Below are 57,671 nucleotides of genomic sequence, written 5' to 3'. Positions count from 1 at the left end.
CCTTGATGGCCCGCTCATCCTTGATGTTGTCCTGCCCGAACAGCTTGATTTGTCCGCTGTCCCGCTCGATAAGATTGAGAATCAGTTTGATCGTCGTCGTTTTTCCGGCGCCGTTCTCTCCGACAAATCCCATGATGGCCCCCTTTGGCAGTGCAAAGCTGACATCCTCCAGCCGGAAGCCGGGGTACTGCTTGCACAGGTTCTTGATTTCCAGGATATCTTCCATCGATTATTCCTCCTCAAATAACAGCCGAAGGATTTCGGCCAGTTCTTCATAGTCAATTCCACTGCTCTTGGCCACCGAAACCGCCTTCTGTATCAGTTCTTCGGCCACACGCAGCTGGGATTCCTTGATAAACGCGACGTTTTTGCGTGCGACAAAGCTTCCCTTTCCGGTTACGGTCTCAATAAAGCCCTCGTGCTCCAGCTCCTCATACGCCCGTTTTGTCGTGATGACGCTGATGCGAAGCTCTTTGGCCAGCAGCCGCATGGAAGGCAGCATCTCTCCCTCCTGCAGATTGCCGGTGATGATCAGGTTCTTGATCTGGGAGACGATCTGTTCATAGATGGGCTTGTCGCTCGCATTGCTGATGATGATATCCATATCCCATCCCCATTCCGTATATTGTATATATCCACTATATACAATATACCGCTCAGCATATGCTTTGTCAATACCTTTCTGCATAAATCCAGAACTTTACGGTTAGAATAAGTGCTGGAAACCCAAAACAACGCCGGACCTAAAATTTAGGGGAAAAAAGCCGAAAATTATGAAAAAAAGTGTTGACATCCATTTTCCAGTTTGATATAATATAAAAGTCGCAAGTGAATAGGTTCTATGATCCATTAGCTCAGTTGGCAGAGCACCTGACTTTTAATCAGGGTGTCCGGAGTTCGAGTCTCCGATGGATCACCAAATTTATAAATCGAGTGGGCTTGTCCGCAGAAATGCTGGGTTTGTCCACTCGATTTTTTTTGTTTTATTCGTAAAAAATAGAAATCATAAGTTCTATTGAGCACCTGATTGCAGGGACTAAATTACACAATCAGGTGCTCTATTTTTGTCATGAAATAGGGCGTAACCGAATAGAATCATTGTGAACGCCATGAAAATGACAATGAGAACGCATACAAACGATAGACTGTCAAAGAAACTTTTGAAGAATTTCTCACTCTGAAAAGAAACAGCACAAATCCAGTCAGAGCAATAAAGTGGAATTTCTATCAGATGTAACGACAGCGACATATGTCAAACATCTACGATCCTTTTTATATGCTTGTATGGAAAGAGGATATGTGGACAGGTTTAAAATAGAAATTCCTTTGTATGATAAAGAAGTCAAAGAGGTTTATACAGATGACGCATTAAAAAGCTGCCCAATAATCCCATTATTGAAAAGTGCTCTTTTTCTGAATGTCGAAATTGGGGGCTGACAAATTATTTTTTATGAATTTCTATCATATCTCTTTACTTTTCCGAATGAATAAAGTATAATAAATAACATCGCTCCAATGAGCGCAATAATTTAAAGAGGTATTTTCATGTACAACGACAAGACTATTATCTGCAAAGATTGCGGAGAAGAATTCATTTTTACTGCTGGTGAACAGGAGTTTTTTGCTGAAAAGGGCTTCACCAATGAGCCTCAGCGTTGCAAAGCCTGCCGTGGCGCGCGCAAGAACAATTCCGGCGGCGGTGCCAGACAGATGTTTGATGCTGTTTGCGCATCATGCGGAAATTCCTGCAAGGTTCCTTTTGAGCCCAGAAACGATCGTCCTGTTTATTGCAGCGAATGTTTTGAAGGCAACAGAAGATAACGACCTTTTAAAGCACCCTTCGGGGTGCTTTTTATTTTGTAAGCAGTCTTTGCGAAGCTGTCTGAAACAGGACGGTGCCAACATCGGCGAGGGGTACTGGAAAAGGCGTCCGGGGTTCGAGGTTTTGATCGATGATCAGAAAAAAACTGTCCACATCATGGACAGCTTCTTTTTTTACATTGCTCCGTGTTCCGGAAGCACATTCAGAAAGACTGCCGGCGGCATACGGCTGAGCCACAATGGATATCCATAACAAATTCAATGGAACATCACCAATAAAAACCATATTCCAGATAAGACTTTTTCTCCTCGACTATACTGGAAATATGTTATCTTTTAATAGGGTGATGATATGAATGACATTTACAATCCAAATAAGCAAATATTTGATCGTGATATGAGACCGTCCAAATCGAACTTCCTATTTAATTTTCAAAAATTCGCAGATAGAAATGCTTATCTGCCATGAAGAATCTGCTGAAAATCCGGGAATTAAAACGTATCAATCAGCTTGCGTTGGCTATGAGAATCGGCGTGTCGCAGGAAACCATCAGCGCGTTTGAATGCGGACGGTCAAATCCCAGTGTCAGTACCTTGTTAAAGCTTTGTGATGAATTGGATGTTTCGGCTGATTTCTTGCTTGACCGAACCGATGTTTCTTTTTCTATGAAACATTTTCTGCAAAAAGATCTGTCGGAAGCGGAACTGGAATTGCTGATCGCCTATCGAAGGCTTTCCATCTTTAAGCAGAAACGCGCTGTTGGGATCTTAATGGGTATGTTCTATCAGGAAGAATAGAGGAAAGAAACATGGCTGCTACCCGACACAAACAGCAAATGATGATATGGAAGCGTCTCGCTCTTCACAGCCGGCGCTGATATTCCATATCATATCGTAAAAGAGATTGTTTACCAGCCGTTTTTTCGGGCAAATTGTATAGGGGAATGCTTCGCCGCACCGTCTGCGCGCCGTATCCCGGTCGAAAGTCTTCCCGCTTGATTTTTCGGTCTTAATTTGTCGGAAAAGCTTGAAAAGACCGCCCGTAACGGATATAATAAGACATGGATTTTTTAATATGTTGGAGGTGACTCACTGTGGAAGCTGACCCTCGAGGGTATGCACTTGTGCAAAACACTACATATGGATGGGCCGGCGGAAAGCAGTGACAGGGCATTCCCCGTTCCATCCTGAAAGGAGACGGAAGAATGCTGAATATCTACCGCAGCTCCAACAGCAAGATTGTGGAGCTGGAAAACTTCGAGCCGGGCTGCTGGATCAATCTGACCGCGCCGACCGAAGAGGAGATCACCCTGGTCTGCCAGGCGACCGGCGCGCTGCCGGAGCTTGTCAAGGCCGCACTGGATGAGGAGGAGCGTTCCCGCATCGAACACGAGGAGGAGGAACATCAGACGCTGATCCTCGTCGACATCCCGCGCGTTGAAAAGGAAAACGACAGCTTCGTCTATACCACACTGCCTTTCGGCATCGTGCACTGCGAGGAATACATCATCACAACCTGCCTGATTGCGTCGCATCTGGTCCGCGACTTTCTGGACGGACGCATCCGCGGGCTGTACACCGCCAAGAAAACGCGGTTCATCTTCCAGCTGCTGCTGCAGAATGCAGGCAGGTACTTAAACTATCTGCGCCAGATCGATTCGGCCAGCAACCGGGTCCACACCGAAATGCAGAAAAGCTACCGGAATAAGGAGCTTCTGCAGATGATGGCGCTGGAAAAATCCCTGGTCTACTTCTCCACCTCGCTGAAAAGCAACGAGCTGGTGCTTGAAAAACTGCTGAGGGTGGAGTTTATCAAAAAATATTCGGATGACGAGGATATCCTGGAGGATGTCATCATCGAGAACAAACAGGCCATCGAGATGTGTTCGATTTACCGCGACATCCTTTCAGGCACCATGGACGCCTATGCGTCGATCATCTCGAATAACCTGAACATCGTCATGAAGCTACTGGCGGCGCTGACCATCGTCCTGGCGATTCCCGCAATCTTTGCGGCCTACTGGGGCATGAACGTGCCTGTCCCGTTTGAGGGGCATCCCTACGGGTTCTGGATTGTCATGGGCATCTCGCTGCTGGGCACGCTGGGCACCTTTATCTTCTTATGGAGAAAAAAGATGTTCTGAACCGGAATATAGAAAAAGAGCATCCCGTTTTTTGCGGGATGCTCTTTTTTGCAGCTTTTCAAGTCCTATGTAGTGCCGATCCAATCCGGATATGCACTATCGCATATTCAACGTCTGATCTATTTACTCCCGATCCGGATCCAATCCGAAACTGATACTCAATGCATGGTTAATCATATCCATGGAGGTTTCATCCAGTCTGCCCATCTTCTCTTTGAGCCGTTTCTTATCGATGGTTCTGATCTGTTCCAACAGGACCACCGAATCCTTTGAGAGACCGCAGTTCATGGATCGTAGTTCAATATGCGTCGGCAGTTTGGATTTCTCCTTCTGGCTGGTAATTGCAGCCGCAATCACGGTTGGGCTGTATTTATTTCCCACGTCATTCTGAACTATCAAAACAGGTCGGACTCCGCCTTGTTCAGATCCCACGACAGGACTCAAATCTGCATAATAAATTTCGCCTCTTTTGACAGTCACGCTTCTCACGCTCCGCCTTGTTTAAATTTTGTTCTGCTCTGATTGTATTTTAGCCGGTTTATCGGATGATTAATCATCGAATTCATAAAATTCTGAGAATGAAGCCGGGAAGGAATGTCCCTGAACCCGGCGGGATAAAAGACCGCGGCTATCCCACTATCATCTTATTGCCGGGACAGGCGATTTGACACTCTTGTCCCGGCCCGGCCCCGGCGCGTTCGGCCGTTTTGTGAAACAAAGAAGGCCGTTTGTGGCCGGACACTCCTGCAGAATTCATGGAAACAGCCGGATAAAAAACATTCCTGTTTTTCATCCGGCTGTTTCGGCTCGACCGACCTCTCCGAATCATTTCAGCACCGTCCGGCACATTCGCTGCACGGTGCCGCCGCGTGTACTGCTGTATCATAGACAGATAAAAAGGCGGACAGTTCGGAACCCTTCTTCCGGACTGTCCGCCATATTTTATTTGAATACTTGATATCAAAACTCCGCCGCCGTCGTTTACTGACAGGAATGCATATCCGCACCGGCATGAGGCTGCGTATTACTTGACAAAGCTGAAGTTGACAAACTCAACCTCCAGTTCATCCTGCGGGACATTGAGCCGCAGCGCGTTTCCGCTCTCCTTATCCAGCACAAGCTCGAAGTTGCCGGTCTCCATTTCGCCGGTCACGCAAAGGCCCGATTCTTTGAGCTGAACCCGAACGCCGTTCTGCCGGGTCACCATATCGATCGACGAGATGACCGTCTGCGTCACGGACGACGCCAAAAATGAATTGGGATCGAGTGAAAACTCCATCTCCTTATACGATACGGTCACAAGCTGCTCGGTGTAGACAAACTTGATGTCCTTGAGGGAATCCGGGCTTGTAAAGGTGACCGTCGCGGTGCCGCCGGCGTCCTTGGTAAAGACCGCCTGTGCCGTGATATCCCGGTATTTGATGTTCGCCGTGGTGTTGTATGCGCCGCCGTACGCTTCGCTGACCGCGGGCGGAATTGAGCTGTTCTTTCCGCCCGATCCGCCGGATGAGTCGCCGCCGGAACAGCCGGTAAAAAAGACCGTCAACAGAACCATCGACAAAAAGACCGCTAATCTCTTCATGCAAAAACCATCCTCCGCTGCCGCCAGCGATTTTGAAAGGCCGCCGGGACATGCCCGGTTCGCACCCTTCCCGCGGCGGGAGTTGGAAGGGAGGCCTTAACGTTGATGTTCCAGAAAGACCGCGCACAGATCATCCAGGATATCGGTCGGGAGCATGCCGTACTGGCTTTTGCGCAGCGCGCAGCGGTCCGCGGCAAGCCCGTGCAGATAGACGCCGGCGCACGCAGCCATAGCGGGATCGATTCCCTGCGCTGCAAAGCCCGCGATCATACCGGCCAGGATGTCCCCGCTGCCGCCCTTTGCAAGTCCCGGATTCCCGGTTGAATTGAAGTACAGCCGTCCATCCGGCGTGGTCACCACCGTATTATAATCCTTGAGCACCAGCACGACGCCGAATTTCTTCGCGAATTTCAGCGCGGCTTCGAGCTTATACCGCTGCAGGTTCTGCACGCTGCATTCGAGCAGCCGCGCCATTTCCCCCATATGCGGCGTCAGGATGACCGGGGCCTTTCTCTCTTTCAGTATATTTATATTCCGCGCGATCAAATTTATGCCATCCGCATCGATAATCAATGGTTTTTCACAGTTCCTGATCAGATGCGTGAGGTTTTCATGGGTATTGTCGTTCACACCCATGCCGCAGCCAATCAGGCAGGCCGAATAGCCCTGCAGCTTCTCGGCCAGCAGGGTGTGCGCATCAGATGCTACCAGATGCCCTTCTGTTTCCGGAAGCGGCAGCATCGTGGCCTCGACAAGATGCCCGGCCAGCGGCAGGATCAGGCTCTCCGGGGACGCGGCTGTGACAAGGCCCGTCCCTACCCGCAGCGCGGCCTTTGTGGACATCACCGCCGCGCCGGTCATGCCGAAGCTTCCGCTGACATTCATCAGCTTGCCATAGGTGCCCTTGTTGGCGTCGTCCCGTCGTTTTTTCACCGCCGAAAAGACCATATCTTCATCGATCAGCTGCGCTTTTGTTTTAACCGCGAGATGGGCGTCCTCCGGAATTCCGATCGATTTGAGCTCGATGCGGCCGCACTGGTGCTTGCTGACATTTGAGACATGCGCATATTTATAGCTGTCGAATACGATGGTGCAGTCGGCCCTGACAGCTCTTTCATCCACCGTGCACTCATCCGCGCTGACGCCGCTGGGAATGTCCAGCGCATAGACCTGCGCCTTGCTGGCGTTGATGATATCGGTGATCTTGATTGCCTTCTCGCTGAGCGCGCCTTTAAAGCCGGTGCCGTAAACGGCATCGACAATGATGTCGCTCTTCTTGATGAACCCGTAAACCGCACCAAGATCGACATCCGCGTCACTGATATGGATGTCGAGCTGCTTGGCAACCAGATACATTTCATATGCCTCGGTCGTCTGCGGGATGCCGTCGGTCAGCAGGATGAGCACATTCGCGCCCATCTGCGAAAGCTTGCGCGCGACGACAAAGCCGTCTCCGCCGTTGTTTCCCTTTCCGCAGAAGACCGAGCAGTTCATATTCTCCACCGCGTTCTGCTTACGGATGACATTGAACGCCGCCGTGCCCGCGTTTTCCATCAAATCCAGGAAGGCGGCCCCCATCCGGTTGGCCTCATTCTCTACGGTTTTCATCTGCTTTGCTGTCAGGATATACAATCTTATGACCTCCTATCAAACCTGTCGCGCCCGTGTCTCATTTTACTGCCTGCAGAGGAATCTTTCAACCGCCTGAAAGATTGATGCACAGCGATTCTGCTGTTCCCATATACCAATCAACCATGCTTATCCGCGCGCTTTTGCATCGCCACGATCTCCTGAAAGCGCTTTTGTGAGGGTGTGCCGCCGATCTTTTCCTTTGCAGGAAAGCCCTGATCGAATGCCGCGGAAGCGTCCTGATCGACTTCATAAACCGCATCCTCTATATACCGTCCCCTGATGCCTGACAGAGCGTTTTCATACAATTCACAGACCTGAAGCGCCGCGGCATACATGTTGTCCGCCGTCCGGATGCCGAACTGTTCCGCGGCCGCAAACCCCTGCCGTCCATAGTAAGCCGGGTCGCCGCAAAGCAATATCGCACGGAACCCCATTTTTCGGGCCAGCTCCCGCGTGTATCCAATGAGTCTGCGGCCGACGCCTTTGCGCTGATACTCCGGCAGCACCGCAATCGGCCCCAAGCTCAGCACCTCATATGTTTTTCCATCATCCCCATGGATGACAGCCTTCATATAGGCGATATTTCCGACAATCCTGCCGTCATGTACCGCGACTACATCCAGCTGGGGAAGAAACGCAGGGTTCCCGCGCATGATATGCAGCAGATAATGCTCATTGCAGCCGGGAGAAAAGTGGTTCCAGAACGCCTCTCTTGTGACGGTTTCCGTCTTCCGGTAATCCGCTGGCTGTTCCAGCCTCAGTTGTATATCCATTTTTCTCTCCTTACTGCTCTATATCAATATCGGCACCCTGCAGAAATGCATTTACTGCAATACAATGCCACGATCGTTCCATGAATCTGACATATGATGCCACGACCGTCCGGTTTTCATAAACAGAATACTATGGTTTTTCAACTCTCTTGAACACAATACCATGCTCGTCCAGCTTATTTGAACACGACACCATGTTCATCCGGCTCATTTGGACACGATCCCATGGTTCTTCCGGCTTACCTGACGCAATGCCGTGTCCATCCGGACCACCTGAATGCAATGTCATGTCCGTCCGGACCACCTGAATGCAATGTCATGTCCGTCCGGACCACCTGGACATGATGCTATGATTCTTCAGATTCACCCGAACCAATGTCAATGTGCTTTTGCCAGCATACCTTCATTGAAATTACAGGTACTCTTCTGAACATTTCGTTTCGGGACACCTGTTCTGATTTGGGGTTTCGCCGTCCGAAAGCTTCGCTATCTGTTCCTGAAGCTTTGACGCCACCACAAATGCCACCGCATATTCCCTGCAGTGGGACAGGCTCAATTCAAAGTGCCATCCTTCTTCCCGGACCCTCTGTGCCAGCGGCCCCGAAAAAGCAAGGATTGGCTTTCCAAGCGCATCGTGCCTCACCGACACATCCTGCAGGGAGAACCCCCGAACACCGGTGCCGATGGCTTTGGAGAACGCCTCTTTTGCCGCGAACCCGGCGGCAATGGTCTGGATCGGAAAGGAGCGGCTTTCAAAATAGGACTGCTCCTCTATAGAAAATACCCTCGTCAAAAAACGAGGGTTTTCCATACTTTTTGCAATGCGTTCAATCTCGACCATGTCGACACCGACGCCGCATATGCTGTTATTCTTCCCGTACACCGTCATACACCTCGTCATATTCGTTCATTCTGGCGCGGATGGCTTCCAGAATTTCTTCATTTGGATTGAAGAGAATCAGGGTTTGTCCCTTGGTGCGGTCCTTCATCTCGATGACCCAGGTGTTGTTTTTGGATGGATCCCGCGGCGATATGCAGGCCTCCAGCACATAGTTGTAATCCTGCCGGTTGACATTGCTGTCGTACGGCGCCAGTCTGGTGATGCGTTTACAGTCAAACTTGACCATCGGGATGACCTTGCGGCCCGAGTTGACCTGCTGAATCTCAAAGAAACCGTTTTTGACAGCATATTTATAATCGACATACAGTCCCATCCAGACCTTCCAGACGCCGAACGCGCAGGCAATCGCCGCGCCGACCGCAAAGATGGAAAACAACAGGTTGTTCATCGAGGTCATGATGCCGTATGCGCCGGACATCACGATCACGGCCAGCAGAAACGCGCCCCACCAGATCAGGCGGTGGAATCTCACCCGTTCCCGCTCCACCGTGTGGACAACGGCCTTCGCCGTGGTCTGGACAATTTCGTCATCCTCATATCCTTCCAGTTTTTCAACCGCTTCGCCATAGGTCATGGTCATATATTCGCTCTCGTCGTCCTGCTCTTCGGGCTGGACAGACTGCTGTTCATCGATTTCCTGCGTCTCCCCGGTTTCTTCCCGGAGATTTTCCTGTTCGTTCATGCAAACGCCCCCTTTATGATGCTATTATACCATCTTTCCCCCCGAATGGAATGAAAAATTTATAAATTATTACAATCCTTCTTCGCTTTTTGCCGTATGTAAAAATCTGCTTGCCAAACAGGGGCCGATATGCTATACTACAACAAAAGAATATTGCCTTCATCGTTATAGCCGCCGGGTTATGGGGATACTAAGAAGAAGGCAGTCGCAAAGGTGTCATTAGGCCTGTGGATACCGCGGGTCTGGTGATTTTTTATTTGGGGAGGAACGTATGGAACAGACCGCTATCTTACAGAAAAACATCTACCGTGTCACGCTGCAGTATGTCTCGCTGAACGTCATCAGCATGCTGGGCCTGTCGCTGTACATTCTGGCCGACACCTTCTTTGTTGCGAACGGCGTCGGCAACAACGGGCTGGTCGCGCTGAATCTGGCGCTTCCGGTCTATTCACTGATCAACGGCATCGGACTGATGATCGGCGTCGGAGGCGCGACGCGTTTTTCCATCGCCGTCGGCGAAGGCAGCCGTGAGCAGTGCAACAAAATCTTCACCCATTCCCTCCTGCTGGGACTGGTTCTCGCGGGGATTCTCACGCTGCTCGGCGTGTTCTGCTCCGACCAGCTCGCAAATTTGATGGGTGCGAAGGGCGGTTCCCATGCGCTTGCGTCCACCTATTTAAAAACCGTGCTGTGCTTTTCACTTGCCTTTATTCCGAACAACATCCTGATTGCGTTTGTGCGCAACGACGGCAGCCCGCAGCTCGCCATGACTGCCATGCTGGTGGCCAGCTTCGGCAATATCCTGCTCGACTACATCTTCGTCTTCCCGCTTGGGATGGGGATATTCGGCGCTGCCTTTGCAACCGGCATTGCGCCGATTCTCAGTATGTGCGTGCTGTCCTCGCATTTTCTGCGCAAACGGCATCATTTCAAACTCCAGCGGTGTCCGCTGCGTCCGCACCGGTTTGTGTCCATCGTATCGACCGGCATGCCGTCTCTGGTCAATGAGATTTCGACCGGCATCGTCCTGTTGATCTTCAACCAGGTGATTCTGAGCATCGCCGGGGACACCGGCGTCGGCGCGTACAGCATTGTCGCGAACATTGCGCTGGTCTGCATCTCGATCTTCACCGGCGTCGCGCAGGGGATGCAGCCGGTCGTCAGTCTCTGCTACGGCGCCAAAAAGCCAAAGAACATCCGGCGCGCCTTTTTGACCTCCTGTATCTGTGTGTTCGTGCTGGGCACGCTGGTCTATCTGGTTAGCAACCTGTTTCCGGAACAGATCATCGCACTCTTTAACCGGGACGGCAACGAGCAGCTCGCGCTGCTTGCCGCCGACGGCATCCGGCTTTACTTCACGGCGTTTTTGCTGATGGGCGTAAGCATTGTGACCATCTCGCTGTTTGCCTGCATCGCGCGGCCAAAGCCGTCCTTCCTGATCTCCATCCTGCGCGGCTTCGTGCTGACCATCCTGTTTATCGTTGTCCTTCCTCAAATCTGGGGCATGACCGGCGTATGGCTTTCCGTCCCGGCCGCCGAGCTGGTCTGCTTCCTGCTCAGCGGAATTCTGGTGCTTTATTTATTCCGCAGCATGCCGCATGAGGATGCACCTGAACCATCTAAAGACGTTTCACATGCGTCATAGAATTATCCGGCCGTTCGGAATCCACCGGACGGCCGGTTTTTCTTTTCCACTGTCTTGTCATAAGACACCATATGGGCGCTTCTCGTCCATCATATGCTTTATAGGGCTTCGTCCCCTGAGGGACATCTCTGTCCGCGCCCCCATTACAGATCATATATCTGACAAATCACCGCGCTTCAGATGTTGGTCTCAGTATTCCGGCTGCCGCCGTACCAATGTCTTCGGACGTTCTCGCACCTCCGCTTCGTTCATCTCGCCGCCTGCCGATATGCTGTGAACTGCGGCGGCTTGAATGGCTGTTTTCCTTGCAACTTCCCGGTTTCTATGGTATGATATTTTCCATAACAGAAAGATTTGGGGAGGGCTTTTTATGACAGTCAAGGAACTTGCGCAAAAGCTGGGATTTACAGTTATTTCAGGGGAAACATCGCTTCAGCGGCAGATTGACGGCGTGTACTGCTGTGACCTGCTGAGCATTGTGATGGGCCGCGCGCCGGCCGACAGCGCGTGGATTACGGTGATGGGCAACATCAACGCGGTCGCCGTCGCGGTGCTGGCCGATGTGTCCTGCATCATCATCGCCGAAAACGTGCAGTGCGATGCGGAAGGCAAATCCAAGGCGCTCCAGCAGGACGTCGCCGTACTGCAGTCCGAGCTGCCGGTCTATGAAACCGCTGCGGCGGTCGCAAAGCTGCTGTCATGAGCGGCGCATTCTACGACCTTCATCTGCATTCCTGCCTGTCTCCCTGCGGCGACAATGACATGACGCCGAACAACATCGCGAACATGGCGGTGCTCAACGGCCTGCAGATCATCGCGCTGACCGACCACAACAGCTGCAAAAACTGCCCGGCAATTCTGAAAGCGGCACAGGAACTGCCGCTGACCGTCATCCCTGGCATGGAGCTGTGTACCTCCGAGGAGGTGCACGTTGTCTGCCTGTTTTACAGCCTCGCCGAGGCGATGGCCTTTGACGCCTATGTGCATGAAAAGCTGCCGGACATCCAAAACCGGCCGGATATCTTTGGCGAGCAGCGGATTCTGGACGAACAGGACAACCTCATCGGCACCGAGCCGAAGCTTTTGATCAACGCCGCGGACATCTCGGTCATGGATTTAAAGGAACTGTCCCGGCAGTTCCATATGCTCTGTTTCCCGGCGCATATCGACAAGGATTCCAACAGCATCATCGCCAACCTCGGCTGGATTCCCGATGAGTGCGCCTTTACGGCGGTGGAAATCGCGCATGTGGAGAATATCGAACCCTACCGGCAGCAGTACCCGAACATCCGGCCGATGCGTGTCGTGACCGACTCGGACGCGCACTATCTGTGGGATATCGCCGAAGCGGTCCGCACCCTTCCTGTGGACCCGGCACATCCCGAACAGCTGCTGGACCTGCTGCAGTCCGCAGCCGGATAACTTTGATTTCCAGTGGTCTTTGATGAATCCGGTCCTTGAATCGGTGTTTGGAGCATTCCGCATGATCATGCCCGGTTCGCGCCGATATATCTTCCCGCATACCGGCAAAGAAACGCTGCGCGGGCCGGCAGAGACACTGCCGGCTGCAGCCTTATCCGCAGAAATTTCAGCAAAGGAGTCGATGCGCTTGCAACTGGAACCGCTGAACGAACGGTTTTCCATTTATGTATCCAAGGAACACACCTTCGGAACCGACGCGTTTCTGCTTTCGGATTTCGCCGCGCCCCGCAGGAAGGACACCGTCTGCGATCTGGGCACCGGCTGCGGCATCATCCCGCTGCTGTGGTTCCGCAGCCAAGATGCCGCGCCCAGGCACATCACGGCGGTGGACATTCAGGCAAAGGCCATTGAACAGCTCAAAAGGACGGTACGCCGAAACGGCCTTGAAAGCCGCGTCACGCCGCTGCTTGCCGACCTCAAGGCGCTCGGCGGCGTTCTCCCCGCGGCTTCGTTCGATCTGATCACCTGCAACCCGCCGTACAAGGCACCGGACGCGGGCATTCAGAGCCTGTCCCCAAGCGAACGGATTGCCAGGCACGAGGTGCTCTGTACGCTGGAGGACATCTGCCGGACCGCTTCTCGCCTGCTTCGCTTTGGCGGCTCGTTCTGCCTGTGCCAGCGTCCGGAACGGCTGGTGGATGTGGTGGACGCCATGCGCGGCAGCGGCATCGAGCCCAAGCGCCTGCGCTTCGTGCAGAAGAACGCCCGGTCGCGCCCGTGGCTCTTTCTGGTGCAGGGAAAAAAGGGGGCAAAATCCTTTCTGCGCGTGGAACCGCCGTTTTTAATGGATTCCCCCGAAGCCGAACGGTTATACCGTGTAAAAGATACCGATATGTAGCATCCTTTCGCTGCATATCGGTATCTTTTTGCCTTGCGCCTGCATAGACTGGTAGAAGCGTTTTGTTTTTCCCGCGTGCGTAAAAGGGGGAAACAAGCTTAAAAAAAGACATGAACACCAACGGCAAAGGAGCGTTTCGACATGTGTGAACATCAGACCAATCAGCTGCAGGCCGAATGGCCCGGCTACGATTACTACGATCACGACTGGCTGCAGGCAGGCGGGGACCTGGATGACTTCATCTTTTACGACGACATGGATTCGCATGTCAGCGAGCGGTAATTCGTACTTAGCCGGCCAGTTCCCGGGTCCTGTCCTCGACAATGCGGCCGTCCAGAATGCGGATGGTGCGGTCGACCGAATCGGCAATCGCGTTGTCGTGCGTGATCAGGATCACGGTTTTCCCCTCGGCATGCAGTTCCCGCAGAATCTCCATAACGGTTTCACCGGACCGGCTGTCCAGATTGCCGGTCGGTTCATCCGCCAGAATGATCGGCGGGCGGGCGGCGATGGCCCGCGCGATGGCCACCCGCTGCTGCTGTCCGCCCGACATCTGGGACGGCAGGTGATCGACCCGCTCGGACAGGCCCACCCTATGCAGCGCGTCCAGCGCGATGGCCTGCCGTTCTTCCCGGCCCATCCTGCGGTAGAGCAGCGGCAGCTCGACATTCTCCAGCGCGCTCAGGTTGCTGACCAGATTAAACCCCTGAAAGATGAACCCGATCGTCTTGTTGCGGATTTCCGACAGCGCATCGTCGGGCATCGAGCCGATGCCGGTGCCGTTCAGGATGTACCGGCCGCTCGACGGGATATCCAAACAGCCCAATATATTCATCAGCGTCGATTTTCCGGAGCCGGACTGTCCGACAATCGAGACATATTCCCCTTCATCAACCTGTAAGCTGACGTTGTCCAGCGCTCTGACTTCATTTTCACCCGGGTTATAAATTTTTGAAACGTTTTTGATATCGATCAGGTGTTCCATCTCATCACTCTTTCCTCAAATGATTCCAATCCATCTTTATTATGAGCCGATTGGGGAAAAATAAAGACCGGGACAAGGGTCATCAGAAAATTTTTCTGTTTTTGTGAGATTGCACTTCACTATTTGCCGAGAAAGTGGTATATTATAATAGATATCAAGAAGACATTCGCAAATCGTCTTTGATTCCGGTCCCGTATTGATGCTGCGGGATGAAATAGATTGTCTCAAAGGTCCAAAAGAGGTGTGTATAAAAACGATGAGAAAAGAAAAATCATGCGGTGCATTGGTTTACAAATGTGAAAACAACAAAATTCAGATACTGCTGCTCAAACACCGTTACGGCGAACACTGGTCCTTCCCGAAAGGACATGTTGAAAGCGGCGAAAACGAGATTCAGACCGCGCTGCGGGAAATCCGGGAGGAAACCGGGCTGAAGGTCCATATCCAGGACAACTTCCGGGAATGCGTCTACTACAGCCCGAAGCCGGACACAAAAAAGATGGTCGTCTATTTCCTGGCCTATCCGCTGACCGATATCATCAAGAAACAGGATGAGGAGATCGGGGATATCATGTGGGCGGATATGGAAGAGGCGCTCAGGATCGTCACCTTCAAGAATGACCGCGAGCTTCTTGGGAAAGCCAAGGAATATCTGAAAAAACACGCGCCGGTCAACCAAACTGTATAAGCGTTCATTGTCCATCTATCCGTTCGGATAAATGGGCAATATCTTTTGAAATGATTTTTGAAAACAAACGACAGGAGCTTGTTTATCATGCAACCGAATGAAATAAAACGTTCGTCCTTTTTTTCCTTTCCGACCAGGGTCATTGCCGTCAGCTTTTTCTGCGTCATCATCACCGGCACGATCCTGCTGATGCTGCCGGTCAGCTCCCGGGATGGACAGATGACCGGTTTTATCGACTGCCTGTTCACGTCGACCAGCGCCACCTGCGTGACCGGCCTGATCGTATTTGACACCTACATCAAATGGAGCCTGTTCGGACAGACCGTCATTCTGATTCTGATTCAGATCGGCGGACTGGGACTTGTCACGCTGACCACCTTCTTCAATGTCATCGTCGGGCGCAAGCTCGGGCTGCGCGGCCTCAAGCTGGCGCAGGAAACGGTCAACCACATCAGCCTGATCGATGTGACCAAGATGGTGCGGATCGTTGTCTGGCTGTCCCTGATCGTGGAATTTGCGGGCTCGCTGCTGCTGAGCACGCACTTCGTCCCGAAATACGGCGCGGACGGCGTGTTCATCTCGATCTTTCTGGCCGTATCCTCCTTCTGCAACGCGGGCTTCGATATCCTCGGACGGGAGGGCGCTTTCAGCAGCCTGACCAACTATCAGGGTGAACCGCTCGTCCTGATCACCATCGCCGCCCTGATTGTGATCGGCGGACTCGGTTTCATCGTCTGGTATGATCTGATGAACTACCGAAAGACCAAGCGGCTGATGCTGCACACCAAGGTTGTGCTGATCATGACCATCGGGCTGATTGTATTCGGCTTCCTCGGATTCCTGCTGTTCGAATGGAACAATCCCGAAACGCTCGGCTCCCTGCCCACCGAACAGCGGTTCCTGGGCGCGTTCTTCCAATCGATTACCATGCGAACGGCCGGGTTCAACAGCATTGACATGAATGCCATGCACGGCATCACGAAGTTTATGTCCATCGGGCTGATGTTCATCGGCGCCGCGCCGGGTTCGACCGGCGGCGGCATCAAGGTGACGACCTTTGCGGTCATCCTGATGACGGTGTTCTGTGTCGCGCGCGGCAAGGAGGACACCACCATCACCCGGAAATGCATTGACAAGCATGTCGTGTATAAATCGCTGGCCATCACCTGCATTGCGCTGTTTGCGGTCGGCATTGCGGCCATGACCATCTTCTTCACGACCGATTCCCCACTGGTCAGCGGCATCAACTCGCTGTTTGAGGCGGTATCCGCCTTCGCAACCGTCGGCGTCAGTGTCGGCATCTCAGGCGTTGCAAGCGTTCTGAGCAAGGTCATCCTGATCATCACGATGTTTATCGGGCGCGTCGGCCCGGTATCCCTCGCGCTGTTCTTCACCATGCGCAGGAGCAGGAACAAGAAATCCGTCATGCCCCAGGGAAAAATCATCGTCGGGTGACGGCAGAAGCTCCCGATACCTGGTCTCTATCGAACCGACGTCCGTGTTCTAACTCAGAATAACAGAAGATTATAAAACCGGCCCGGATGACGCTGTATGCTTCATCCGGGCCGGTTTGTATATTTCTAAAAAAGAATCGGCTCTCTGGAGCAGACGCGGAGAGTGCATACATGATAAATCATGTTGTCCAGATCTCCATCCCCTATTCTTATCCTGTATATGCTCGATGCCGGAATCTCTTTTGCTGATACCGGCCCAATTTAACCGATATACTGATCGTCACCGTTGTAAAGCGTCCGGTAACCCCACCACAGGGAAAGGAAGACACTCAGGCAGACGGAGGCACAGATCGCGATCATGATGGCGATCTGGTACATGATGGCCGTGGTCGGCAGCGTGCCGGAAAGGATCTGGCCGGTCATCATGCCGGGCAGAAAGATGATGCCCATGCCGAGCATCGAATTGATGGTCGGCAGCAGGGCCGATTCCAGCGCGCGGTTGACAAACGGCCGCAGGATGGTCTTGAAGCTCAGCCCGAGATTGACCATCATTTCGATTTTGCCGCGCTGGGTTTCGATGCTTTCCATAAAGGTTTTCAGCCCCAGCGAGACGCCGGTCATGGCGTTGCCGATGATCATACCGGCCAGCGGGATGGTGTACTGCGGGTTGAACACATCCTCCCCCACCACCGCACAGACGAAGAAAATCAGGACCGCCAGCCCCGAAACGCCCAACGCCAGCGCGACGCCGGCCTTGAACCTGCGGTTCAGGTCCTTTCGGGTGGAAAGCACCCGGTGGATGGAGAACACGAGCATCGCTGCCAGAAACAGGACTGTGAAAACCGGATGCGGATGCTCGAAGATATACTGCAGCAGCAAACCGACTAGAATCAGCTGCACGGTCATGCGGATGCTGGCGATGAACAGCAGCTTCGTTTTGGACGCCTTGGCGCGCTTCATGATGATCAGCACCACAATCAGCAGCAGATAAATCAGAAGAAACTGCCAGAGGGTCAGCTGTACGGCCCCGTTCATACGGCATTCCTCCTCTGCAGTTCGACGATACACTCCTGATAGGTTTCGACAAGCGTCCGGTCATGGCTCACAATAATCGGCGTCATCTTCTTTTCTCTGCAGAAACCGATCAGGTTTTCCATCATGCCGTGTGCATTCGCCTGGTCCAGCGCGCTGGTCGGCTCGTCCAGCAGAAGAACAGGCGGCGCAAAGGACAAAAACAGCGCGATGTACAGCCGCTGCTTCTCACCGCCGGACAGATTGGCCGTCGGCTGATCCAACGGAAACTGCAGCATGCAGATGCGCAGGATCTTTTCCAAATATGCCTCATCGGGAAGAAAGCATTCGCGCAGACGGTACACCGTCTCAAAATTTTCGAGAATTGTGCCGTCAAACAGGTACGCCGACTGCGATACGAGCGATACCTCCCGGCGCAGCGGGATACTGTCATAGGCTTCAATGGGACGTCCCCTGTACAGCAGGCTTCCGCTGCTCGGTGAGATGGAGCGGTTGAACAGCTTCAGCAGCGTGCTCTTTCCGGATCCGCTCTCTCCTGTCAGAAACGTCACCTTGTTTTCCGGTATCCCGATATCCTGATATTCCAGAAAGCCCTGATAGCAAAGCGCTTTGGTTTGAAACAGCATCTCCTGCATATGAATCATCTCCCCGTTGACATTTACACTGTTTGATCTTGTCTTTCTATCTATTATATCATATCCTGGCAAATCTAGTCTTCAGATTATCCTTGTTTTGTACTATTGTTTTTTCAGACTCGTTTTACTGACGCGATCAATTAAGAACCTCAAACGAATAGGATGCGCAAGCTTCAATAAGGGTATCATACGAACCCTTATTGAAGAACCCCCCCCAAAAAACTGCCCTTTACCACCCTCGCGGCAGCTGATAAAGCAGTTATTCCCGACAGATTTTCGCTTATCAAAAAGCATTTTCATCTCCATTTACTCTACTCCTACTTGTAACAACAACTGCCGCCGTATCTTTCACCGGAAGAACCAGGTTTTCGAATACAACCATCAAAACGCCCCGTGCTAATAAAAGCACGGGGCGTTTTTTACCAATTATGGAACAGATCTTGCCGCTTTGAGGTCTATCCCTTGAGGATAACGAGTTTCAGCAGGACCAAGTCGAAGATGTTGATTGCGCCGTCGCCGTTCATATCAGCGCAGGCAATCTGCATCGGATCCATATCCAGCTTGCCGAGCACAAAGCCCTTCATGGAGATGAGATCCAGAACGCCAGGCATTCTTCCTTCGCCGAAATCACCCTTAACAGACAGGGTGTATTCTCTGGCTGTCTTGCCCTCAAAGAGGATCTGGGCTTTGTATCCGGTGATCATCTGAGCGTCTGCCGCCAGTTCTTCGCCGGCTTCATCGACCAGTTTAATCGATGCATCCTCGAAGTTTACGCCGAGCTGTGCCGCAACATCCGCTGCAGCCGCATCGCGCTCGATGCTGGAGATGATCTGGTTGTTGTTGTCCACGATCAGGCTGTCGGATACCGCAACCGGGTTCCTTCTGAGCCTTGCGTCCGCCCAGTCGGAATGGTCCTCGGTATTGCCGTTTCCGCCGTCGGTCGAGACAAGGCGAAGTTCCTTCGCGCCGGTCACATCGACGCTGATGAATTCGGCGTTGGTGGAAGCGGACATTCTGCCGGTTTCCTTGACCTTGACACCGTCCACCCAGACTTCAAAGGTCACGCTGCCGCCGCCGATTTCGTTGTCGACGCCTGCCCAGGCTTCAAAGGTGTCATAACCCTTGCCGGTCAGGTCGTAAACCATTTCAGACGGAGCGTGCAGGCCGATGCCGTGTTCAAACGTCTTGGCCGCACCGTTCACACGGACACGGATCGGATTGCTCTCACAGGAGGTTCCCATTCCAATGACGCCCCATGCGGTCTTCGCGCTCTTATACTCGATCTGATCGAGGTAATCGCCGTCGGTGTACACGAAGTTGATCGTGTAGGTCTTTTCCATGTCGAACAGGGTGTTCCTTGCAACAACCGTTGCGGTGCCCGGAATGCCGTCTGCCTGCGTGATGGTCACTTTGACATCGTCGCCTGCGGTGATTGCGGAAACCTGCGGGATTTTTCCGCCCTGTCCTCTCTGGACTTCATAGGTATAGGTTCCGGTTCCTTCATCAAACGCATCGTACTTCTGTCCGTCGATCATCAGGCCGGTGAGCGTCTTGGTCGCTACGGTCTTCTTGCTCTCCGCCATCATAGCGTCGGTATCCATCGAAGAGGAGACCGGATGCATTCTATAGGAGAAGGTGTAATTCTTGTTGCCGTACAGGGTGTACTGTGCGAGCTTGTCAGGTCCGCAGCTTGCGCCGCCAAGACCCATCTGGTGCAGATCCATCGTGACGACGGTGTTTTCGGTCGGGGTCATCAGATAGGAATGCCTGTAGCTTGCAAGCTCTTCCTGCGTGTAGTGCAGCGTGCCGAACTCCATGAGATCCTGGCAGGCGAACATCAATCCGTCGCCGCTGTCGTCGGTGACGCTGAACCATCTTGTATCGGTGCGGTTGCCGTTCTCTTCCGGCTTGACATAATCGAAGTACATGCCCTCGACGGTGTTGCCGTAGAGTCCAACGTCGTAGCCGGTCTTTCTGTCCCAATAGCTCTCTTCCGGACCGCGGCCGAACCACTTGACATTCTCGAAGCCGGCCGGCATCTGGAAGCGGACGCCGAAGCGTGCAAGCTGTCCCATGCTGGACGGATTCAGCTCATTCGTGACGACCACGTCGCCGCTCGAATAGATCGCATAGGTGAAGTTGTTTGCCGAATTGTTCGCACCGGTCAGGTTGCCCTTGACGGAAACCACAATGACCTTGCCCTTATCCTGGACGTCGATCGATGCCGGTTTGAAGGTGTTCGGCGCGTTTCTCCACTTTCCGTCGACCTGGCGGTCGTTCTCGGTCGGTGCTCTCCAGTAGTTGCCCTTGAGCGCGGTCGCCATCATCTCTTTGCCGTTTGCGACATAGGAGGTGATTTCGCCGGACGCCTTGTCAAGGGTCAGGCTGAAGTTGTCACCGGTCACAACCAGTGCGCTGTCATTGTTGTCCACGTTCCGGAACGCCGGCATATTGTCGGTGGTCAGGGACGGATACTGGATGCTGCTGTCAAAGATTACCTCAAGCTGCTTGGCTGCGATCTCATGACCGGCCTTCGCCCAGAGGGTATCCTCTTTCAGCGTCATGGTGATGTTGACGAAGTATTCGGTTCCCGCCTTGATCTGCGGTTTGGTGATCGGAAGGGTGATTTCCTTGCTTTCACCCGGCAGGATGTTCATCGTGTCGGCGTCAAGCTCGCCGGACTGGATGACCTTGTCGTCCGCCATGAGTTCCCACTTGGCGTCGAACTCATTCAGGTTGTTGAACTGGTATTTATTTGTGATGGAAAGCTTGCCGTTTGCGAGGTCGACATCGTCGAAGCCCACATACTGGTAAACTCTCTTGACCTCTTTGATCTCCGGCTGCTCGGTCCTGTCGGCGTTGACAATGCCGTTGACGCAGAAGCTGTTGTCGTTCGGGCTGTCGCCCCAGTCGCCGCCGTAGCCGTAGAACTCTTTCTGTTCGTAGCCGGTGGAGGTCGGCGTCTGATCCATATCCATCCACAGGACAACGCCTTCATCGCCGGCGGTACGGGTGGTATCCTTGATCTCATCTACGCTCAGCGCGCGGTTGTAGACGCGTGCGGAGGTGATGACATGTGCGCTCGGGGTTCTGTTGGTCTCGTTGTCGATACCAATGCCGAGCGGATAGCTGTTCGAGGTGATGCCGCCTTCGTAATCAACTGCCGCTTTCTGCTCGCCGTCGATGTAGATCAGGACCTGTTTGCCGTTGTACACGCCGACGATCTGATGCAGGTTGTTGTACCAGGTGCTGGCATCCACTTCGGTATAAGCGGAAACCCATTTGCTGGTTCCTTCGCGGTTGCCGTCATAGACGAAGAACTCAATGACGTCTTTGCCGGAAGCCGACGGATGAACCTTGGTATTTTTGATTGCAAACTGGGTATCGCCCTTTGCAATATAGGTGTTGTAATTCTGTGAATTTTCCTTCGGAACCACATAAGCTTCGACCGTGACCTGATCGCCGGTGATGTCAAGACTTTCATCGTTCGGCATGCTGATGTAGCCTTCGATACCGGTCTTTCCGGCCGCTTCGACCTGCTTGCCGGCAAAGGTGCCGACCAGCTTCTTCGCGCTGGAATCGGTCATATGCCAGGTCTTCGGCGTCGGGGTGTAGATCGCCTGATCCACGAAGTCCCAGATACAGCCGCCGATGAGACGGTCATAGCTCTCGATGACATCCCAGTATTCCTGCAGGTTGCCGACCGAGTTGCCCATGGCATGCGCGTACTCGCAGATGAAGAACGGCTTGGAGCTGCCGTTTGCGCCGGTGCTCAGAACCGAGCTGACCGACGGGTACATCGTGGAGTCGATGTCCGCGCGGGAGTTGTCGCCCTGATAGTGGATCAGTCTGGTCGGATCGATGGCGTTGGCCGCTTCGTGCATCGAGCTGAAGACGTTGCCGCCACCGCACTCGTTGCCCATCGACCAGAACAGGACCGCCGGATGGTTCTTGTCGCGCTCGACCACGCCGACCATTCTGTCGACGCAGACTTCGCGGTACTCATCGCGGCCTGCCGGGATTGTGCCGGCCAGTCCATGCGTCTCGAGGTTCGCCTCGTCGACCATGTAGAGTCCGTACTCGTCGCACAGATCATAGAATCTGCTGTCGTTCGGGTAATGGCTGGTTCTGACCACGTTCATGTTGTTCTGCTTCATGATCGTGATATCTTTGACATAGGTTTCGTATGGGATGGTTCTGCCGGTTGTCGGGTCGGTGTCGTGGCGGTTCGCGCCCTTGAGCTTGACCGACTGGCCGTTGACCAGAAGCTGTCCTTTAGAGGTCTGGACGACTTCTTTGAAGCCGATGCGGTTTGCCGCGTATTCGACCGCGTTGCCGTCCTTGTCCTTGAGTACAAGACCCAGCTTGTAGAGGTTCGGCTTCTCAGCGGACCACTTCAGCGGATTCTCGACAAACACGGTGCCGGATGCGGTTGCGATCGGCGTGCCGTTCGTGTCGGTCTTATCCGTGAAGGTGACCGGGATGTTCATCGCTTCGTCGAGCACTTCGTTGCCGTCCATATCGTAGAGCATCGCGTCGACGCTGTAGCCTTCGACATCCTTGCCGGTATGGTTGCGCAGGTCGACTTCGACCTTCAGGTCGGCATCCTTGTACTCCTCATCGAGATCGGTCTCGGTGCGGAAGTCAAACAGCTCTACCTGTCCCTTTGAGGAGAGGAAGACGTCGCGGAAGATACCAGAGAGACGGATGAAGTCCTGATCCTGCATGTAGCTCGAGTCGCTCCAGCGGAACACCTGTACCGCCAGGACGTTTTCGCCCTCTACGAGGTAATCGGTGATATCGAATTCAGATGGGGTGTAGGTGTCCTCAGCATAGCCGACCTGGCGTCCGTTGACCCAGACATAGAACGCACTTTCCACACCCTGGAAGGAGAGGATCGTGCGGCGTCCGTCGAAGCTTTCCGGAACGGTGAAGGTGGTGCGGTAGGAACCGACCGGGTTGCGGGTCTTCGGCACCGGCGCACCGGCGTTTGCCGTTCCGCCCGGATTTCCGTTGCCGTTTCCGGTCCACGGATAGGTGACGTTGGTGTAGATCGGCTTGTCATATTTGAACTCGCCGTTCTCATCCTTGATGGTCTGCCAGCTCTGCGGAACAGGAATGTCGTCCCAGCCGCTGACATCATAGTTGACCTTGTAGAAATCGGTGTTTCTTGCCGCCGGGTTGACCGCCCACTGGAATTTCCAGGTGCCGTTCAGGCTCTTGACATAGCTGGACTCATTGCGGGTGTTGGCGGTGTAGCCGAGCGCGTCTTCCATATTGTTGTAGGCGACAAACGCGTTGTGCGCGTCCTCACGGTTGACACGGAACTGATCGACCTGTGCGTCCCACTCATTGCCGGTCCAGTTGGCGTCCTCGCCCTTGCCGACGGTGAGCAGATATTCACGGACCGTTTCGCCGCCATAGATCAGCTGTGCTTTGTAAGCCGGATAGACAATATCGCTGTCCGCGATGTCGTTGCCCTTGTCGTCGACCAGCTTGAACGAAGCGTCGTCATAGCTCGGTTTCAGCTGTGCTTTGACCTCCGCCACGGTAGAACCGGTGGCAATGCCGGTGATGCTCAGCTTGGTATTGTCTACCTTCAATGTGTCGGATACGAGGACCGGATAGGTGCGCAGCTTCGCGTCGCACCAGTCGGCATGGTCTTCGCCGTTGCCGTTGCCGGAGTCGCCGACCACCAGCTTGAGTTCCTTCGCGCCGGAGACATTGACGCTGAAGAACTTCGCGTTGGTGGAAGAGGTCATCCTGTCTGTGCCGGCTTTCTTGACGCCGTCCACATAAATCTCGAAGATGACGCTGCCGCCGCCGACCTCTTTGTCGACGCCCACCCAGGTTTCAAAGGTGTCGTAGCCCTTGCCCTCGATATCGTAGATGATCGTGGAGTTTGCATGGGCGCCGAGACCGTGCTCAAAGGTCCTGGTCTGTCCGTCCACCTGAATTCTCAGCGGGTTGTCGTCGCAGGACTCGCCGAGTCCGATGTCGTTCCAGCCGGTGGTTCCGCTCTTGTACTCGATGGTGTCCAGATAGACGCCGTCGGTCAGGGCGAAGTGGATGGTATAGGTGCGTTCGGTATCAAAGGTGGTATTCTTCGCAACAACCACTGCGTCGCCCGGCATCGTGGTCGCCTGGGTTACTGTCAGCTCGATGTTGTCGCCGGCTGCGGTTGCTTCAATGGTTGGGATCTTGTCGAACGCCTGACGTTCGATCGTGTAATCGTATTCTGTTTTATTTTCGTCAAAGCGGTCGATGGTTTCGCCGTTGACTTTGAGATCATTGAGGAATTTGACGTTGACAGCCTTCTTGCCTGCATCGATCTTCGCGTCGGTATCCATCGAAGAGGTGACCGGGCGCATGATGTAGGTGAAGGTGTAGCTGTTTCCGCCATTCAGGGTATACTGAGAAAGCTTATCGGGTCCGCAGCTCGCGCCGCCAAGGCCCATCTGGTGCCAGTCCATTGTGACGACCGTGTTCGCGGTCTTCTCCATCTGGTAGGAGTGGCGGTACTTCGCAAGCTCTTCCTGCGTATAGTGCAGCGCTCCGAATTCCATCAGGTCCTGGCAGGAGAACATGAGTCCGTCGCCCGCGTTGTCGGTGACGCTGAACCATCTTGTATCGGTGCGGTTGCCGTTCTCTTCCGGCTTGACATAGTCGAAGTACATCTCGTCGACCGTCTTGCTGTAGAGCCCGACGTCGTAGCCGGTCTTTCTGTCCCAATAGCTTTCTTCCGGACCGCGGCCGAACCACTGGACATTCTCAAAGCCGGCCGGCATCTGGAAGCGCATGCCGAAGCGTGCAAGCTGTCCCATGCTCGACGGGTTCAGCGAATTGGTGACGACCACGTCGCCGCTTGAGTAGATCGCATAGGTGAAGCTGTTCGCGGAATTGTTCGCGCCGGTCAGCTTGCCGTCGACGGTTACCACAACGACCTTGCCCTTGTTGTTGACCTGGATGGAATCCGGCGCGAAGGTGTTCGGCGCGTTTCTCCACTTGCCGTCGACCTGGCGGTCATTCTCAGTCGGCGCTCTCCAGTAGTTGCCCTTCAGCGAATCCGCAATCATCTCTTTGCCGTTCACGGTGTAGGAGGTGATCTCGCCGGACGCCTTGTCCAGAGTCAGCGCGAAGTTCTCGCCGGTGATGTTCAGCGCGTTTTCATTGTTGTCAACGCTCTGGAATTCCGGCATGCTCTCTGTGTCAAGAGACGGAGCCTTAACGGAGTCGTCGAAGACAACCTTAAGCTGCTCGGTTGCAATCTCGTGGCCCGCTTCGGCGTATTTGGTATCGCCCTTGAGGGTCAGCGTGATGTTGATGAAATATTCGGTTCCCGGCGTCACATTGGGTTTTGCGACCGGGAGGGTGATTTCCTTGGTCTGTCCCGGTTTGATGTCCATGGTCGCACTGTCCAGATCGCCGGACTGCAGAATCTTACCGTCTGCCATGAGCTCCCACTTCGCGTCAAACTCGTTCAGGTTGGTGAACTGATACTTATTCTTGATGGAAAGTCTGCCGTTTGCAAGGTCGATGTCATCGAACTGAGCATACTGGTAAACCTTCTTGACTTCCATGATTTCCGGCTGTACGGTTCTGTCGGCGTTGATGATGCCGTTGACGCAGAAGCTGCCGTCGTTCGGACTGTCGCCCCAGTCGCCGCCGTAGCCGTAGAACTCTTTCTGCTCGTAGCCGACCGTTTCAAGCTTCTGATCACAGTCCATCCACAGCACGACGCCGTCGTCCGCCGCGGTCCTGCTGTCATCGTTGATCTGCTCTGCGGTCAGCGCTTTGTTGTAAATGCGGGAAGAGACGATCACATCGTCGCACGGAGTACGGTTGGTCTGATGGTCAATGCCGATAGCCGGGTCATAGCTGTTTGCCGTGATGCCGCCGGTAAATTCAACGCGCATCTTCTCTTCGCCGTCGACATACAGGATGATGTTTTCGCCGTCATAGACGCCCGCGACCTGGTGCAGCTGGTTGTACCAGGTATCCGGGTCGACAACAAAATAGGAGGAAATCCACTGGTCTTTGGAAAGCGTTCCGTCATAGATGAAGAACTCCACAACATCCTTGCCCCTGGCCTGCGGATGGTTCTTGGTGGTTTTGATGGCGAACTGCGTGTCGCCCTTCGCGATGTAGGTCTTATGTACCTGCTCGGTCTGCTGCGGCACAACCCATGCTTCCAGAGTCAGTGCCTTGCCGGTGATGTTGAGCTTCTCATCTGCCGGAAGGGTGACCTGGCCTTTGATGCCGGTCTTGCCTGCCGCTGTGACCTGTTCGCCCTGAAGCTGGCCTCTGAAGGCATTCGCGCTGGAATCGGTCATGTAGTAGTTCTGCGGCGTCGGGGTGTAGATCGCCTGATCGACATAGTCCCAGATGCAGCCGCCGATGAGACGGTCATAGCGCTCGATGACATCCCAGTATTCCTGCAGGTTGCCGACCGAGTTGCCCATGGCATGCGCATACTCGCAGATGAAGAACGGCTTGGAGCTGTTGGATTTTCCGGTGTTCTCCACACTGCTGACCGACGGGTACATCGTGGAATCGATGTCCGCGCGGGAGTTGTCGCCCTGATAGTGGATCAGCCTGGTCGGATCGATGGCGTTGGCTGCTTCGTGCATCGAGCTGAAGACGTTGCCGCCGCCGCACTCGTTGCCCATCGACCAGAACACGACCGACGCGTGGTTTTTGTCGCGTTCCACCACACCCTGCATTCTGTCGACGCAGACGGCGCGCCAGTTGTCGTTGTTGCCCGGGATCGTTCCGGCCAGTCCATGCGTCTCGAGGTTCGCCTCGTCGCAGACATAGATGCCGTACTCGTCGCACAGATCGTACATGATGCTGTCGTTCGGGTAATGGGAGGTCCTCAGCGAGTTGATGTTGTACTGCTTCATGATCTGGACGTCCTTGACGTAGGTGTCATAGTCGATCCGTCTTCCGGTGACCGGATGGGTATCGTGACGGTTGACGCCCTTCATCTTAATGGACTGTCCGTTGACCAGAAGCTGTCCCTTGTTGGTCTGCTCAACCTCGCGGAAACCGATGCGGTTGCCGGCGTACTCGATCGGGTTGCCGGCGGCATCCTTCAAAACGAAGGACATCTTGTACAGGTTCGGCTTCTCAGCGGACCATTTCGCCGGATTCTCAACCAGCGTCTGGCCCATCGCCGTTGCGACCGGCTTGCCCATGCTGTCGTCCCTCGCGCCCGCGAAGCTGACGGGGATATTCATCGGGCTTTTCAATACCGGGTTGCCGTCGATATCGTACAGCATGGCGTCGACGCTGTAGCCCTCTTCAATTTCTTCGTTGTGGTTGCGGACGTCGACCTCTACTTTAAGGTTGGCATCCTTGTACTGCTCGTCCAGGTCTGTCTCGATACGGAAGTCGAACAGCTCGACCTGATCCTTCGAGTACAGATAGACATCCCGGAAGATGCCGGAAAGCCGGATGAAGTCCTGATCCTGCAGATAGCTCGAATCGGTCCAGCGGAACACCTGTACCGCCAGGACGTTCTCGCCCTCTACCAGGTAATCGGTCAGATCGAATTCGGACGGCGTGTAGCTGTCCTCCGCATAGCCGACCTGTCTGCCGTTGACCCAGACATAGAATGCGCTCTCTACGCCCTGGAACGAAATAAACGTGCGGCGGTCTTTAAAGTTCTCCGGAACCGTAAAGGTGGTCCGGTAGGAACCGACCGGATTTCTGGTCTTGACTACTTCTCCTGCCGCGGAAGCCGTTCCGCCCGGGTTGCCGTTTCCGTTGCCTGTCCACGGATAGGTAACATTGGTATAGATGGGCTTGTCATACTTGAACTGGCCGTTCTGGTCCTTGACAGTCTGCCAGCTCTGCGGAACCGGGATATCATCCCAATTGTCCACATTATAATCCACCTTGTAGAATTCGGTATTTCTGGATGCCGGATTGACTGCCCACTGGAATTTCCAGTTGCCGTTGAGGCACTTGACGTAATCCGATTCATAGCGGTTGTACGCCGTGTAATTGAGTGCGTCCTGTTCATTGTCATACGGAACGAACGCGGTGTGCGCGTCCTCGCGGTTGACCTTGTACACGGTGGGGTTTGCGTCCCATTCCACACCGGTCCACTCAGCGTCCGCAAAGGCCGTCAGGCCGACGCTTGTGCTGACCATGGCAGCCGCGAGCAAAAACGAAATCAGTCGTTTCTTCATGCGTGTTTTACCTTCTTTCATTTTTATCTTTTTGTCATTGATCCTCTTTTCTCTTCTTTGATGCCACCTTTACTTTAAAATTTATGAGAACAGGCTGTATGCAGAAGATGGGTATCCATCCGATTCAGCCCATTTTTCATCGTGAAAAAGTATCTGGTTTTTTCAAAACAAGAAAATGAACCCAATTATCTAAATAAATCAAAAACCCCATATATCCTTATGTTATATTATACAAAAAATATTCATGAATGTAAAGTCCCAACCCTGTCAAATTTTACTTTCTTTATTTAATTAAATAACATAATCATTAAATTTCGCATTTCACTTTTGTATAACTTGCACAAAACATCGCGATCAATTTTGGTTCATATTTCTGTTACAGATTCCTGTAAATTTATAAACGGACATGTTATAATAGAAGCGAAATGACCGGCATGGATAAAACGGTAATTTTAAAAAAAGTGAAAGAAGGAATTGATGTGCTAAAGAAAAGGCTCTTGTCCCTGGCGCTGACCGCATCGATGGTACTCACCTCCGTCGGCGCGTTCCCCCTGGGGGCTTCGGCTGAAGACAACATCCTTGCAACCAACGCTCCCAACGGTAACAACACCATCAACTTCTGGCTCGATGAAAGCGGAAAACCGTATTACAACGTCATTCACAACGGACAGACGCTGGTGGAGGATTCCTCCCTCGGCATGGTCCTGTCAACCGGCTCGTTCACCGACAATTTAAAGATCGTGGACGTGAAAACGGCAGAAAACGATACGACCTGGCAACCGGTCACCGGACAGAAGAGCGAAATCCGCGACAGCTACCGTGAAACCGTGGTTTCCCTGGAAACCCAAACCGAACCGCCGATTCAGGTGGACCTTGAAATGCGCGCCTACGACACCGGTGTCGCGTTCCGTTACGTCTTCCCGAACGTGACCGAAAACTTCACGGTCAACTCGGAGGAAAGCTACTTCAAAATCCCGACCGATGCGACCGCTTATGCCCATGACGGACACAGCCAGAGCATCCCGAAGGAGGTCAAGGTCACCAATTTCAGCTCCAGCAACTATTACCGGCCGCTGACCCTCGTCTACGGTAACGGCGTCGCCATGACGATGGTCGAGGCAAGCCTGCACGACTTTGCTCGGCTCTGCTACCAGACAGCCGGTCCGGCCACCCTCAAGAGCAAGCTCTGGGGCGGCGGCAAGGTCAATATCAAGGCCGGCGCGGATGAGAACGACGCGTTCCCGTGGCGCACCTTCGTCATCGGCGACAACATCGGCGAGCTGCATCTCAACAACGACATCATCGTCAACCTCAACGACGAACCGGATTTCGACACCTCCTGGATCGATCCCGGCTCGGCGATGCGCTGCGTGACGCTGATGAACGACGCCATCATCGAAAACATCGACATGGCGGCTGAGATGGGCATCAAGTACATCCTGCTGGACACCGGCTGGCACGGCTCGGAGAACGATTCGAGAATGGACGCAAGGCTGCCCGGCTATACGGATGAGGAGTGGCCGGCCGCATGCGCGGCGTTCGGCCTGCCGGAAGGCTTCACAAACTACAATCCGGCGGAGGGCGTGTTCACGCTCTTCGGATTCAACAAATACGGCAAGATCGACGAGAAGGGCGACATGAATGTCGATGTCGACATCCCGATGCTCTGCGATTACGCGAATTCCAAAGGCGTCGGCATGATGCTGTATGTCAACGACAAGGTTCTGTTCAACTCCAAATACACCGTGGACGAGCTGTTCACCGTCTTTGAACGCTGGGGCGTCAAGGCCATCAAGCCGGGCTTCGTCGCAAACGGAACCCAGGCTATGGAAAAACGGCTCGAAGACATGATCAAATCCGCCGCGGACCACAAGCTGGTGATGACCATCCACGACGAATATGTGCTGTCCGGCACCGAGCGCACCTATCCGAACGTGCTGTCGGTCGAGGGCATTTTAGGCGATGAGGGACTTTCCGATTCGAGCTATATCCCGGGCGACCTGACCCATCTGTACACCCGCATGATTCAGGGACCGGCGGACCACACCTTCTGCTACGGCAACGGACCGCGCAAATCCACCAAGGTCTATGCGCTGGCCTCCCCGATCCTGTTCTACTCCCCGTTTGAATGCATCTTCTGGTATGACAAGCCGGATGTGCTCAACGACAAGACTCGCGAAGAGGTGCAGTTCTGGAAGGACCTTCCGACCAAATGGGACGAGCTGGTCGTTCTGGAAGCTGAACTGAAGAAATACTCCACCTTTGCGCGCCGCAACGGCGACGAGTGGTACATCGGCAGCCTAGCCGGCGAGGACCGCAATCTGCGCGTCGCGCTGGATTTCATCGACCCGGCCGTCAAATATGTCGCGGACATCTATGCGGATTCGCTTGATTCCCGCCCCAACAACAACGCCAGCAAAAAGGTTGAGGTCAGCCACTTCATCGTGGACAGCACCACAACGCTGGAACGCCAGCTGGTCTACGGCGGCGGCTACGCGGTGAAGCTGCGCCCGGCGACCGAGGAAGAGATCAACACCCTCCCGGATTACCGCTTCCAGCAGCTGGACGCCAAGCTCAAGGAGATCGAAGCGCTGAACGAATCAAACTACACCGCCTCGAGCGTCGCGGCGCTGCGGCTTGTCGCCGAAGATGCCGCCAAGCTGCTCGGCAATCCTGACGCCACGCCTGAGATGATTGGAAACGCGCTGAACGATCTCACCAGCGCCATGGACGCGCTGGTTGACATTTCCGGACTCAGAACACTGATCAACGAAGCGGACAAGGCTGTCGCTTCGGATTACACGGCATCCACCTTTGCACAGTACACTGCCGCCGCAAACGCGCAGAGGGCGGCGCTCTCCAAGGCGAATGCTTCCAAAGATGAGGTCGCGGCCGCCGTTCTGACTATCGAAACGGCCAAAGCGCAGCTGGTATCGCTGGCCGAGCTGAAGGACGCCATCTCCCGTGGGGAAAGCATCAACGAGGCGATCTACACGGCGGACAGCTACGAAGCGATGCGCGCGGCTCTGGACAGGGCCAATGCCGTACTGCGGGACGATGCGGCAACAAAACAAGCGGTTGCACAGGCCAGGGATGAGCTGCTTGCCGCCATCCGCGCACTGGTTGAGCTGCAGACCGCGCCGGACTTCATCCGCTACCTGAGCGATATGAGCTACGAGCCCGGATCGACCGCGCACGGCGGCATTAAAATCGACCGGTCGTATGAAAACCCGCTCGCCATCATCAACGCAAGCGGCCAGACGCAGCAGTTCTCCAAAGGCCTTGGAACCCATGCGCCGGCCGACATCACCTACAACATTGAGGGCCGCGGCTATCAGAAATTTGAAAGCTATGTCGGCATCAACACGCTCAAGAACGATTCCCGCAGCTCGGTCATCTTCAAGGTCTATGTGGACGGCGAAGAGGTCTTCAACAGCGGCGTAATGGGCTACAAAACCCCGGCCAAGCTCGTGAGCGTCGACATCACCGGCGCCAAAAAGCTGCGGCTGGTCGTCGACCCGAACGGCGCGAACGCAGCCGACCATGCGGATTGGTGCGATGCGAAGCTGATGACGGTCAAGGAAATCCCATTCCAGTCCACCTACGCGAGCGATCTCGACTGGGATTCCGCCTCCACGGCGCACGCAAACGCCATCTTCAAGGACCATTCCTACCAGAAGCTCTCCGACGGCAGCTACAACCCGCTGGCGGTCAAGGATGCCGAAGGCAATACCGTGATCTATGACCGCGGCATCGGCACCCACGCGGACGCGAACGTCATCTTCAACATCGACGGCATGGGCTTCAACAAATTTGAAAGCTATGTCGGCGTCAACGCCATCAAAAACGCCAAAGCAAGCTCTGTCATCTTCAAGGTCATCGTAGACGGCGAAGAGCGGTTCAACAGCGGCGTCATGAAGGTCGACGACCCTGCCAAATTTGTAAGCATCGATGTGACCGGCGCGAAGGAAATCCGCCTGGTCTGCGATAAAAACGGCAGCAACGACTCCGACCATTCCGACTGGTGCGACGCGAAGTTCCTGACCGTGGGAAGCATCCCCCCGCTTCAGGTCGGCGACTTCAGCGACGACGGCACGGTCGGCGTGACCGACCTGCTGATGATCAAGAGCGTCATCCTGCAGAACACCCATCTGACCGACAAGCAGCTTTATCTGGCCGACGCCAACAACGACGGAAAGGTCAACATCTTTGACCTGGTCACGATCAAGCTGAACATCCTGAAAGGCATCTGACAGCAAAGAAAAGCAATCCTTGGATATTGACATCATACGTATTCCAAGCACAGTAAAAAGGAACGGGACCAGATGGTCCCGTTCCTTTTTACTGTCCGCGCAGGCTTCGCACCATGCGCTGGTCAACCAGTGTCCTTCCAGCCAGCTCCACTTCGCAGATGTCCTCAGTCCATGCAAACCCATGTTTCTGGTAAAATCGCTTGGCGCGCACATTCTCCCGCAGCACCCAGAGGAAACAGTCCGCATACCCCCGCCGGGCCAGCCCATCGAGCGCGGCATCCATTAAAAGCCTTCCCATTCCGCATCCAATATGGGAAGGGAGAAGATAAATCGCCTCGATTTCTCCATATCCGGGCATCGCGCTGTCCTTGGATTTTCCGTAAACAATGGCGCCGACCGCCTGCTCCCCTTCACAGGCGACCTGAACCGTCCAGTCGTCATCCGCAACGCGTTTTTTAAAATGCCCGGTCCAATGATCCTCGGAAAGCCCGTCAAGATATTCCTGCGGGACCATCCCGACATAAGCGGTTTTCCAGCTTGCCGCAAAAATCCTGCTGATAACCGGCGCGTCGCCGCTGTCCGCCTCCCGGATTCGTCTATCTTCCATGAAATTCTTCTCCTTTTCTGTTTTCCTGTCTGTATCGTACAACGGCCGAGATATCCCATATGCTAGGAATGGAAGTCAGCCCAGTTTCAGAGATGTCCGCCATGTATCCGGAGAATTCCGCTTCACGATGCGCGGCAAAGGCATCCAGTATCTGCTTGCCCCTTATCAGATGCCGGATGCAAGAAAAGTCATCCTTCCCGGCGCATCCGTTTAGGATGTGAAAAACCGCGGATGCGGCCGTTGGTATATCTATTCAACGTTGTTTATTCTCGGCTTGACGAAAGGGAATATGATGGCGCCGGTAAACATCCTGGTCAGAGAAAGATATTCCTCCGCCGTGCATGAACCGCCCGCAATCAGCATTTCATATGTCACATCCCGATTGGTCAATGTGAAGCCGGCCGGACCAAAGCCGTTCCGAAAGTAGAAATCCCTGCGCTTGACCCGCTGTACACGGTTGTCCGCACTGTCATCCGGCGCTTCGATGTTGAGGATCACTCTATGATGGGGATACATGGCTTTCACCTGTTCCAGCATGCGGCTTCCATAGCCCTTCGACCGCATGCCGCTGCCGACTGCAAGATACAGTATAAAGGTCAGGTCTTTTCTGGTAATCAAATACATCATGCCGACAAAGGAACCCTGATCGCAGCAGGCCAGAAAATCAATCCCCTCCTTTCTGGCTTTTCTCAGCAAAAACCAGATGGGAATTCTCTCTGCCTCTGGGAAAGCGCTGTTGAACAGCTCTTTGATCGTTCCTATATCGGCCGTATGCTTGGTAACAGATTGTATCGTAAGCATCATCCGATTCCTTTCCTGTTATGTTCCAAGGCTGCCTGCCATACCGTGGACGGCAAACCATCTTGGAACGTGATAATATCCCCCATGATACCAGATCCAAGTTGAAAAGGCTATGCGCTTTTTTAAAGCGCATAGCCTTTTTCATATTCCACTGGCCCAAAGCTATCAGTGTTCGGGCCGCTCTTCACAGATATTATTTGCCTGCAAGCTGCAGTTTCCACTGGAGGAGGTCGATGACGTTGACAACGCCATTCTTATCAAAGTCTGCCAGTTCAATCTGTTCCGGTGTAAACGCAATCTTGCCGGATACAAAATCCTTGATCATGTTCAGGTCGTTCATCGTCAGCTGGCCGTCTGAGTCAACATCGCCCGGTACGGATTCCGCCAGCGCGTCAATGGCTTTCTGCAGCGCCGCCGCCGCGTCGCTCACCTGCTGCTGGGAAACCGCCTCGGTGGTGAATACCTGCCAGGATGCTTCCAGGACAGCTTCGAGCTTCTGCCATTTTTCTGCCGGATACTGGGTTTCGTCCAGAATCTCCGCCTTCATGATCCACAGCGCCAGTTCATACTTGTCCACAACGACCTTTGCGCCCTTGAACTGCTCGGCCGCTTCTCTCAGCGCATTGGCTGCCGCGGCAATCTCTTCGAGGGTTGCATCCGTCTTGTCCGCCGCTTCCCGCGCCGCATCGATCGCGGCCTGGAATTCTTCGAACGCGCCGGCCGGGGTCTGTCCGTTCAGTTCGCCCTCCGCCGTCGTATCCAGCAGCTGCTGCGCATCCTCAATCAGGCCGTTCAGCGGCTCGGAGGAGATGGTCAGTCTCGGCTGTACCCAGGATGCATGGTCGTATGCCGTTCCGTCGTCCGCGTCGGTGACAACCAGTTTCAAAACGTCATAGCCGATCAGCGGAACATTCAGATCCTCAACCGGTGTGTTGGCGTCGAAGAACTTTTCATAGAGCAGATCGTCGTCGCCCCACACCTGGTAGACCACGGTGCCGCCCGCTTTCGTCTCAAGCGCTTCCTTGACCTCATCGCCGATGCCGATCTTTGCGGTGAAGACCATCGGCGCTCCGCCGACATAGTAGGTGATGGTGGAAGGTGCGTTGACGCCGAAGCCGTCTTCCGGTCCGGTGTATTCCTGTCCGCCGAGCACCAGTGCGCCGCCGTCGATGTTCTTGCCGTCCTGCGGATTCTTCCAGAAGCTTTCTCCGCTCATCCAGTTTTTCGTCGTCAGTGCGCCCTCGGTATATTTACGTCCCTCGGTCGCCTTGATCTGCGGATTGATCCAGTCCGAGTGGTCAAACCAGTCGTCTTCGCGATGATCCACCACCAGTTTCAGGTAGTCATATCCGGACAGGTCAACCTCCACGGATTTCGGATCCTTCTGATATTCGATCACGCCGCTGCTGTAGAGCAGGTCGTCGTCTCCGTAAACCTTAAAGATGACGCCGTTGCGGTAGCCGCCGGCTCCGTCGTCGATGCCGATCAGGGAGGTGAAGGTAATATCGCGTCCGCCGATATAGTAGACAAACTCAGACGGCGCATGGGTGCCGATACCGGTCTCATAGGTCGTTCCATTGATGGTAAGCGCTCCGCCGCCGACGCCCTTATCCTGCTGCGGCGTCTTCCATCCACTGACGCCGCTGATCCAGTTGTGGATCGTAAGCGGGCCGTCTTCCAGCGGCGTGAGCCCGCTGTTGTCGACGACATCCACCCGCAGCTCATTGTTGACGCTGGAAATCTCCTTGTCGCCGGTGTACAGCAGGTCCGCTATGATATCGATCGGCAGATCCTCCGCGGCGCCTTCCGGCACCGTGATTTCCCACTGAACCGTGATCGAATCGCCGGTCTTCATGAACGAAGAGGTGGTCGAGGTCAGCGGTTTCGCAAGAAAGCCTTCCGGCAGATCCAGATACAGGCCCACGGTGCGGATCTCCATGCTTCCGCCGTTCGCGAACTTCGCGGTGACGATGGCCTTCTGGCCGGCTTTCAGGGTGGTTTTGCTGATCGAGCCAAGCAGGTAAGCGCCCCTTTTGGTGCTGGTCGGTTCGATGATATACATTTTGCTGCCGTGGGACGGGACGGTTTCTTTGACACTGACCGCGTCATATGTCACATTGTTTCCGTTTTCATCCTTCTCCCAGACATCCTTGACATTGTAGATAAAGGCTGGTGTCATGTCGAAGTGCTCGTCATAATAGTCCTGATCCTTCGCTTTAACCATATCGCCGATTTCGGAGAGCTGTACGCTCATCTCAGCGGCACTGCTTCCGCGGTTAAACATCAGAAGCGCCACCTTGCCGTCGTTGAGCGGCTTGACCAGATACTCGAGGTCGCCGTCGTCGCGGAACTTGATGCCCTGCACGCCGCGGGTATCCTGGTCCACTGCGATGGCATCCCTGTTCGTGATGATCTCCAGAACCTCCTCTTTATCCTCAAGCAGGCGAAGGTCGTTGCCCAGAACCAATGGGGACGCCATCATGCACCACAGGCTGAAGTGAGAGACGTTCTCGTCGTGGGTCAGGCTTCCGTTGCCGACCTCCAGCATATCCGGGTCGTTCCAGCCCTTGTCCGGTCCCGCATACGGGTAGAGCGCGACGTTGACGTCGTAAATGCCCATGATCGAGCTCCAGCTCGCGTTGATGTCGCCGGTGGTTCTCCACAGGTTTCCGGTCTGCGGTCCCCATATCCATGGCTGGCGTCCGCCCCACTCGCAGATTCCGAAGGTGATCGGGCGTTCCGGCTCACCGGTCTTTTCGGCCTGCGCCTTGGTGGCGTCCATCAGCGCGTCGCGCATGACGCCGTAGGTATAGCGCGCGGAGTCATAATCCCTGTTGGAGGTGCGGATTGGGTTGTAGAACCGCAGGGTGTTCTCGCCCTTTTTCAGCTCCAGGGTCGCCGTAGCGCGTCCGAAGCCGCTCCAGGAGGATTTCGGTGGCAGCATCATACGGATCGGATGCACGCTGTCGCCGTTGATGTCCAAAAACATCGGGACTTCTTCATCAGAATTTTCCTTGCGGTAGTTGAGGTCCAGTGCATATTCGCCGTCCTCCGGAACCGTGACCGTAAAGGTCGCGAAGCCGGCGTTGTTTCCAAGGCCGGTGATATAGCTGTTGTCCACAAGCCTTGCGGTGCCTTCCAATGCCGCTTCTCTGGCCTGATAAGTATAGATGTCGGTGCCCTTTTCATACGGCTTCGCGATGCGGATGAAGTTGATGCCGTATGCCTTGGTGGAGAGCTGCACATGGTGGCAGTAGTCGTATTTAAAGTAGTCGATGCCCCATTCCGCAAAGGATGCCGCATCGCTCTTCTCTTTGAACTCAGATCCCGGCAGGTCCTCGCAGGTGAACAGGCCGTTGGAGGTGTAGAGGCCCAGCTTCAAGCTGTTGTCATGCGCATAATCCGCCAAAGCCTTGATGCCGCTTGGGAAACGCACCGGATCGCTCGTAAGCCTTCCGTCGACAGTTCTTTCGGAAGCATGCCAGTTGTCGTCCAGGTTGACGAACTCATAGCCGGCGTCGCGCAGGCCATACTTCACCATAGCGTCCGCCGTTTCCATAATCAGATCCTCATCGATGTTCTGCCTGAAGGTGTTCCAGCTGGACCAGCCCATCGGCGGCGTCTTTGCCACGCCGTTGTCATGGGCGCTGACGGTCGCTGACAACATCAACGCAGACAGGAAAGTCGCTGACAGTGCCGCGAGTACCTTGGTCTGTTTTTTCATTTTTTCTGCTCCTTTTCTTTTTTATAGGTCTCCATACAGATGCAAACCCCTGTGTTCACATCATACCTGCCCATTATAAAGGATTTCCGATCGTTTGTGAATACAATTTTCTACGATTTTTTAGTAATTTTCTACGATTATTGCTTAAATTCCATAAAAATATCATGTAGTATCCGATTTTTATTTTAAATATTGGGTATTTTTACATGCCTATCAGTAGAGAATTTGTTTCCGGACCTATTCTTAATATGTGTAAAAGATAAAGAGGGTCCGGCAGAATACCGGACCCTCTTTATTAATTGAAAGATCGTTTCTTTATTATAGATGATTTTATACGCCGCCGTTCAGGATATCCAGCTTCACACGGAGCAGATCGAAGATGTTGAGCTTTCCGTTTCCATCCCGGTCAGCCGCTGTGAAGTAAGCGCCTTCGAGCTGTGCGTCCTCTTTGCCAAGAATGCTCTGCTTTATAGCTAAGAGGTCCATGACGCCGCGTATACCGTCGCCATCCGCGTCACCTGGAACGATGACGGTGAATTCCTTGACCAGCTTGTCGCCGTCCAGATACTGTACTTTGCAGCCGGTTCCAACAAGCTTGTCATCCGCAACCGGATTGCCCTGCGCGTCGACAACGACCATGTTTTCCGAACCGGTGAACAGGTCTTTGAATTCAGCAGGTGTCAGGGAAGCCGGCGCATCTGTGATGATATCGCCCTCGACCGTGATGTTGCCGCTGATGCTGGACACCAGGTCAAACTGCAGCCAGTTCATATTGGAGCCGCTTTCGGTGACGTTCACTCTGAACTCGTGCTTGCCCGCTTCGAGATAAATCTTCTGCGCTTCAAGCGTGGTCCAGTTCTGCCAGCCGCCGGTGTTGACCGCCTTGAAGGAGGTGACGACATCGCCGTCCACGAGCAGGTCCACCGCGCCGCCGCCCGCGTTGGATGCGGAACGAAGCGCTACGTCATAGAGTCCCGCCGTCTGCACATCGATCTGATATTGTACCCAGGCGCCCGCATCGCAGTAGCCGAGGTTCTGTCCGCCGTCGGTATCGCCGGTGGCTTCGCCTCTGATGCTGCCGCCGGACCAGAGGATGTTTTCCGCCAGCTTCATTTTCGTGCTGTCGCCGATGGTAACCGTCGGCGGGTTTACGATCTTGGTGTCAAATACATTGACCTTCATGATCATTTCGAGGATTCTCTTGGTGGTCTTTTCGAGGTCCTCACGGGTCAGCATGCCATTGTTGAGCGCCGTCCTGAGCTGGGTCGGATTGCCGGAAGCCATCTTGATGTCGTTGCCGGCGAGGATTTCTCTCGCGTGGTTGGAGTTGTTGCCCCAGTCGGTCATGACGATGCCGTCAAAGCCCCATTCATCGCGCAGGATGTTGGTCAGAAGCTCTTTGTTTTCCGATGTTTCGGTTCCGTTCAGGAAGTTGTAGGAGGACATGATCGTCCACGGATCCGCTTCCTTTACCGCGATTTCAAAGCCCTTGATATAGATCTCTCTGAGCGCGCGTTCGGACATTCTGGAGTCGATGCTGTTGCGGTTGTTCTCCTTCTCGTTTGCGCAGAAGTGCTTCAGCGCGATTGCCACCTTTTCAGACTGGCAGCCCTTCGTGAGAGCGACCGCCATCTTGCCGGTGAGCAGAGGATCTTCGGAATAGTACTCGAAGTTACGTCCGCAGAGCGGGTCTCTGTGCATATCCATACCAGGAGCCAGCCAGATGTCGATGCCGTTGGTGCGCGCTTCAATTGCCGCCGCCTTACCGACCTGTTCCACCAGGTCGACATCCCATGTGCAGGCGAGGTTGGTGGAAACCGGCCAAGCCGTGCAGTGTACGCCGATACGGATACCCTGCGGTCCGTCCGCGGTCATCGCATTCGGTACGCCGTATTCCATCAGGTTGCCCATGCCGCCGGTATTCGCAACGCCGGTGTTCGGCTGTCCACCCGCCATATTGATGAGCTGGTCAATCGTGAACTGCGCTACAAAAGCGTCCATCAGGGAGTTATCGTTGTAGACGTCGATCAGCATGATCTTGTCATTCGCCGCCGTGCTGACCGCTTCATTGACCGGAGCCGCTGCGGCTCTTGCCATCAGCAGGTTTGCAACCGGCGCCGGAGCGGCCTGTTTTTCTACCAGAAGGTAGTCGATGTTCGGATAGGAATCGGCCGGCGCCTTCAAGGTCAGTTCACAGTGGCCTGCCGGCAGTGTGACGGTGACCGGTTCCAGGTCGATAAAGTTGTACCATTCGGAGGCGTTGCCGTCGCCGGTCTGCGGGACGGTGATCTTCGGAACAGATACCGCTTCTCCGTTGATGGAGATGCCCGGGTCAAAATTGAATGCCGCGCGGCCGTTGGCCACGTTGAAGTACAGGTTATAGTCGCCCGCTTCCTTGACATCCAGCCAGTAGGAAACGTAGTTGTCCTTGTAGTTCATGTAGGCCAGACAGGTGCCGTTGTAATCGCCGACGGTGAAGTCTTCGGTTCTGACGGTGTTGCTGCTGGTTCCGCCGGAGAAGATGAATTCTTCCGCTTCAATCTTATTCCTGCCCTCCGGATTGATGGGGGTGTGGTAATCGATTGTGACATCCTGTTTTTCGAAGGTCATGTAGTCATAGTTCGGATTGTTCTTGTTGGCAACAATCTTCAGGATGCAGTGGCCCTTCGGCAGGTTGACATAGAACGGCGCGGCATCGTCGAAGTTGTACCATTCGGATGCGCCGCTGCCGTCGCCGGTCTGCTCCGCATCGAAGCGGATGCCCGGCTGCTGCTGTCCGTCTACAAATACGGAGAAGCAGTCGGTCAGCTTGGCGTTGCCGTTTGCATAGCGCATTGTAACAGCATAGGTGCCGGCTTCTTCGGTGGTCAGATCGTATTCGACATATTTTCCCTTCTGATTGAGCATCGCCACGCATCTGCCGAAAGTGCCGTCATTGTTATAGTAGCTTTCAATGTTGACGCCGTCGGAGGAATTGAGGAACCGTTCGCTCTCAACAACCGTCGGCTCTGTCGCGGAGATGGTGTAGTACGGGTCAAACTCCGGAGAAACCGGAATCTCTTCGTAGCTTCCATCCGCCAGCATTCTTCTCTTCAGCTGGATCGGCTTACACTGCTCGGAGAGCTGCTCCGTGACGAGATCCTCTTCAACCTTATAGGTATACCGGATGCCATTTTCACCGGCATCCCGGATCGAGTTTCCAACATAGATGTTGTAGTCTCCCGCTTCCATCACCCACGCGGATTTCTGAACCTTGCCGAAATCGTCATAGCTCGACATATCGTTGATCGCATAGGTCATGGTCAAGACCTGGGATTCGCCCGGATTCAGAAGCTTCGTCTTTGCAAACGCAGCCAGCTCCTTGTTCGGCTTGCCAAGCTTGCCCTGCGGCGCGCTGAAGTAAACCTGAACGACCTGTTTGCCCGGGACATCTCCGGTATTGGTGACCTTTGCGGTGACAACCATGTTGTCGCCGTCCGGCGTTACCGTAACGTCGCTGGTATCAAAGGTCGTGTAGGACAGGCCGTATCCGAATTCATAGCTGACCTTGCTGTAGGTCGGGTCCATGTTTTCGAAATAACGGTAGCCCATGTAGATGTCCTCTTCATAATCGCTGTGTGAGGTGTTCGCAAAGTTCGCGGAAGAAGGATAATCGGTGTAATCCTTTGCCCATGTGTCAACAAGCTTGCCCGAAGGGTTCACATCGCCGACCAGGATATCCGCAGTCGCGAGTCCGCCTTCCATGCCCGCCTGCCAGCCGTTCAGCACCGCGTCGATGCCCGGGATTTCATCCACCCATTTGGTATCGAGCACCGCGCCGACGTTCAGCACGACGACAACCTTCTCAAAGGCTGCGCCCAGACGGGTCAGCAGCGCGGTCTCCGCATCGGACAGGTAATAGTCGCCCTTTGTCGCCGTGCGGTCGCTTCCCTCTGAGGAATAGCGTCCGATGACCATGATAGCTGTTTTGGAATCCGCAGCCGCGGCGTTCAGCATATCGTCGGTGATTTCGATGTTGGCGTCATCTTTGATGCCATCCGTGGAGACCTTCTGTGTGTAGAGGTCGACCAGCGGTTTGTACAAGGAAATTTTCCCCTCTTCTTCTTTGATCTGCATACCCTGCAGAATGTTGCGGGTGTAGTCGACGTTGGTGGCGCCGGAGCCGCCTCCGCCTCTGACATAGTCGATCTGCGCACGGCCGAACAGCGCAACCTTTTCGCCCGATGGCAGCGGCAGCGCGCCGTTGTTCTCCATCAGGACCATGCCTTCCGCGGCGACCTGTCTGGACAATTGAATATGGTTTGCTTTTTCTTCTTCTGATGTCGCCAGACTTGCCGCTGGAACAATGGTAAATACCATCGCTGCCGACAGCAGAGCTGCAAGAATCTTGTTAAATCTTTTCATCTCTTTCGTCCTTTCTGTGCTGTAATGTATTGTTTTCAAGGTATCGGGGGATTCCCGCGGGAACCCCCGTTATCCTGTACAACCAAAATGTCTGCGGCATCTAACCCTGCAGAATGGCAAATTTGAGTTGGACCAGATCAAAGATGTTGATGACGCCGTCTGCGTTGACGTCCGCCGCCGCGAAGTACGCGCCTTCGAGATCGGTTCTGCCCAGGATGCCGGATTTCATGGTCAGCAGATCGCTCACGCCGAGCGCGCCGTCCCCATCCACGTCGCCTGAAACTGCGATGACCGCGCTGTCGTAGACAAGATCCGGATCCCGTACCAGGCTGACAACGCAGCCGGTGCCGACGAGCTGATCATCCGCGAGCTCGCTGCCGTCTTGATCTGTGACTTCGATACTGCCGAGCTCTTGCCGGAACATGCCCTTGAGGGCTTCCACAGTCGTGTCCGCCGCGATGCCGGAGATGATGCCGTCCTTAATCGGAAGATCAGTCTCGAAGCTTTCGGTCTGGCGCACAAACTGCAGCCAGTTCAGGTTCATGCCGTCGCCGGTAAACTGGACCTTCAGCTGATGGGCGCCCTCGCTCAGGTAGACCACCTGCGGAGCCGATGTCACCCATTTCTGCCAGCCGCCGGTGTAGCCGGTTGTGTAGGCTGCCTGGGCCTGGCCGTCAACCATCAGCGAGAAGGACGCCTGCCGCAGGTCATTGTAGCCGCCCGCGATGCGCGCATACACGTCATAGTAGCCGGCCTGCTTCACATCGATGTTGTAGGTGGCGTATTCGCCGACCGCACAGGTGCCGAGGTTGAGTCCGCCGCCCACATCGGAGCAGTTTTCCGGTCCCATCCTGCTGGAGATATCGGTGAACTGTTCGGCAGCCTTGATCGTGGTGTCGTCGGTGATCGGAATCGACTCGGCGCCGTCCTTCATGTCGAAGTGCACATAGTCGAAGCTGGCGTTGATGCTGCCGACATTCGTCGAGCCGTTAGAGGCCAGGAGACCGAAGCGCGGATTGATGAAATCGACGACGACCCGTTTGCCCAGATAGGTGTAATTGACGCCGTCGGTGCTGAAGAATGCGGTGTAGACCTTGTCGCGTTTGGACAGCTTGAAGTACATCGTATCGGTGACTGGATTTCCGAGGTTTGCGTTTTCTACAATCTGGCTGTGGGTGCCGTTCTTCTCCTGCGAGAAGAAGACCTTTGCGGCATTTCCGTTGTATTCCATGCGGAAGGTGATATAGTTGTCCTCGTCCTGCATCATGATGACGCCGATTTCCTGGTAGTTGGTCCACGGCTTCTTGTCGAAGGTGACCTTGGTGACGGCATCCCAGCTGCCGCTTGCCGGCTGGGTCACATAGTTGACGAGGTTGTTGTTGGTCTGATAGAGGTCGCCCTTTTCGGTCGTGATGACCAGATTGCCGTTTTCAAGCTTCAGGTTGTTCGGGTTCGGACGGTTGACGGTCCAGAAGCTGCCCAGCGTATCGCCGTCGAAGTCGTCGCTCTTCGGCTTGATGCCGAAGTACAGGATATATTCCTGCGCCTGGTCAACCGATTCGCAGCGGATGACCGCGCGGTTGTTCGGAAGATCGTATGCGACCGTGTAATCCACGCCCGGCGCCGGCTGCGCCGTGATTTCCGGCAGGTTTTCGAGGTCGTCCGTCACAACGTTGTAGCTGTACTGGTAATCGAGGAAGCCAGGAAGCGCCTCGCCGTCCAGATAGATGTTCTCAAGGGTCGCATAGACCGGGTTCTCAAATGCCGGCGGCAGGCCGGATTCCTTTGTAAAGATGACCTTGTAGATGTTCTCTTCGCCGCCCGCTTTGGTATAGATGACCGCGATCGGTTTTTCCTCTGTCGGCTGCACAATGCTGACCTCGACGTCATCGGACGCCTTGTCTGCGGTGATAACCGGCATATCGCCCTTGATGTTCATGTAGACCTTGTAATCCAGAACTGCCGGATTGAAGATGGCCAGCTTCCTGCCGTCCACATAGATGTTCTCCAGACGCGGGTCGCCCGGTTCGGTTTTTTCCACATCGAACCAATCGGTTCCGAGCGGATAGGGGCTGACATATTCCATATCGTTTTCCCGTGCGAATGCCGGGGAATCCATCAGATAATTCAGGATGTTCTTCGCGCTGCGCTGCACCTCTGCTCTGGTCACGCGGCCGTTTTTGAGTCCGTCCATCAGGGAACCGGATTTGTTGGCGACCGGCATGGCCGTGTCGTTCTGCGCGCGCACCATCGCGGCGTCATCCTTGTTGCCAATCGTGGAGTTCTGCTCCGCCCACCAGTCGGTCATGACAAAGCCGGTGAAGCCCCACTCTTTTCTCAGGAGGGTGGTGCACAGATCGTAGTTCGAGGACGCCCAGATGCCGTTGATCGGGTTGTAGGAGGTCATAATGGAACCCGGCTGCGCGGTCCTGGTCATGATCTCAAAGCCTTTGAGGTAAATCTCTCGCAGCGCCCTTTCTGAAACGCGTGAGTCCACATTGTGACGGTTGCGTTCCTGGTTGTTTGCAACGAAGTGTTTTGCCGCAACCGTTGCGCCGGAAGTCTGCACGCCCTTGGTTACCGCCGCCGCCATCGTGCCGGTCAGCAGGGGGTCCTCCGAGAAGTACTCGAAGTTTCTGCCGCACAGCGGGTCGCGGTGGATGTTCATTCCAGGAGCGAGCCAGCTCTCGACATTGTTGAGCACCAGTTCCTGTCCGTGAACGACATGCGCCTTTTCGATCAGGTCGAGGTTCCAGGTGCAGGCCATCAGCGTGCCGATCGGCAGCGCTGTCGCGACCTCGCCGTCGTCCATACGGATGCCGGACGGGCCGTCCGCGCAGCATCCAATTGGGATGCCAAAGGTGTTCCGAAGCTCGGTGCTGAGTCCGCCGAACGCCGAAGCGGTTCCCGGCGTGACCTTCGGGCTGCTCATGCCCTCCGCGATCGGGAGCTGCACGAGCTGTTCATCGGTGAGCTGTGCGACGAACTCATCCATCGTGATGGTGCCGTTGTAGACGTCCATCAGCTTGTAGCCCTGATTTCCGGTCTGTGCGATTTCCGCCGGCATCCGTTCTTCGATGCGCGCCTGCAGATCGGTCGTTCTGACCGGCACCGGCTCGCTGCTCTGGACGATATTGCCGTTTTCATCCTCCGACGCGACCATGCGGTTGAACTGATTCTTCGGGTCAACAGGCATAACCTCTTCAAGCTCTTCGGTGACGGTGAGCGCGTCGAGGGTGTAAACGCCCTTCTGCTCGCAGTCCCGCACCGAGTTGCCGACATAGATCGGGTAGTCGCCGGCCTCGAGCACATAGCAGGATTTATGGCCGGTCTTGCCGCCGTCGTCATAGGACGCCATGTTGTCGATGTCGTAGGAAATGGTCATCACCTGGCTTTCGCCCGGTTCCAGAATGGAGGTCTTCGCAAAGGCGCCGAGCGCTTTGGCAGGCTTGCCAAGCACACCCTGCGGCGCGCCGTAGTAAACCTGTACAACCTCTTTGCCCTTGTAGTCGCCGGTATTCGTGACTTCGACGTTGACCTTGACCTGTCCGTTCTCGAAGGTCACGCCCTTGGTATCGATGTCGAAGCTGGTGTAGCTCATGCCATAACCGAATGGATAGGCCACACGGTCCTTCGCAAAGGTTTCAAAGTAACGGTATCCGACATAGATGTCCTCCGCATAGTTGTTGAAGTTCGATCCGTTGAAGTTTGAGGAGGACGGATAATCGGCATAATCGATCGCAATGGTATCGGAAAGCTTGCCGGAAGGCGTGACGTCGCCGGTCAGCACATCTGCGACCGCCTTGCCGCCCTCCATGCCGCCGTGCCAGACATACATGACCGACTCGACGCCGAATTCATCCACCCATTTCATGTCCATGATGTTGCCGCAGTTCAGCAGAACCGCAACCTTGTCAAATTTGGAAGTGACAGAACGCAGCATGTCGCGTTCTCCGTCGGAAAGCTGGTAGCTTCCCTTGGTGTTCGAATGGTCCTTGTCCTCACCCGCCTGGCGTCCGATGACGACCACGGCGGTGTCGGAATACGCTTTCGCCATGTCCAGTACTTCTTCGCTCAGCGGCATTTCCGCCTGGCTCCACGGCTCCGTCCAGTCTCCGATGCCCTGCGGCGGATTCTTGGCGATCCAATCCGCATAGACGCTTGCCAGTTCTTCGTTGACCTGGACCTTTGGATTCTGGCGCAAGCCTTCCAGAATATTGGTCACGTGGGTGACGTTCACCTTACCGCCGGAACCGGTTCCACTCTTATAATAGTTCACCGCAATGCGTCCGAACAGGTTGACCTTGCGCCCGTTTTCGAGCGGAAGGACATTTCCATCGTTCTTCAGCAGCACCGCGCCTTCGGTCGCGACCTGGCGTGACAGGTCCGCAAGGCCGTCCACGGTCTTTGCCGAAGCAAACAGGCTGAAGGTGGAGCTCAGCAGGCAGGCACTCAACGCAACCGCCGCAATTCGTTTAAGCAGCCCTTTTTTCCGGTTGGATGGAATCGCTTTGCTATCTTTCCTAACTGTTCTTCCCATTTTCACAACTCCTTTTGTCAAAGTTCCGTCATACAACATGAAGAAAATACTCTTCATCCATTTTTAAGAATAGTGCATTTTATACAATTAGTCAATACATTTTTGAACAAACTGAAAAACAAAATTTATTTTCTATGTATTGCATAAATTCTTTGTTCACGTTTGTACACCTTGTATAAAGCTTCCAATTGTTTCTTGTGTACTATTTTGCATTCTTCTAAATTTATGCTATAATAGGTTTATCAATTGCCTATATTAAGGGGGATATTTATGAGTCTGATCATCCGCACCTATACCGAGCGGGACCTGCCGGCCATCACTGAAATCTGGAATGAAATTGTACAAGCCGCCGACAGCTTTCCGGGCGATCATCCGCTGGAAAGCAGCGAAGCGGCCGATATGTTCGCTTCTCAGACCGAAACGGCCTGCGCCGAACTGGACGGCGAGATCGTCGGCGTCTACATCCTGCACCCGAACAACATCGGCCGGTGCGCGCACATTGCGAACGCATCCTACGGCATTAAAAAGGGCCTGCGCGGACAAGGCATCGGTCGGAAGCTCGTCGAGCATTCGCTTGAGCGCGCGAAGGCGCACGGCTTCACGGCGCTGCAGTTTAACGCCGTGGTCTGCACCAACACGCCGGCCATCAAGCTGTACGAGGATCTGGGTTTTGAGCGGATGTGCCGCGTCCAACACGGCTACCGGCTGAAGGACGGCTCCTTTGCCGACACCTTCCTCTTTATCAAACAGCTGGACTAAACGCCACAGCAAGGCGCAAAGTATGACAATAGAAACTTGACCGGTGAACACCAAGCAGGTTGCTGCGGTCCATTTCAGCCCCACCTATTATACCAAATCGGCCCTGCAATTTCTGTCAGATGCGCTCAGTGCCCGTTCTGCTGAGATGGATCTCACAGAAAAACGGCAACCGAATGAGGGGCACGCATTTTCAGGACAAACGCTGGTCTGTTTCGTGAGCCGTCCATCGCATCTGTCGAGACGCATGCCGATCCCTTTCAAAGGACCTCCGCCAGACCGACCTGATGACCTGCATCTCCCGCCTTGATACGCTTCCCTGTGCCCGCTCAAGGCGCAATGGATCAATCCCGTGAGTTGGACAACACAGCAAAAAAGCTGCGCCGCGCCCACATGAATTCCAAACGCAGCATATGCAGATTTGATACGGTGCCGCTTGCAGTTTTCAGCCGCGTTCTCTTTCATCTGCCGCAATTCCCGTCCCGTGTACAAACGGTGGAATGTGATGGCGCCGCTTCTCACACGCGCTGCGCTTTTCGCATGCGGGAATTGACACTTCAACCATCCCACAACAGTTTTCTTCATACAGATTCATAAAGCGGTGAAAGAGCTGCTGTTTTGCTGATTGAAAAACCCGCAAGCTTCTCAACCATACCGAACCAAAAAGTCCCCATGGCCGGAAAGGAGATGTTATCGATGGAACCGCTGCAGAGCTTATTGGGTGACGCCGGCATCCGGCACTTCGGCATCTGCCGGTTTACGGATACGCTGCCGCTGCTCGAATGCCGCGCCAAGAGCCGGATCCCTGCCGGTGCACAGTCGGTCATCGTCTGCCTGTTTCCCTATTATACCGGCGAGAGCCCCGTTGCAAACCTTTCCAAATATGCCCGGGTTCCCGACTATCATCTCGTCGTGGGAGATCTCCTGAAACAGGCTTGTCTAAAACTGCGGGATGCTTTCCCGTCCGAACAGTTCGCGGCATTTGCGGACAACTCCCCGATTCGTGAGGTGCATGCGGCCCGGATGGCCGGGCTGGGCGTCGTCGGCATGAACGGGCTGCTGATCCACGAGAGGTTCGGCAGCTTCTGCTTCATCGGGGAGATTGTGAGCACCCTGCGGCTTCCATACAGCGCGCCGTCCTCCGGGACCTGCCGGCAGTGCGGGCGCTGCCGCGCCGTTTGTCCGGGACAGGCGTTCGATGAAAACGGATATTTTCTGAAAGAACGCTGTCTTTCCTTTTTAACTCAGAAAAAAGGCGAGCTGACCGGTGAACAGCGCCGGAAAATCCAAAAAAGCGGCGTCATCTGGGGCTGCGACCGATGCCAGGATATCTGCGTGCACAACAGGGACCTACCCATAACCGATATCCCGGCATTTCTGGAAGACAACGTATTTCGGATCGACGCCGATCTGCTGAGCCGGCCGATTGACCGCTACGCCTTTGCATATCGTCCCAAAAGCGTTCTTTATCGGAATCTGGGTATAATGGAGGATGAAATGTGCGATACTACTCCTATGGTTCCTGCTCCCAAGCAGGAAAACAAAGACTGATACAGTTTAGGAGTGGTATTACATGCAGGTAAGAGAAATTATGAGCGACGCTGTCATCTGCTGCGACGCACAGGAAAGCGTCACCAAGGTCGCGCATGTCATGGAACAGCACAACATCGGATCGGTCCCAATCCAGCAGAACGGCGAACTTCGGGGCATCGTGACCGACCGGGACATCGTGCTGCGCTGTGTGGCACAGGGTAAAAATGCCGATCACTGCCAGGCCCAGGAGGTCATGAGCACCGGCATCACCTACTGCACGCCGAGCTCCCTGGTGCGGGACGCCGTGGAAATTATGGCGGAGCACCGCATCCGCAGGCTTCCGGTCATCGAGGACAACACCCTGAAGGGATTCGTCTCCCTGTGCGACGCCGCCCGGGTCAAAGCCGATATGGAAATTGCCAAGGCCATCAGCGAAATCAGCATGGATTAAACATCAGAACCGATTGTCCCATCTGCGGCCAGTCGTTTTTTCCATGTAATGTAGGGCATCTCTCCATCTGGAAGGTCTCTCCCGCAATGTCAAGAGGCGCTCCCCGCAAACCGCGGGAAGCGCCTTTATCTATTCATTCTAAATGGAGTGCATGCACTTTACTTTATCTTCTTTTCTTCGCGGTGACAACCGTCGCTGCTCCAGCCATGCCCGCCAACACAATCAGGCTGATGATCGGCAACGCCGAATCGCCGGTGTTCGGGGTCGGCTTGCTTGCTGTGGAGGAAGCGCCGCCCGAGGAGCCGGAGCCCTGGGAATCGGAAGGTTCACTGCTGCTGGCCGTCTTTTCGATCAATCCGTCGATGGCTGCCTGCAGTTTCTGGCCGGCTGCCACGATCTGATCATAGCTCTGGATATCGGCAAGCGCCGCTTCGGCTTCTTCAATCGCGGTGTTCAGCACGCTGACAGTCTCATCGGTGTACTTGCTCTGGTCGATGGCTTTCGCTTCCTTGACCAGGTCTTCCAGTGCCGCGACAGCGTCCGCCAGGGTTCCCGCCTCGGATTTCTCAGTCGAGAACGGGAACGGATGCTTCAGTTCATAATCCATGTTTTCGGTGGAACCGATCACTTCGGAGAACTTAAAGGTCTTCATGACATACGGCATCATGTTTGCCGCGCACTGTTCCAGCGCCGCGCGGATTTCTTCCGGATTGTTTTCAAACTCATAGGAATAGTCCGCCAGGGCTGCCTTGGACGCGCCGCCGAACGACAGCATCGTGTCATTTCCCGCATACGCCGCATCCGGTGCGATCATGTATCCGCCGATCCAGGCGTCGGTCAGAACGAAGCCGTCGTAGCCCCATTCGCCGCGGGTCAGGTCGTTCAGCAGTGCGGAGCTTGCGCCGCACCAGGTTTCGCCAAGGCGGTTGAACGCGGACATAATGCCCATGGCGCCGCCCTTGACAGCCATTTCAAACTGCTTCAGATAGATTTCACGGTAAGCGCGCTCGGACATATAGGTTTCAATGCCGCAGCGGTTGGACTCCTGGTCGTTGCCGGCATAGTGCTTGATGCATGCGGTCAGTCCCTCGGACTGGCAGCCGTCAACCATTGCCGCCAGCATGATGCCGCCGAGCATCGGGTCTTCGGAGAAATACTCAAAGTTGCGTCCGCCGCGCGGATTTCGGTGGCAGTCCGCAGCCGGTGCATACCAGCTGTCGATGCCCAGATCCTTCGCTTCCAGACCGGCCGCAACGCCCATCTCCCTGACGAGATCCTGATTCCAGGTGCAGGCGATCATCGTGGCGCTTGGGAAAGCGGTTCCGTTGGTCTTGCCGCTGCCTCTGGCGGCTTTGACGCTGGAAGGTCCATCGTTGGACAGGGTTTTCGGAATGCCGAGACGCTCGATGCCAAGTGTCTGGAATCCGCCGCAGGTCTGCATGAGGATCAGTTCTTCATCGGTGAACTGGGCCACGAAATCAGCCATCAGGGCCGGGTTCTTATAGACGTCCTTGAGCTGGATCGCCGCCGGCTGTTCGCCCTCCGCCATGGGGATGACGCCGTTTACCATCTTGGGCATTGCGTCCGGCTCGTTGAACTTGCCGTCCGGATGACCGGTGCCCAGCGCGTTGAATCCGGTTGCGCTCCAGCCGCTGCCCGGCTCGGTGCGGTTGCCTTCGGCCGGTGCCGTCGGATAGGTTCCTTGAGGATCATATTTGGAGAGCTTGGTGAAACCGAATTTATCGGCTCCGTGCTCCATGTCCTGGAAGTGGTTTTTGATTTCAACGCCGGTGGCGCTGTCGTTTTTGATCAGCTTGTCGCTTGCCAGGTTGTAGACGCCCGCTTCTTCGGCATCCCTGACAGAGGTGCCCATGTAGATGTTGTACGCGCCCTTCTCCAGCAGATAGCCTTCGTCATCCGAGCTGTAGGAAGCCATTTCATCGGTTTCGAAGGTGATGGTGACCAGCTGGCTCTGTCCCGGCTCGAGCAGATCGGTCTTCTCAAAGCCGACAAGCTCTTTGGATGGTTTCTCCAGCTTGCCGTCCGGCGCGCCGTAGTAAACCTGGACAACTTCCTTGCCGGCCGCGTCGCCGGTGTTCTTGACCAGCGCTTTGACGGTGATGGTGTTTTCATCCGCCGCAAAGCCCGCGTTTCTAACATCGAAGCTCGTATAGGAAAGACCGTAGCCGAACGGATACTGCACCCTTGCGAGCGCGCCGAACTCCTCGGTTTCGAAATACCGGTAGCCGACATAGATGTCTTCCTCGTACTCGACATAGTACTTGTCCTTCTCATCCGCATTGTTCGGATCTTCCTTCGGCTTGACGATATCGCCGAAGTTCATATTGGACGGATAGTCGTGGATGCTGTACGCAATCGTGTCCGCCAGCTTGCCGGACGGGTTGACGGTGCCGTCGAGCATCTTTGCGACGGACGTCATGCCCACGTCGCCGGTCGCCCAGATGATGGCGGCCGCTTCGATCGAATCATATTTGTCCAGGAAGCCCATTTCCAGCGTGTTGCAAATGTTGAACAGCACGATGACATGGTCAAACGAATTGGCGATCTTGTCGATCATCTTCAGTTCGCCTTCATACAGGCCGATATCCGAGTTTCCGAGGTCGAGTCCCTCACTGCCGTTGCGGCCGATCAGCACGACGGCCGTATCGGAATAGGCCTTCGCCTGCGCGATCATGTCGTCGGTCACTTCCATCTCCGCATGTGCCACGGAGTTGGTCGTATAATCGCCCAATGCGCCGCCTTCGCCCTCGACCGGGCGGTAATCCAGATCCTTTCCGCCGTTGTCCCACCAGGTTTGATATGTATTGATCAGCGTTTCATTCAGTTTAAAGCCCTGATCGCGCAGTGCGGGCAGGAAGGAGATGGAGTTGTCCGTCGCGGATGCGCCGGAGCCGCCGCCGCTGAAATACGGCGAAAGCTGTGTGGTGCCGAAGGTGGAGATCTTCGCACCCTTCTCAAGCGGCAGTCCGCCGTTTTCATTTTTAAGCAGGACGATACCTTCGTCCGCAATGCGCTCCGCAACCTCCAGCCCGTAGTTGGACGGCGCTGCAAAGGCGGTTGTCTGAACGGCAACCAGGCTTGTACACAGGATCGCAGCACTCAATACGGTGCTGATCACTTTGTTTTTCCGATTCTTTTCCATAATGTTCCTCCGTCATTTTTCATAATTTCGTCTTGGCTGTGTCTGGAACCAAAAATAAATCCGCCCCTCCTTTTTCCTGAATTTTTATTTTATACAAACCGGCTGATCTGCCAACCATCCTGTACAACAACGTTTTCAGGTCAGCGATTTGTACATTGCAAAACATTTTATTTACAATATACTTTCATTTTATTATCAATCATAATATTATCCAGCCGATTTGTCAAGTATTTATTTCACAATTAGAGGGTTAAGCTTCTATTGAACTTCTATTAATTATCTAATTTAATTATTTTTTAGTGAAATCCGTGAATTAATATTGTATTCGACATTTCTCTCTCTCCATTTTAAGGACCCCCAACAGGAACCAGACCGGACGATTCCCACAAAATACTCCGGATTACCCGCTTGCTTATCAGAACGGTTTTCTCCCGGCACACCGATTTCATCGGCATCACGGTTCTGAAAACCCGTCAAAGGCAACATCACAGCCGACCTGAACCGCTGTCCTGTCATCTGCCGGCCGGATGATCCCGACAGTTATCAAGAAATCATTGCAGCGCCCTGAACAAACTGCCGCAGTCGTTGACAAGCCTCCCAGCCAATGTGTATAATGAAGACATCACCAAACAAACGGGAGGGATGACCGATGGACAGGCCGCTGCTTCAGGCAATCGAAGCATACCGGCACCGACAAACCGTGCGCTGCCACATGCCAGGGCACAAGGGAAAGGAATCCGGACTGTTCGGTAAGCTTTGCGCCTATGATGTCACCGAAATCCCCGGCACCGACAGCCTGTATGACTGCGGCGGCCCGCTGCGGCTCACTGAGCTTCGTTTGAGCGCGCTTTACGGCGCGGCGGACAGCCTTTTGAGCGCCGGCGGCTCGTCGCTCTGCATCCAGACCATGCTGGCCATGGCCGCCAAACGCGGCGGGACGCTGATCGCCTCGCGCAGCATCCATGTTTCGGCGGTCAACGCGATGGGGCTTCTGGGGCTTGATCCGGTTTGGGTGTACCCGCGCGGCGAAAAACATCTTGCCGGACGCGTCCAGCCCGGCGACGTCGAACAGGCGCTGCGGGCGCATCCCGACGCGCTGGCCGTGTACATCACCTCCCCCGACTATTACGGCATTGTCTCAGACATCGCGGCAATTGCCGCGGTCTGCCGAAAGCACAGCGTCCCGCTGCTTGTCGACAACGCGCATGGCGCGCATCTGAAATTCATGGAGCGGGACATGCATCCGATCACGCTGGGCGCGTCGGCCTGCTGTGACAGCCTGCACAAAACCCTGCCCGCGCTGACCGGCGCCGCGGCGCTGCATCTGGGCAAGGACTATGCCGTCCGGTACGAACCCGACGGACGGCTACCCGCGCCGCGCATACAGGGCTGCGTGCTCTACCGCAGAGCCAAGGAGATGATGTCGGTCTTCGGATCGACCAGCCCAAGCTACCTGATCATGCTTTCGATCGAGGACTGCTGCGCGCAGCTCCCGTCGCTCGACTTCCGTTTGATGGCCGAACGCATCCGGCGGCTGGAGGACATCGCTCTGGCGCAGGGGATGCGCATCCCTGAGGGGGAGCGCGACGGCATCAAGCTGGTGGTGGACGCGACAGATCTCGGCTATACCGGCAAAGCGCTTGCGCAGCGTATGCGCGCGGACGGCATCGAGCCGGAATACGCGGACGCTGTCTGGGCCATCCTGCTGTTCTCCCCGCTCACCGAACCGGCGGAATACGATGCGGTCGCGCAATTTCTCGAAAGCCTTCCGCATGGCCGGCCGCTGCCGGGCCATCTATTTCCCTCGGTCTTGCCGGAGAAATGCCGGACACTGCCCCAGGCCTTTCTGCAGGAATCCGAGCTGCTGCCGGTGTCCGAATGCGAAGGCCGGATCGCCGCCGCGGTCAAGAGTCCCTGCCCGCCGGGCATCCCTGTTGTGATGCCGGGAGAAAAAATCGATCGGAAATTGATCAAACTTTTAAATGATTCTGGTATTTTGTTGCTAAAAGTGCTAAAATAGAATCGTACCGAAAAGGTCTGTTTCACAGATCCCTTTCTGTTCCATCATATACAGGTGCCGCTTGCATCCGCGGATTTTGATTTTTGTCCGGAAGGATGCGTACAAGACCGGAGGCCCTGTGATAAGGAGGTTTTCATATGAAACTCATCTTTGCGATCGTCTCGAAGGACGACAAGTCCAACGTCAACCACCACCTCATCGAGGCCGGGTTCAGCGTGACCAGGCTGTCTTCGCAGGGCGGTTTTCTGCAGGCGGGCAACACCACGCTGCTGATTGGAACAGAGGATGAACGGGTTGACGACTGCATCCGCATCATTGAAGAATACAGCAAAACGCGCAAAGAGGTTGTGGCCGGCGACATGATGTACGGCGGCATCGGCGTCTGGGACACCGTCCCGCTTGAGGTCACCGTCGGCGGAGCCACCATCTTTGTGGTGAATGTAGAAAGGTTTGAAAAGGTATAAATGAAGGCAAACCTGGATGATTTCTGTGCAAATGAACATCTGAAGCAGTCGCTGCTCCACATGGTGGAGAGCGGACGGCTGTTTCACGCATATCTGCTGGAGGGTGAAAACGGACTCGGCAAAAAAACCTTTGCGCGGCTCATGGCCGCCAGCTTCCTGTGCACCGGCAAAGAGGACGCCGTCCCCTGCCTGCGCTGTGAAAGCTGCCGCAAGGTGCTGGGGTCGGTGCATCCCGATGTCCAGCTGCTGGAGGGGACCGGCAGCCGCTCGTTCCATGTCGATGAAATCCGGAAAATCCGTTCCTCGCTGTACATCAAGCCGAACGAAGGGGAATACCGGATCTACATCCTGGCAAACGCCGAAGGCATGACGCCGCAGGCGCAGAACGCACTGCTCAAAAGCCTGGAGGAGCCGCCGAGCCACACCATCTTCATCCTGACCACCGAAAACCGCGCGCTGCTGCTTCCCACCATCTTGTCAAGGCTGGTATGCCTGAAGCTGCATGCGCCGGACCGGGATTCCTGCCTGGCTTATTTTAAAGCGCGTCATCCGCAGTTTGAAGAACAGGCGGTCCTGGATGCCGCCGAGCTCTGCGGAAACAACATCGGCCGGATGCTCGCCGCTCTTTCCGATCCGAACCATCAGAAGGTTATGGAGCTGAGCGAACAGATCGCCGAAGCCCTCTGTGCCAACGACAGCGGCCGGCTACTGAAAGCCATGGCGGTCTTTGAGAAGGACAAGGCCCTGTTTGCCGAGGTGCTCGGCGTGCTGCAGACGCTTGCGCACAGCGCGCTGCTTGCGAAGATGTCCGCACAGGCTCCGATATACAAGCTTGAAAGGATGCTGCAGGAGCGGCTTGGGCTCTCGCGGCTGATGCGGCTCGAACAGCTGATTCAGCAGACGCAGCAGCAGATGCGCGGGAATGCCAACCACACGCTGATGCTGACCTGGCTGACCTCTCAGCTGATATAGAAGCACACATAGCAAGTACTGTGAAAGGAATGCTTGTCAGTATCTTTGCAGAGAATATACAACAGATTACAGCCAGTGACGGCCCCTGATTGCAGCTGTGGCTATCCGGCAATTCTTACACGTTAAAACCCATGAAACGGAGGAGTAACATGGCAGAAGTGATAGGCGTCCGGTTCAAGGATGTGGGCAAGGTCTACTACTTTGATCCCGGCGATTCCCATATGGAGGTCGGCCAGCGCGTCATCGTTGAAACGGCGCGCGGCATCGAGTGCGGCGAGGTCGCGCTCGCAAACCGCGAGGTGTCCGACAAGGACATCGTGAAGCCGCTCAAGAAGGTGATCCGCGCCGCAAACAAAGCGGATCTCAAAAAGCTTGCCGACAACAAGGTCAAGGAGAAGCAGGCGTTCCAGATCTGCCTGCAGAAAATCGAGAAAAACAAGCTGGATATGAAGCTCATCGGAGTGGAATACACCTTTGACAACAACAAAATCCTGTTCTATTTCACAGCCGATGGCCGCGTGGATTTCCGTGAGCTGGTCAAGGATCTGGCAAGCGTGTTCCGCACCCGCATCGAGCTGCGCCAGATCGGCGTGCGCGACGAGGCGAAGCTGCTGGGCGGGCTGGGCATCTGCGGCAAGCCGTTCTGCTGCTCGACCTTCCTGGGCGAGTTCCAGCCGGTCTCGATCAAGATGGCCAAGGAACAAGGGCTTTCCCTGAATCCCGTCAAGATTTCTGGTACCTGCGGCCGGCTGATGTGCTGCCTGAAATATGAACAGCATTCTTATGAGGACCTGCTCAAGACCACGCCGAAGGCCGGTGCGTATGTATCCACGCCGGACGGACGGGGACATGTCGTGGAGGTCAACCTCCTGACCGGGCTTCTGAAGGTCGTTCTGGACAAGAACAAGGATGCGGCCGCACGCCCCTACTGCAAGGAGGACGTCAAGCTCATCAAGGACGCGCAGATCAAGCTCGATCACGAGGAATTGGCCGCTCTGCACGAATTGAAGGCTTTGGAGAAGGAATAATTTTAAGTTTCCGACATAAATTCCTGTACCGAAAAGGTTGCTTTTTTCTAAATATATGGTACAATAACAATGTATTCTGAGGTTTTAGTCTCAGTGTAATTAGGAAACTCTCAAGAGGGAGGTGTAACATAATGGCTTATAAAATTTCCGATGAATGCATCAGCTGTGGTGCATGTGAGGCAGAGTGCCCGGTTGGTGCAATCAGCTCTGGTGATGATAAATTTGTAATCGATGCCGATACCTGCATTGATTGCGGCGCTTGCGCGGATGTATGCCCGGTTTCGGCTCCGTCTGCAGACTAATTTCTATAACATACCGTAAAAAAGGGAACGCTTTATGGCGTTCCCTTTTTTAATTTGTTTGAAGTGCATTTTGTCCTAAAGGTACATTTGGGCAGGGTGGTATTGTATCGCTGTGGTGCAGCGGTATCACTTTGTTTGCCAAGGTACCTTGGCAATGTGGTTG

General features: G+C 54.6%; 38 protein-coding genes and 1 tRNA gene (1 of these 39 running past the window's edge). 20 read left to right on the top strand and 19 right to left on the bottom strand.

The window, feature by feature from the left end:
• Both BN348_RS02035 and BN348_RS02030 read right to left on the bottom strand, forming a co-directional pair.
• Positions 1-226 carry the start of an ABC transporter ATP-binding protein gene (locus BN348_RS02035; RefSeq protein WP_040195860.1) on the bottom strand. It extends 635 nt beyond the left edge of the window, so the window shows 226 of its 861 coding nt (coding positions 1-226); it begins with the start codon at positions 224-226; the stop codon falls past the left edge of the window.
• Between the two features lie 3 nt (positions 227-229).
• Positions 230-604 (bottom strand): GntR family transcriptional regulator, encoded by a 375-nt coding sequence (locus BN348_RS02030; RefSeq protein WP_040195859.1) that lies wholly within the window; start codon positions 602-604, stop codon positions 230-232.
• Between the two features lie 239 nt (positions 605-843).
• On the opposite strand from BN348_RS02030, the gene BN348_RS02025 reads away from it, so the two are divergent.
• The 4 genes from BN348_RS02025 to BN348_RS02010 all read left to right on the top strand — a co-directional run bounded on the left by BN348_RS02025 (position 844) and on the right by BN348_RS02010 (position 3,965).
• A tRNA-Lys gene (locus tag BN348_RS02025) sits at positions 844-919 on the top strand.
• 626 nt (positions 920-1,545) lie between these two features.
• Complete coding sequence (locus BN348_RS13475) at positions 1,546-1,821, top strand: zinc-ribbon domain containing protein (protein WP_082020741.1); 276 nt, start codon at positions 1,546-1,548, stop codon at positions 1,819-1,821.
• A 465-nt stretch (positions 1,822-2,286) separates the two neighbouring features.
• Positions 2,287-2,619 carry a helix-turn-helix domain-containing protein gene (locus BN348_RS12860; protein ID WP_052446635.1) on the top strand — a complete coding sequence of 111 codons (333 nt, stop codon included), beginning with the start codon at positions 2,287-2,289 and terminating at the stop codon, positions 2,617-2,619.
• 407 nt (positions 2,620-3,026) lie between these two features.
• Entirely contained in the window at positions 3,027-3,965 is a 939-nt protein-coding gene (locus BN348_RS02010) for a magnesium transporter CorA family protein (RefSeq protein ID WP_040195857.1), read from the top strand.
• A 123-nt stretch (positions 3,966-4,088) separates the two neighbouring features.
• Here BN348_RS02010 and BN348_RS02005 read toward each other — a convergent pair whose 3' ends face one another.
• From BN348_RS02005 to BN348_RS01980, 6 genes are all read right to left on the bottom strand, one after another.
• A complete protein-coding gene (locus tag BN348_RS02005) occupies positions 4,089-4,445 on the bottom strand; it encodes a type II toxin-antitoxin system PemK/MazF family toxin (protein WP_040195856.1) in 357 nt (118 codons plus the stop codon).
• Positions 4,446-4,989: 544 nt separating this feature from the next.
• Entirely contained in the window at positions 4,990-5,547 is a 558-nt protein-coding gene (locus BN348_RS02000; RefSeq protein WP_040195855.1) for a hypothetical protein, read from the bottom strand.
• Positions 5,548-5,643: 96 nt separating this feature from the next.
• On the bottom strand, positions 5,644-7,179 hold the full coding sequence (locus BN348_RS01995; RefSeq protein ID WP_052446634.1) for a bifunctional ADP-dependent NAD(P)H-hydrate dehydratase/NAD(P)H-hydrate epimerase: 1,536 nt from the start codon (positions 7,177-7,179) through the stop codon (positions 5,644-5,646).
• Between the two features lie 116 nt (positions 7,180-7,295).
• Positions 7,296-7,952, bottom strand: coding sequence for a GNAT family N-acetyltransferase (locus tag BN348_RS01990; protein WP_040195854.1), 657 nt, complete (start codon positions 7,950-7,952; stop codon positions 7,296-7,298).
• Between the two features lie 412 nt (positions 7,953-8,364).
• The gene (acpS, locus tag BN348_RS01985) at positions 8,365-8,835 is read right to left on the bottom strand and encodes a holo-ACP synthase (RefSeq protein WP_197068261.1); all 471 of its coding nucleotides are present in this window, start codon (positions 8,833-8,835) and stop codon (positions 8,365-8,367) included.
• Complete coding sequence (locus BN348_RS01980; protein ID WP_040195853.1) at positions 8,819-9,535, bottom strand: hypothetical protein; 717 nt, start codon at positions 9,533-9,535, stop codon at positions 8,819-8,821. The genes acpS and BN348_RS01980 overlap by 17 nt, the downstream gene beginning before the upstream one ends.
• Positions 9,536-9,806: 271 nt before the next feature.
• Here BN348_RS01980 and BN348_RS01975 point away from each other — a divergent pair, with 271 nt between their 5' ends.
• From BN348_RS01975 to BN348_RS13790, 5 genes are all read left to right on the top strand, one after another.
• Positions 9,807-11,180 carry an MATE family efflux transporter gene (locus BN348_RS01975; RefSeq protein WP_052446632.1) on the top strand — a complete coding sequence of 458 codons (1,374 nt, stop codon included), beginning with the start codon at positions 9,807-9,809 and terminating at the stop codon, positions 11,178-11,180.
• Between the two features lie 370 nt (positions 11,181-11,550).
• A complete protein-coding gene (locus BN348_RS01970; protein ID WP_040195852.1) occupies positions 11,551-11,883 on the top strand; it encodes a DRTGG domain-containing protein in 333 nt (110 codons plus the stop codon).
• Positions 11,880-12,602 carry a PHP domain-containing protein gene (locus BN348_RS01965; protein ID WP_040195851.1) on the top strand — a complete coding sequence of 241 codons (723 nt, stop codon included), beginning with the start codon at positions 11,880-11,882 and terminating at the stop codon, positions 12,600-12,602. The genes BN348_RS01970 and BN348_RS01965 overlap by 4 nt, the downstream gene beginning before the upstream one ends.
• Before the next feature lie 181 nt (positions 12,603-12,783).
• Complete coding sequence (locus BN348_RS01960; protein WP_040195886.1) at positions 12,784-13,500, top strand: tRNA1(Val) (adenine(37)-N6)-methyltransferase; 717 nt, start codon at positions 12,784-12,786, stop codon at positions 13,498-13,500.
• 141 nt (positions 13,501-13,641) lie between these two features.
• Entirely contained in the window at positions 13,642-13,782 is a 141-nt protein-coding gene (locus BN348_RS13790; protein WP_156136382.1) for a hypothetical protein, read from the top strand.
• A gap of 7 nt (positions 13,783-13,789) precedes the next feature.
• Here BN348_RS13790 and BN348_RS01955 read toward each other — a convergent pair whose 3' ends face one another.
• Positions 13,790-14,485 carry an ABC transporter ATP-binding protein gene (locus BN348_RS01955; RefSeq protein ID WP_040195850.1) on the bottom strand — a complete coding sequence of 232 codons (696 nt, stop codon included), beginning with the start codon at positions 14,483-14,485 and terminating at the stop codon, positions 13,790-13,792.
• A gap of 256 nt (positions 14,486-14,741) precedes the next feature.
• Between BN348_RS01955 and BN348_RS01950 the strand changes: the two genes are divergently transcribed.
• Both BN348_RS01950 and BN348_RS01945 read left to right on the top strand, forming a co-directional pair.
• Entirely contained in the window at positions 14,742-15,173 is a 432-nt protein-coding gene (locus BN348_RS01950; RefSeq protein ID WP_040195849.1) for a bis(5'-nucleosyl)-tetraphosphatase, read from the top strand.
• Between the two features lie 87 nt (positions 15,174-15,260).
• Complete coding sequence (locus BN348_RS01945; protein WP_040195848.1) at positions 15,261-16,628, top strand: TrkH family potassium uptake protein; 1,368 nt, start codon at positions 15,261-15,263, stop codon at positions 16,626-16,628.
• A gap of 260 nt (positions 16,629-16,888) precedes the next feature.
• Here BN348_RS01945 and BN348_RS01940 read toward each other — a convergent pair whose 3' ends face one another.
• The 4 genes from BN348_RS01940 to BN348_RS12855 form a co-directional block, all read right to left on the bottom strand.
• On the bottom strand, positions 16,889-17,662 hold the full coding sequence (locus BN348_RS01940) for an ABC transporter permease (RefSeq protein ID WP_040195847.1): 774 nt from the start codon (positions 17,660-17,662) through the stop codon (positions 16,889-16,891).
• Positions 17,659-18,294 (bottom strand): ABC transporter ATP-binding protein, encoded by a 636-nt coding sequence (locus BN348_RS01935; protein ID WP_040195846.1) that lies wholly within the window; start codon positions 18,292-18,294, stop codon positions 17,659-17,661. The genes BN348_RS01940 and BN348_RS01935 overlap by 4 nt, the downstream gene beginning before the upstream one ends.
• 102 nt (positions 18,295-18,396) lie before the next feature.
• Positions 18,397-18,600: a hypothetical protein gene (locus tag BN348_RS13785; RefSeq protein ID WP_156136381.1), complete on the bottom strand. Its 204-nt coding sequence runs from the start codon at positions 18,598-18,600 to the stop codon at positions 18,397-18,399.
• Between the two features lie 149 nt (positions 18,601-18,749).
• Positions 18,750-28,490 carry a glycoside hydrolase family 2 TIM barrel-domain containing protein gene (locus BN348_RS12855; RefSeq protein ID WP_052446631.1) on the bottom strand — a complete coding sequence of 3,247 codons (9,741 nt, stop codon included), beginning with the start codon at positions 28,488-28,490 and terminating at the stop codon, positions 18,750-18,752.
• A 479-nt stretch (positions 28,491-28,969) separates the two neighbouring features.
• Here BN348_RS12855 and BN348_RS01920 point away from each other — a divergent pair, with 479 nt between their 5' ends.
• Complete coding sequence (locus BN348_RS01920; protein WP_197068259.1) at positions 28,970-32,743, top strand: NPCBM/NEW2 domain-containing protein; 3,774 nt, start codon at positions 28,970-28,972, stop codon at positions 32,741-32,743.
• A gap of 88 nt (positions 32,744-32,831) precedes the next feature.
• Here BN348_RS01920 and BN348_RS01915 read toward each other — a convergent pair whose 3' ends face one another.
• The 5 genes from BN348_RS01915 to BN348_RS12845 all read right to left on the bottom strand — a co-directional run bounded on the left by BN348_RS01915 (position 32,832) and on the right by BN348_RS12845 (position 46,819).
• The gene (locus BN348_RS01915) at positions 32,832-33,350 is read right to left on the bottom strand and encodes a GNAT family N-acetyltransferase (protein WP_040195844.1); all 519 of its coding nucleotides are present in this window, start codon (positions 33,348-33,350) and stop codon (positions 32,832-32,834) included.
• A gap of 249 nt (positions 33,351-33,599) precedes the next feature.
• Entirely contained in the window at positions 33,600-34,154 is a 555-nt protein-coding gene (locus tag BN348_RS01910; protein WP_052446630.1) for a GNAT family N-acetyltransferase, read from the bottom strand.
• Between the two features lie 190 nt (positions 34,155-34,344).
• Positions 34,345-37,875 (bottom strand): NPCBM/NEW2 domain-containing protein, encoded by a 3,531-nt coding sequence (locus BN348_RS01905; protein WP_040195843.1) that lies wholly within the window; start codon positions 37,873-37,875, stop codon positions 34,345-34,347.
• A gap of 330 nt (positions 37,876-38,205) precedes the next feature.
• The gene (locus tag BN348_RS12850) at positions 38,206-42,279 is read right to left on the bottom strand and encodes a glycoside hydrolase family 3 N-terminal domain-containing protein (protein ID WP_052446629.1); all 4,074 of its coding nucleotides are present in this window, start codon (positions 42,277-42,279) and stop codon (positions 38,206-38,208) included.
• Between the two features lie 100 nt (positions 42,280-42,379).
• Positions 42,380-46,819 (bottom strand): glycoside hydrolase family 3 C-terminal domain-containing protein, encoded by a 4,440-nt coding sequence (locus tag BN348_RS12845; protein WP_197068258.1) that lies wholly within the window; start codon positions 46,817-46,819, stop codon positions 42,380-42,382.
• 270 nt (positions 46,820-47,089) lie between these two features.
• Here BN348_RS12845 and BN348_RS01885 point away from each other — a divergent pair, with 270 nt between their 5' ends.
• The 3 genes from BN348_RS01885 (at position 47,090) to BN348_RS01875 (ending at position 49,559) form a co-directional block, all read left to right on the top strand.
• Entirely contained in the window at positions 47,090-47,578 is a 489-nt protein-coding gene (locus BN348_RS01885; protein ID WP_040195842.1) for a GNAT family N-acetyltransferase, read from the top strand.
• 693 nt (positions 47,579-48,271) lie between these two features.
• Positions 48,272-49,126 (top strand): epoxyqueuosine reductase, encoded by an 855-nt coding sequence (locus BN348_RS01880; RefSeq protein ID WP_052446627.1) that lies wholly within the window; start codon positions 48,272-48,274, stop codon positions 49,124-49,126.
• A 22-nt stretch (positions 49,127-49,148) separates the two neighbouring features.
• A complete protein-coding gene (locus BN348_RS01875) occupies positions 49,149-49,559 on the top strand; it encodes a CBS domain-containing protein (RefSeq protein WP_040195841.1) in 411 nt (136 codons plus the stop codon).
• A gap of 163 nt (positions 49,560-49,722) precedes the next feature.
• On the opposite strand, the gene BN348_RS01870 is transcribed toward BN348_RS01875, so the two are convergent.
• Entirely contained in the window at positions 49,723-52,722 is a 3,000-nt protein-coding gene (locus BN348_RS01870) for a beta-glucosidase (protein WP_040195840.1), read from the bottom strand.
• Positions 52,723-53,371: 649 nt separating this feature from the next.
• Between BN348_RS01870 and BN348_RS01865 the strand changes: the two genes are divergently transcribed.
• The 5 genes from BN348_RS01865 (at position 53,372) to BN348_RS13470 (ending at position 57,508) form a co-directional block, all read left to right on the top strand.
• Positions 53,372-54,742 carry an Orn/Lys/Arg family decarboxylase gene (locus BN348_RS01865; protein ID WP_040195839.1) on the top strand — a complete coding sequence of 457 codons (1,371 nt, stop codon included), beginning with the start codon at positions 53,372-53,374 and terminating at the stop codon, positions 54,740-54,742.
• A 137-nt stretch (positions 54,743-54,879) separates the two neighbouring features.
• Positions 54,880-55,206 (top strand): cyclic-di-AMP receptor, encoded by a 327-nt coding sequence (locus tag BN348_RS01860; protein WP_040195838.1) that lies wholly within the window; start codon positions 54,880-54,882, stop codon positions 55,204-55,206.
• Positions 55,207-56,178, top strand: a complete 972-nt coding sequence (locus BN348_RS12840) for a DNA polymerase III subunit (protein WP_052446626.1) — start codon at positions 55,207-55,209, stop codon at positions 56,176-56,178.
• Between the two features lie 149 nt (positions 56,179-56,327).
• Entirely contained in the window at positions 56,328-57,206 is an 879-nt protein-coding gene (locus BN348_RS01850; RefSeq protein ID WP_040195837.1) for a PSP1 domain-containing protein, read from the top strand.
• Between the two features lie 131 nt (positions 57,207-57,337).
• Positions 57,338-57,508 (top strand): DUF362 domain-containing protein, encoded by a 171-nt coding sequence (locus BN348_RS13470; protein ID WP_082020736.1) that lies wholly within the window; start codon positions 57,338-57,340, stop codon positions 57,506-57,508.
• Positions 57,509-57,671: the final 163 nt, after the last annotated feature.

The sequence above is a fragment of the Candidatus Soleaferrea massiliensis AP7 genome, assembly GCF_000820765.1.
Lineage (GTDB): Bacteria > Bacillota > Clostridia > Oscillospirales > Ruminococcaceae > Soleaferrea > Soleaferrea massiliensis.
This window is presented reverse-complemented; position numbering and strand designations above follow the sequence as displayed.

Bases quoted from the DNA above. Each gene is read 5' to 3' on its own strand.
- BN348_RS01965 (WP_040195851.1), top strand. From the start codon at position 11,880: ATGAGCGGCGCATTCTACGACCTTCATCTGCATTCCTGCCTGTCTCCC.
- BN348_RS13475 (WP_082020741.1), top strand. From the start codon at position 1,546: ATGTACAACGACAAGACTATTATCTGCAAAGATTGCGGAGAAGAATTC.
- BN348_RS02000 (WP_040195855.1), bottom strand. From the start codon at position 5,547: ATGAAGAGATTAGCGGTCTTTTTGTCGATGGTTCTGTTGACGGTCTTT.
- BN348_RS01880 (WP_052446627.1), top strand. From the start codon at position 48,272: ATGGAACCGCTGCAGAGCTTATTGGGTGACGCCGGCATCCGGCACTTC.
- BN348_RS01990 (WP_040195854.1), bottom strand. From the start codon at position 7,952: ATGGATATACAACTGAGGCTGGAACAGCCAGCGGATTACCGGAAGACG.
- BN348_RS12840 (WP_052446626.1), top strand. From the start codon at position 55,207: ATGAAGGCAAACCTGGATGATTTCTGTGCAAATGAACATCTGAAGCAG.
- BN348_RS01875 (WP_040195841.1), top strand. From the start codon at position 49,149: ATGCAGGTAAGAGAAATTATGAGCGACGCTGTCATCTGCTGCGACGCA.
- BN348_RS01905 (WP_040195843.1), bottom strand. From the start codon at position 37,875: ATGAAAAAACAGACCAAGGTACTCGCGGCACTGTCAGCGACTTTCCTG.
- BN348_RS12845 (WP_197068258.1), bottom strand. From the start codon at position 46,819: ATGGGAAGAACAGTTAGGAAAGATAGCAAAGCGATTCCATCCAACCGG.
- BN348_RS01935 (WP_040195846.1), bottom strand. From the start codon at position 18,294: ATGCAGGAGATGCTGTTTCAAACCAAAGCGCTTTGCTATCAGGGCTTT.
- BN348_RS01955 (WP_040195850.1), bottom strand. From the start codon at position 14,485: ATGGAACACCTGATCGATATCAAAAACGTTTCAAAAATTTATAACCCG.
- BN348_RS01910 (WP_052446630.1), bottom strand. From the start codon at position 34,154: ATGATGCTTACGATACAATCTGTTACCAAGCATACGGCCGATATAGGA.
- BN348_RS02010 (WP_040195857.1), top strand. From the start codon at position 3,027: ATGCTGAATATCTACCGCAGCTCCAACAGCAAGATTGTGGAGCTGGAA.
- BN348_RS01945 (WP_040195848.1), top strand. From the start codon at position 15,261: ATGCAACCGAATGAAATAAAACGTTCGTCCTTTTTTTCCTTTCCGACC.
- BN348_RS12855 (WP_052446631.1), bottom strand. From the start codon at position 28,490: ATGAAGAAACGACTGATTTCGTTTTTGCTCGCGGCTGCCATGGTCAGC.
- BN348_RS01950 (WP_040195849.1), top strand. From the start codon at position 14,742: ATGAGAAAAGAAAAATCATGCGGTGCATTGGTTTACAAATGTGAAAAC.
- BN348_RS01940 (WP_040195847.1), bottom strand. From the start codon at position 17,662: ATGAACGGGGCCGTACAGCTGACCCTCTGGCAGTTTCTTCTGATTTAT.
- BN348_RS13790 (WP_156136382.1), top strand. From the start codon at position 13,642: ATGTGTGAACATCAGACCAATCAGCTGCAGGCCGAATGGCCCGGCTAC.
- BN348_RS01980 (WP_040195853.1), bottom strand. From the start codon at position 9,535: ATGAACGAACAGGAAAATCTCCGGGAAGAAACCGGGGAGACGCAGGAA.
- BN348_RS01960 (WP_040195886.1), top strand. From the start codon at position 12,784: ATGCGCTTGCAACTGGAACCGCTGAACGAACGGTTTTCCATTTATGTA.
- BN348_RS12860 (WP_052446635.1), top strand. From the start codon at position 2,287: ATGAAGAATCTGCTGAAAATCCGGGAATTAAAACGTATCAATCAGCTT.
- BN348_RS01850 (WP_040195837.1), top strand. From the start codon at position 56,328: ATGGCAGAAGTGATAGGCGTCCGGTTCAAGGATGTGGGCAAGGTCTAC.
- BN348_RS12850 (WP_052446629.1), bottom strand. From the start codon at position 42,279: ATGAAAAGATTTAACAAGATTCTTGCAGCTCTGCTGTCGGCAGCGATG.
- BN348_RS13470 (WP_082020736.1), top strand. From the start codon at position 57,338: ATGGCTTATAAAATTTCCGATGAATGCATCAGCTGTGGTGCATGTGAG.
- BN348_RS13785 (WP_156136381.1), bottom strand. From the start codon at position 18,600: ATGGAGATGAAAATGCTTTTTGATAAGCGAAAATCTGTCGGGAATAAC.
- BN348_RS01870 (WP_040195840.1), bottom strand. From the start codon at position 52,722: ATGGAAAAGAATCGGAAAAACAAAGTGATCAGCACCGTATTGAGTGCT.
- BN348_RS01975 (WP_052446632.1), top strand. From the start codon at position 9,807: ATGGAACAGACCGCTATCTTACAGAAAAACATCTACCGTGTCACGCTG.
- BN348_RS01885 (WP_040195842.1), top strand. From the start codon at position 47,090: ATGAGTCTGATCATCCGCACCTATACCGAGCGGGACCTGCCGGCCATC.
- BN348_RS01865 (WP_040195839.1), top strand. From the start codon at position 53,372: ATGGACAGGCCGCTGCTTCAGGCAATCGAAGCATACCGGCACCGACAA.
- BN348_RS01860 (WP_040195838.1), top strand. From the start codon at position 54,880: ATGAAACTCATCTTTGCGATCGTCTCGAAGGACGACAAGTCCAACGTC.
- BN348_RS01915 (WP_040195844.1), bottom strand. From the start codon at position 33,350: ATGGAAGATAGACGAATCCGGGAGGCGGACAGCGGCGACGCGCCGGTT.
- BN348_RS02030 (WP_040195859.1), bottom strand. From the start codon at position 604: ATGGATATCATCATCAGCAATGCGAGCGACAAGCCCATCTATGAACAG.
- BN348_RS01970 (WP_040195852.1), top strand. From the start codon at position 11,551: ATGACAGTCAAGGAACTTGCGCAAAAGCTGGGATTTACAGTTATTTCA.